The 57,671-nt window shown below is 70.5% G+C and carries 35 protein-coding genes and 1 pseudogene (1 of these 36 running past the window's edge); 27 read left to right on the top strand and 9 right to left on the bottom strand.

The genetic code is table 11. The features are described from left to right. The 3 genes in view from WBA97_RS18010 to WBA97_RS18000 are tightly spaced (at most 37 nt apart) and all read left to right on the top strand, a layout consistent with a single transcriptional unit that may run on beyond the window. A protein-coding gene (locus WBA97_RS18010) for an ARMT1-like domain-containing protein (RefSeq protein WP_424231998.1) crosses the window boundary here: on the top strand, positions 1-913 show its 3' portion. The gene continues 281 nt to the left of window position 1, outside the view; only the last 913 of its 1,194 coding nucleotides appear in the window; its start codon lies beyond the left edge, outside the window; its stop codon occupies positions 911-913. Positions 914-928: 15 nt separating this feature from the next. Further along, complete coding sequence (locus WBA97_RS18005) at positions 929-1,555, top strand: HAD family hydrolase (RefSeq protein WP_424231997.1); 627 nt, start codon at positions 929-931, stop codon at positions 1,553-1,555. Positions 1,556-1,592: 37 nt separating this feature from the next. Continuing rightward, positions 1,593-2,234 (top strand): DJ-1/PfpI family protein, encoded by a 642-nt coding sequence (locus WBA97_RS18000; protein WP_424231996.1) that lies wholly within the window; start codon positions 1,593-1,595, stop codon positions 2,232-2,234. A 4-nt stretch (positions 2,235-2,238) separates the two neighbouring features. Here WBA97_RS18000 and WBA97_RS17995 read toward each other — a convergent pair whose 3' ends face one another. Both WBA97_RS17995 and WBA97_RS17990 read right to left on the bottom strand, forming a co-directional pair. Beyond that, positions 2,239-3,165 (bottom strand): DUF1295 domain-containing protein, encoded by a 927-nt coding sequence (locus tag WBA97_RS17995; protein WP_424231995.1) that lies wholly within the window; start codon positions 3,163-3,165, stop codon positions 2,239-2,241. A 101-nt stretch (positions 3,166-3,266) separates the two neighbouring features. Then, positions 3,267-4,106 (bottom strand): siderophore-interacting protein, encoded by an 840-nt coding sequence (locus WBA97_RS17990; RefSeq protein ID WP_424231994.1) that lies wholly within the window; start codon positions 4,104-4,106, stop codon positions 3,267-3,269. A 181-nt stretch (positions 4,107-4,287) separates the two neighbouring features. Between WBA97_RS17990 and WBA97_RS17985 the strand changes: the two genes are divergently transcribed. From WBA97_RS17985 to WBA97_RS17940, 10 genes are all read left to right on the top strand, one after another. Further along, on the top strand, positions 4,288-5,292 hold the full coding sequence (locus WBA97_RS17985) for a hypothetical protein (RefSeq protein ID WP_424231993.1): 1,005 nt from the start codon (positions 4,288-4,290) through the stop codon (positions 5,290-5,292). After that, a complete protein-coding gene (locus WBA97_RS17980) occupies positions 5,276-7,843 on the top strand; it encodes a heavy metal translocating P-type ATPase (RefSeq protein WP_424231992.1) in 2,568 nt (855 codons plus the stop codon). The genes WBA97_RS17985 and WBA97_RS17980 overlap by 17 nt, the downstream gene beginning before the upstream one ends. Before the next feature lie 93 nt (positions 7,844-7,936). Then, on the top strand, positions 7,937-8,737 hold the full coding sequence (locus WBA97_RS17975; RefSeq protein ID WP_424231991.1) for an alpha/beta fold hydrolase: 801 nt from the start codon (positions 7,937-7,939) through the stop codon (positions 8,735-8,737). A gap of 599 nt (positions 8,738-9,336) precedes the next feature. Continuing rightward, entirely contained in the window at positions 9,337-10,209 is an 873-nt protein-coding gene (gene scoE, locus WBA97_RS17970; RefSeq protein ID WP_424231990.1) for a (3R)-3-[(carboxymethyl)amino]fatty acid oxygenase/decarboxylase, read from the top strand. A gap of 153 nt (positions 10,210-10,362) precedes the next feature. Next, positions 10,363-10,614 carry a phosphopantetheine-binding protein gene (locus WBA97_RS17965; RefSeq protein WP_424231989.1) on the top strand — a complete coding sequence of 84 codons (252 nt, stop codon included), beginning with the start codon at positions 10,363-10,365 and terminating at the stop codon, positions 10,612-10,614. Further along, a complete protein-coding gene (locus tag WBA97_RS17960; RefSeq protein WP_424231988.1) occupies positions 10,607-14,446 on the top strand; it encodes an amino acid adenylation domain-containing protein in 3,840 nt (1,279 codons plus the stop codon). The genes WBA97_RS17965 and WBA97_RS17960 overlap by 8 nt, the downstream gene beginning before the upstream one ends. Continuing rightward, positions 14,443-15,933, top strand: a complete 1,491-nt coding sequence (locus WBA97_RS17955) for an MFS transporter (RefSeq protein ID WP_424231987.1) — start codon at positions 14,443-14,445, stop codon at positions 15,931-15,933. The genes WBA97_RS17960 and WBA97_RS17955 overlap by 4 nt, the downstream gene beginning before the upstream one ends. After that, positions 15,930-16,961, top strand: coding sequence for an ABC transporter substrate-binding protein (locus tag WBA97_RS17950; protein ID WP_424231986.1), 1,032 nt, complete (start codon positions 15,930-15,932; stop codon positions 16,959-16,961). The genes WBA97_RS17955 and WBA97_RS17950 overlap by 4 nt, the downstream gene beginning before the upstream one ends. Next, complete coding sequence (locus WBA97_RS17945) at positions 16,961-18,061, top strand: FecCD family ABC transporter permease (RefSeq protein ID WP_424231985.1); 1,101 nt, start codon at positions 16,961-16,963, stop codon at positions 18,059-18,061. The genes WBA97_RS17950 and WBA97_RS17945 overlap by 1 nt, the downstream gene beginning before the upstream one ends. Then, the gene (locus WBA97_RS17940) at positions 18,058-18,849 is read left to right on the top strand and encodes an ABC transporter ATP-binding protein (RefSeq protein ID WP_424231984.1); all 792 of its coding nucleotides are present in this window, start codon (positions 18,058-18,060) and stop codon (positions 18,847-18,849) included. The genes WBA97_RS17945 and WBA97_RS17940 overlap by 4 nt, the downstream gene beginning before the upstream one ends. 153 nt (positions 18,850-19,002) lie before the next feature. On the opposite strand, the gene WBA97_RS17935 is transcribed toward WBA97_RS17940, so the two are convergent. After that, positions 19,003-19,674: a hypothetical protein gene (locus tag WBA97_RS17935; RefSeq protein ID WP_424231983.1), complete on the bottom strand. Its 672-nt coding sequence runs from the start codon at positions 19,672-19,674 to the stop codon at positions 19,003-19,005. Between the two features lie 123 nt (positions 19,675-19,797). Here WBA97_RS17935 and WBA97_RS17930 point away from each other — a divergent pair, with 123 nt between their 5' ends. Beyond that, the gene (locus WBA97_RS17930; RefSeq protein WP_424231982.1) at positions 19,798-20,373 is read left to right on the top strand and encodes a sigma-70 family RNA polymerase sigma factor; all 576 of its coding nucleotides are present in this window, start codon (positions 19,798-19,800) and stop codon (positions 20,371-20,373) included. Between the two features lie 587 nt (positions 20,374-20,960). Then, positions 20,961-22,121, top strand: coding sequence for a sensor histidine kinase (locus WBA97_RS17925; protein WP_424231981.1), 1,161 nt, complete (start codon positions 20,961-20,963; stop codon positions 22,119-22,121). 83 nt (positions 22,122-22,204) lie between these two features. On the opposite strand, the gene WBA97_RS17920 is transcribed toward WBA97_RS17925, so the two are convergent. The 3 genes from WBA97_RS17920 to WBA97_RS17910 all read right to left on the bottom strand — a co-directional run bounded on the left by WBA97_RS17920 (position 22,205) and on the right by WBA97_RS17910 (position 26,804). Further along, positions 22,205-22,810 (bottom strand): response regulator transcription factor, encoded by a 606-nt coding sequence (locus tag WBA97_RS17920; protein WP_424231980.1) that lies wholly within the window; start codon positions 22,808-22,810, stop codon positions 22,205-22,207. 158 nt (positions 22,811-22,968) lie between these two features. Beyond that, complete coding sequence (locus WBA97_RS17915) at positions 22,969-24,417, bottom strand: SagB/ThcOx family dehydrogenase (RefSeq protein ID WP_424231979.1); 1,449 nt, start codon at positions 24,415-24,417, stop codon at positions 22,969-22,971. A 50-nt stretch (positions 24,418-24,467) separates the two neighbouring features. Continuing rightward, positions 24,468-26,804, bottom strand: coding sequence for a TOMM precursor leader peptide-binding protein (locus WBA97_RS17910; protein WP_424231978.1), 2,337 nt, complete (start codon positions 26,802-26,804; stop codon positions 24,468-24,470). Positions 26,805-27,084: 280 nt separating this feature from the next. Between WBA97_RS17910 and WBA97_RS17905 the strand changes: the two genes are divergently transcribed. The 4 genes from WBA97_RS17905 to WBA97_RS17890 all read left to right on the top strand — a co-directional run bounded on the left by WBA97_RS17905 (position 27,085) and on the right by WBA97_RS17890 (position 31,009). Beyond that, positions 27,085-28,122, top strand: coding sequence for an AfsR/SARP family transcriptional regulator (locus WBA97_RS17905; RefSeq protein ID WP_424231977.1), 1,038 nt, complete (start codon positions 27,085-27,087; stop codon positions 28,120-28,122). A 50-nt stretch (positions 28,123-28,172) separates the two neighbouring features. Continuing rightward, positions 28,173-28,733: an FcoT family thioesterase gene (locus tag WBA97_RS17900; protein ID WP_424231976.1), complete on the top strand. Its 561-nt coding sequence runs from the start codon at positions 28,173-28,175 to the stop codon at positions 28,731-28,733. A gap of 123 nt (positions 28,734-28,856) precedes the next feature. Continuing rightward, positions 28,857-30,425, top strand: coding sequence for a fatty acid--CoA ligase (locus WBA97_RS17895; protein ID WP_424231975.1), 1,569 nt, complete (start codon positions 28,857-28,859; stop codon positions 30,423-30,425). A 68-nt stretch (positions 30,426-30,493) separates the two neighbouring features. After that, positions 30,494-31,009 carry a hypothetical protein gene (locus WBA97_RS17890; protein WP_424231974.1) on the top strand — a complete coding sequence of 172 codons (516 nt, stop codon included), beginning with the start codon at positions 30,494-30,496 and terminating at the stop codon, positions 31,007-31,009. Between the two features lie 228 nt (positions 31,010-31,237). Here the strand turns inward: WBA97_RS17890 and WBA97_RS17885 are convergent, their stop codons facing one another. Together WBA97_RS17885 and WBA97_RS17880 are read right to left on the bottom strand one after the other, a co-directional pair. Next, on the bottom strand, positions 31,238-44,038 hold the full coding sequence (locus WBA97_RS17885) for an SDR family NAD(P)-dependent oxidoreductase (protein WP_424231973.1): 12,801 nt from the start codon (positions 44,036-44,038) through the stop codon (positions 31,238-31,240). Between the two features lie 91 nt (positions 44,039-44,129). Next, on the bottom strand, positions 44,130-44,903 hold the full coding sequence (locus tag WBA97_RS17880) for an AfsR/SARP family transcriptional regulator (RefSeq protein ID WP_424231972.1): 774 nt from the start codon (positions 44,901-44,903) through the stop codon (positions 44,130-44,132). A 338-nt stretch (positions 44,904-45,241) separates the two neighbouring features. On the opposite strand from WBA97_RS17880, the gene WBA97_RS17875 reads away from it, so the two are divergent. Both WBA97_RS17875 and WBA97_RS17870 read left to right on the top strand, forming a co-directional pair. Further along, the gene (locus tag WBA97_RS17875; RefSeq protein ID WP_424231971.1) at positions 45,242-45,427 is read left to right on the top strand and encodes a hypothetical protein; all 186 of its coding nucleotides are present in this window, start codon (positions 45,242-45,244) and stop codon (positions 45,425-45,427) included. Between the two features lie 96 nt (positions 45,428-45,523). Next, the gene (locus WBA97_RS17870; RefSeq protein WP_424231970.1) at positions 45,524-46,282 is read left to right on the top strand and encodes a thioesterase II family protein; all 759 of its coding nucleotides are present in this window, start codon (positions 45,524-45,526) and stop codon (positions 46,280-46,282) included. A gap of 27 nt (positions 46,283-46,309) precedes the next feature. On the opposite strand, the gene WBA97_RS17865 is transcribed toward WBA97_RS17870, so the two are convergent. After that, on the bottom strand, positions 46,310-46,948 hold the full coding sequence (locus WBA97_RS17865) for a MerR family transcriptional regulator (protein WP_424231969.1): 639 nt from the start codon (positions 46,946-46,948) through the stop codon (positions 46,310-46,312). Positions 46,949-47,042: 94 nt separating this feature from the next. Between WBA97_RS17865 and WBA97_RS17860 the strand changes: the two genes are divergently transcribed. The 6 genes and pseudogenes from WBA97_RS17860 to WBA97_RS17835 all read left to right on the top strand — a co-directional run. Continuing rightward, positions 47,043-48,017: a hypothetical protein gene (locus tag WBA97_RS17860; RefSeq protein WP_424231968.1), complete on the top strand. Its 975-nt coding sequence runs from the start codon at positions 47,043-47,045 to the stop codon at positions 48,015-48,017. Then, positions 48,017-48,472, top strand: coding sequence for an ABA4-like family protein (locus WBA97_RS17855; protein ID WP_424231967.1), 456 nt, complete (start codon positions 48,017-48,019; stop codon positions 48,470-48,472). Before WBA97_RS17860 ends, WBA97_RS17855 begins: the two co-directional genes overlap by 1 nt. 251 nt (positions 48,473-48,723) lie before the next feature. Continuing rightward, positions 48,724-50,166 carry an MFS transporter gene (locus WBA97_RS17850; protein WP_424231966.1) on the top strand — a complete coding sequence of 481 codons (1,443 nt, stop codon included), beginning with the start codon at positions 48,724-48,726 and terminating at the stop codon, positions 50,164-50,166. Between the two features lie 20 nt (positions 50,167-50,186). Next, positions 50,187-51,401, top strand: coding sequence for a cytochrome P450 (locus tag WBA97_RS17845; RefSeq protein ID WP_424231965.1), 1,215 nt, complete (start codon positions 50,187-50,189; stop codon positions 51,399-51,401). Between the two features lies 1 nt (position 51,402). Then, the gene (locus WBA97_RS17840; protein ID WP_424231964.1) at positions 51,403-53,022 is read left to right on the top strand and encodes a class I adenylate-forming enzyme family protein; all 1,620 of its coding nucleotides are present in this window, start codon (positions 51,403-51,405) and stop codon (positions 53,020-53,022) included. A 50-nt stretch (positions 53,023-53,072) separates the two neighbouring features. Further along, positions 53,073-57,671, top strand: a pseudogene (locus WBA97_RS17835) (SDR family NAD(P)-dependent oxidoreductase); the annotation flags it as partial.

Below are 57,671 nucleotides of genomic sequence, written 5' to 3'. Positions count from 1 at the left end.
GCTGCCCGGCTGGGAGGAGCACGCGGGCCGCTCCTGGTACGACGTGCCGTTCCTGTGGGCCGAAAGCTGCTTCTACCGCAAGCTCCTCGACGCGGTCGGCTACTTCGCGCCCGGACCGTGGCATGGCGTCGACCCCTTCGAGCCGGTCAAGTCGGCGGAACTGCGCACGCCGGAGTTCGCCGAGGATCTGGCCGCGTTCGCCACGCGGACCGACGACGACGCGCTGCTGACCGCGTCCCTGTGGGGCAACCGCGCCGACCTCGGGTTCCGCCTGTCGGCCGGGCAGGCGGACGGGGCCGGGGCACTGCTGGTGGACCAGAGCCCGCTGCTGTGGTCACTGCTGGCAAACGCGGGCACGGTGTGCGTCGTGGCCGACAACTCGGCCCGCGAGCTGGTGCCGGACCTGCTGCTCATCGACCGCCTCCTCGCCACGGGCCGGGCGGCGCGCGTCGTGCTGCACGTCAAGCCGTACCCGTACTACGTCTCCGACGCGCTGCTCCATGACGTGGTCGCCGCGCTGCGCAAGCTCACCGACGGCCCGGTCGCGGTCGCGGGACACCGCCTCACCCGGGCCATGCGCGACGGGCGCCTCGACGTACGTGCGCACCCGTTCTCGTGCGCGCCGTGGTCCTACCACCACATGCCGGCCGACCTGGCCGAGGACTTCGCTTCGGCGACCGTCACGATCATGAAGGGCGACCTGAACTACCGCCGCCTCGTCGGTGACCGGCAGTGGGCGCCGACGACTCCGTTCGAGGTGACCACGGCGTACTTCCCGGGCCGGGTCGCGGCGCTGCGCACGATGAAGTGCGACGTCGCGGTCGGCCTACCGGCCGACATGGTGATCCGGCTGGACGCGTCCGGTGAGCAGTGGCGGAGCAACGGTGCGCACGCGGTGATCCACGTGCGCTGAGCCTGGGGGGTGCCATTGACGGCCGAGGAACAACTGACCGAATGCGACCACGTGCTACTCGCCTTCGACGGGCCGGTGGCCGAGCTGCCGTCGGTTGCGGTCGCGGACCGGCTCCGCACGCTGCTCGCGGAGGCGGAGCTACCGAGGCGGGTAGCGAGAACCGGTGACCCGTTCGCCGTGATCGCCTACGCCGCGACGGTTGGTCCGGCGACCGAACGCGCGCTGTACGCACACCTGCGCCGCGTGGAGTTCGAGCTGACCGGTGGTGCCCGGGTCGCGGACGGTCTCCACGCCGCGCTGGCAACCTTGGCCGCCGCGGGCGCCAGGTTGACGGTGGTCAGCGGCCTGCACGTGGACGCCGTCCGCTCCTTCCTGGTGATGCACGGGCTGGACCAGCACATCCGCCATCTCGCCGCCCGCACCGGGCCCGGCGCCGAGTTGCCGCCCGCCCCGGACCTCGTGGCGGCGGCCGTCCGGGACGAGGAGTGCGTGTTCGTCGGTAGCACCGGCCCCGACCTCGCCGCCGCGCGTGCCGCCGGAGTCACCGCCCTGCGGTACCGGCGGCTGGTGGCCGAAGAGCTGGACGAGCAGCGGAACCCCTGGTTCGCGGCCTTGTCCTCGCCATCGCGCCGACTAATGTGAAGTGAGGGCGCGTTCCGACGATCAGTGGAGAAACCGCATGCGCATCGCGATCCTGCTCTTCGACCGGATGGCCGCGTTGGACGCCATCGGACCGTACGAGGTCCTGCGGTACTCGGAGAACGCCGAGGTGGTGTTCGTCGGCAAGCGGAAGGGTGAGGTGCGGGCCGGGCAGGGCACCCTCGGGCTGGTCGCCGACGCCGCGCTGGACGACGTGCGGGAGACCGACATCCTGCTCGTCCCCGGCGGGCCGGGGCAGGTCGAGCTGATGACCGACGACGAGGTCCTGTCGTGGCTGCGTGCGGTCGACGAGACCAGCACGTGGACCACGTCGGTGTGCACCGGCTCGCTCGTGCTCGCCGCCGCCGGGTTGCTCAAGGGCCGCAGGGCCACCACGCACTGGCTCGCCCAGGACCAGCTGGCCGCGTTCGGTGTCGATGCGGTCGAGGAGCGGGTGGTGTTCGACGGCAAGTACGTCACCGCCGCCGGGGTCTCCGCCGGTATCGACATGGCGCTCGCGCTGATCGACCGCGTCGCCGGGAACACGGCGGCGCAGGCGATCCAGCTCGGGCTCGAGTACGACCCCCAGCCGCCGCACGACACCGGTTCGCCCGGCAAGGCGCCACAGCCGATGGTCACCTCGATGAGGGAGAACAGCCGGTTCTTCCTCCAGGAGATCTGACCGGTCAGGCGACGGCGGGCTGCTTCTTGCGCGGGCCGGGGAAGAACCGGTTCACCTCGGCCTGGTACTGCCGGTAGCCGGGCCGCTTGAGCACGCTGTAGTGCTCGGCGGGGACGGCGCCGGAGTAGTCCACCATCACCGTGTAGATGGCCTTCACCAGGAACAGCAGCCCGACCGCGATCAGCACCCAGGAGACCACTGGCGACCGGTCCCAGAGGGCGATCACCGACGGCACCGCGAGGAGCACGGCGGCGCACCACTGCACCCACTGGCCGAAGTAGTTGGGGTGCCTGCTGTACCGCCACAGGCCGGTGTCGCACACGTCCTTGCTGTCACTCGCGTAGCCGCCAAGGAACCGGCTCTTCTGCAGGTCCGCGACCGACTCGTAGAGGTAGGCCGCCAGCCACACCGCGATCGCCGCGATCTCCACCGGGTGCAGCCCGCCGCGCGGGTTGGTGGCGATGACGATCGACGGGAGCGCGAAGTAGGACATGTTGGCGGTGGCCTGGACGCTGATTTCGTACTGCAGTGAGAGGCGGTCGCTCTTCAGGCCTGCCTTTTCCCAGACCAGGCGCTGGTACTGGTAGCGGGGGAACTCCTCCTTGAGCCAGCCCGGCTTCATGACCAGGTAGCCCCAGTACATCAGGCGCAGCCCGGCCACCGTGAACATGCTTGCCGCCGCGATCGTCAGCGGGGTCAGCTCCTCGGCGAAGATGAAACCCTGTACGCCCAGCGCCAGTATGCCGGCAGGCCATGCGAAGTCCACATAGGACATCCGGTTCGTCCGCCATGCCGGGATGCACGCCGACGGTACGAAGATCGCCACCTGGACGAGCACGTTCCAGAGGGCGAAGGCACGCGTGGCCGGGTTCGCGACCAGTGCACCGAGGCAGATCAGGACCGACACACACCACACGACACGTTCACGCACCGGAATCCTCCTCGCGCTGGCTCCTTCCGGACGATAGGGGCGCGCCTTCGCGGTCTGGTGGTGTCGCGCATGAGCGCGGCCGTTTGTGGTGTCGCGGGTTCTCAGGGGGTTTGTTCTGCTTCTACCTGGCGGTTCCAGTCCTGCTTGGTTGCCTGCCAGCGGTCCTCGTCGTGGCCGATGCGCCAGTAGCCGGAGATCGACACGCGGTCGCGGGGGATGGCGCGCTCGACCAGGAGGAGCCTGCGCAGCTCCTTGACGAAGGTCGCCTCGCCGTGGACGAAGGCCTGGACCTCGCCGGGTGGGAAGTCCAGGTCGGTGATCGCGCGGACCAGTGCCTCGCCGACGGGGGCGCCGCCGCGGTGCAGCCAGGTGATCGTGGCCTCACCCGACGACGGTGCGAGCTTCTGCTCCTCGTCGGGGGCGCTGACCTCGATGAACGCGTGCGCGCGGGCCTCCGGGGGCAGGTTCTCCAGTGTCGCGGCGATCGCGGGGAGTGCGCTCTCGTCGCCGGCCAGCAGGTGCCAGTCGGCGGCTGCGGACGGTGCGTAGCCGCCGCCCGGGCCGTTGAACCGGATCTCGTCACCCGGCCGGACCCGGGCCGCCCACGGGCCCGCGATGCCCTCGTCGCCATGGTGGACCACGTCGATGGCCAGCTCGCGGGTCTCGGCGTCCCACCGGCGCACGGTGTAGGTGCGCATCCTCGGCCACTGCTCCCTCGGCAGCTCCTCCCGGATCCACCGCATGTCGAACGGCTCGGGGTAGGTGACACCCTCCGGCGGGAACAGTAGCTTGACGTAGTGGTCGGTGAACCCGCCCACGGTGAACTCGGCGAGACCGTCGCCGCCCAGCACCACCCGGGTCATGTGCGGTGTGAGCCGCTCCACACGGGACACCTGTGCGAGCTTCGGTCTGGGGTTCCTGCGTCCGCGAGCCTCTGCCATGAGGCCGATGGTAACCGCACACCCAGTGGATGCGCAGTGTCCGGTAATTCACTGCTGGAGAGCGGTCTTCCTTTTCTCGAATCGGTCTGTAGCGGCCCCGTTCGGCGTGGACCTCGTATACCTCCCCTGCGTACCGTTCTGGTCAATTCCGGTTGCCTGTTGTCCACATAGGACGGTTCTGATGAAAACGCTGACCAAGCTCGGGGCCTTTGTCGTTGCCCTGATACTGGTGTTCACGAGCGCCTACGTGGTCGGTCGCATCGTGGGTCCGCCGCCCACCGAGGCGGCCGCCGCGCCCGTCGCAGCTCCCGCCGCGGAGGAGCATGGCCCTGGTGGCCTCATGGTCTCCGAGGAGAGCCTGACGATTCAGGTGCTCAACGAGAACTGGAAGGCAGGCGAGGAGCAGATCCTCGCCTTCCAGATCCAGGAACGTGAGGGCACGCCGCTGATGCAGTACAAGGCGCAGCACGACAAGCTGCTGCACCTGGTCATCGCGCGGAGCGACCTCTCCGGGTTCCAGCACATCCACCCGAACATGGGCGCGGACGGCACCTGGCGGATCCCGGTGACCTTCCCCGAGGCCGGGACATACCGGATCTTCGCGGACTTCTTCCCCGGCTGGGGTATCCACAACACCACGCTCGGCATGGACATCAACGTGGCGGGCAACTACGCACCCAAGGCGCTGCCCGCGCCGTCGAACACCGCGACGGTCGACGGCTACACGGTGACGCTGAGCGGCAAGCTCAAGCCGGGCGCGGACGCCAAGCTGACGATGCACGTGTCGAAGAACGGCAAGCCCGTCACCGACCTCGAGCCGTACCTGGCCGCGTACGGCCACCTGGTGATGCTGCGTGGTGGCGACATGGCCTACATCCACGTCCACCCGGACGGCTCGCCCGGCGACGGGAAGACGGCACCGGGCCCGACGGTCGACTTCTACGCCACCGCGCCGTCGTACGGCCCCTACCGACTGTTCCTGGACTTCCAGCACCAGGGCAAGGTCCGCACCGCCGAGTTCACGGTCAACGTCGAGGGCCCGAACCCGCCCCCGCACGGCTTGACGCCCGAGGTGTTCGAGCAGGCCAAGGCCATCAACCTGTCGGGTGGCAACAGCGCGGCGCCGGGTGGCCCGAGCAGCGGCGGCGGAAGCACGGGAGGGGCTACTCATGGCCACGGAGGCTGACCAGTTCGAGCTGGTCATCGGCGGGATGACCTGCGCGTCGTGTGCGGCGCGCGTGGAGAACCACCTGAACGAGATCGACGGGGTCGAGGCGACGGTCAACTACGCCACCGAGAAGGCGAAGGTGACGCACTCGCCGTCGGTGCGGGTGGCCGACGTGGTCGCGGCGATCGAGGAGATCGGCTACACCGCGAAGCCCGTCGCCAGGCCCGTACCGAAGGCGGCGCCGAAGCCGGCGCAGGCACCCGTCTCTTCCGGGCAGGTCGAGCTGGTCATCGGCGGGATGACGTGCGCGTCGTGTGCGGCGCGGGTGGAGAACCACCTTAACGAGATCGACGGGGTCGAGGCGACGGTCAACTACGCCACCGAGAAGGCGAAGGTCTCGCACTCGCCGTCGGTGCAGGTGGCCGACATCGTGGCGGCCATCGAGGAGATCGGCTACACGGCGACGCCGCCAGCACGGCCGGCACCGGCCGCGTCCGAGGCGGTGGACCTCACGCCCGAGGTGGACGAGCACGACATCGCGCTGCGGTCAGCACGCAACCGGGTGATCATCGTCGCGATCCTGACCGTGCCGGTCGTCGCGATGTCGATGTTCCCGCTCTTCCAGTTCAACTACTGGCAGTGGGCCTGTCTCGCGCTGACCGGGCCCGTGGTCGTGTGGGGTGCCTTCCCGTTCCACAAGGCCGCGTTCGCCAACCTGCGCCACGGCGCCGCCACGATGGACACGTTGATCTCGGTCGGTACCATCTCCGCGTTCCTGTGGTCGCTGTGGACGTTGTTCCGCGGCGAGGCGGGCATGCCGGGCATGAAGCACCCGTTCCGCATCGCCATCGAGCGAACCGCGGGCGAATCCAACATGTACCTCGAGGTGGCCGCCGGGGTGACGTTGTTCATCCTCTGTGGACGGTACTTCGAGGCACGGGCCAAGCGGCGCTCCGGCGCCGCGCTGCGGGCGCTGCTCTCCCTGGGCGCCAAGGACGTCGCGGTGTTGCGTGACGGTGGCGAGGTGACCATCCCGGTCACCGACCTCACCGTCGGCGACCGGTTCGTGGTGCGGCCCGGTGAGAAGGTCGCGACCGACGGTGTGGTCGAGGAGGGCTCCTCCGCGGTCGACGCGAGCATGCTCACCGGCGAGTCGGTACCCGTCGAGGTGGGTAACGGCGACGAGGTCGTCGGCGCGACGGTCAACGTCGGCGGGCGGCTCGTCGTCCGCGCGACCCGGGTCGGCACGGACACCCAGCTCGCCCAGATGGCGCGGCTGGTCGAGGACGCGCAGAACGGGAAGGCGAAGGTCCAGCGGCTCGCCGACCAGGTGTCCGCGGTGTTCGTGCCCGGCGTCATCGGGCTCGCGCTCGCCACACTCGGCTACTGGTTCGGCGCCGGTGAGACCTCGACGGCGGCGTTCACCGCCGCGGTCGCCGTGCTCATCATCGCGTGTCCGTGCGCACTCGGCCTCGCCACGCCGACGGCTCTGCTCGTCGGCACCGGCCGCGGCGCGCAGCTCGGCATCCTCATCAAGGGGCCGCAGGTGCTGGAGTCCACGCGCAAGGTGGACACCGTGGTGCTGGACAAGACCGGCACCGTCACCACCGGCGAGATGGCCCTCGTGGACGTCGTGCCGGCCGACGGTGTCGACGCCGATGACCTGCTGCGGCTCGCTGGTGGGCTGGAGAACGCTTCCGAGCACCCGATCGCCCGCGCCATCGCGGCCGGTGCCCGCGAGAAGGTCGGTGACCTGCCCGGGGCCGAGGACTTCGGCAACGAGGCCGGGCTCGGCGTGCGGGGCACGGTGGACGGCCACCAGGTGGTCGTCGGCAGGGCCGCGCTCGCCGGTGATCTGCCAGCCGAACTCGTCGCGGCGCGGGACACGGCCGCCGCCGAGGGCCGGACGTCCGTCGTGGTCGGCTGGGACGGCGCGGTGCGCGGACTGCTCGTCGTGTCCGACACCGTCAAGTCGACCAGTGTGGCGGCGATCCGGGAACTGCGTGCGCTCGGGCTCACCCCGGTCCTGCTGACCGGCGACAACGAGGCCGTCGCGAAGACGGTCGCCGCCGAGGTCGGCATCACCGAGGTGATCGCCGAGGTGCTGCCTGCCGGCAAGGTGGACGAGATCAAGCGACTGCAGGCGGAAGGCCGCGTGGTCGCGATGGTCGGCGACGGGGTCAACGACGCCGCCGCGCTCGCGCAGGCCGACCTTGGCATGGCGATGGGCACCGGCACCGACGTCGCCATCGAGGCGGCCGACCTGACGCTGGTGCGCGGTGACCTGCGGGTGGTCGCGGACGCGATCCGCCTGTCCCGCCGCACGCTCGGCACGATCAAGTCCAACCTGTTCTGGGCGTTCGCCTACAACGTCGCGGCGATCCCGCTCGCGGCGGGTGGGCTGCTCAACCCCATGCTGGCCGGTTTGATCATGGCGGGCAGCTCGGTGTTCGTGGTGTCCAACAGCCTGCGCCTTCGCACGTTCACCCCGAAGGCGGGCGGCGCCGTGCCGGAGCAGCCGGCTCGTCCGTCCACTGTGGAGAAGAGGGCCATGGCGACCGCGTCCTGATCGTCCAACCCCGTGGGTGGTGTGACCGCGACGCCGGCCACACCACCCACGCATGTATCCATGTCGATCAGGGGATCACGAGGGGGGACTGCCATGGCCGCGCCTCTGCGGAGCACGGACGGCAACCCGACGTTGTTGCTGTTGCACGGTGCCGGGCTGGACCGGACGAGCTGGGACGAGGTCGCCGCCCGCATCCCGGGGTTCGCGCGCACGGTCTCGATCGAGGTGCCCGGCCCTGGCACCCACGACCGCGACGCGGTGCCCGCGCTGGCGGCACACGTGGCGGCGAGGATCGCCGCGCTCGGCCTGCACCGGCCGCACGTCGTCGGCCACTCGCTCGGCGCCGCCGTCGCGCTCGAGCTGGCGTGCCGGGTGCCGGTGGCGGCCGTGACCGCCTTCTGCGCCATCGGCTTCCACGCGACGACCCGCACCGCCATGTGCCGTGCCAAGGTGGGGGCGCTCATGCGGGTGATGCGCGCGGTCGGCCCGGTCGTGCGCGGGCGGCTGCTCGACAGCCCGGTGTTCCACCGGGTGATCATGTCGGGGCTGTCGGCCCGGCCCGCCGCCATCGAGGCGGACATCGCGGCCGCCGACGTCCACGCGATGGTCGGCAACGACCTCGCCGTGCTCACGGACTTCGCCTGCCACTACGTGTTCGCCGCGCCGGAGCGGCTGGCGGGCACGCCAGTGAACCTGGTGTGGGCCGACCAGGACCGCGTCGTCCCGAGGTGCGACGCCCGGCACGCCGCGCGGCTGGTGCCACACGCCCGCCACACGACCATCCTCGGCAGCGGCCACCTCGTCATGCGGGACGACCCGTACGGCGCGGCCGCCGTCGTCCACGCGTGTCACTCACATCTGATGCGCGAGGCGCAGCGCCGCGCCAGCCGCTGAACCGGCGGACTTTCGGGTCGTTGGCGGCTCTTCGCTGGGTTTGCCTCCGGCGGTTGTTTGCCTCCGGCGGCTCCTCGCCGGAGGGGCAGGTCTCCAGGATGGTCTGGGGTTTCGAGGTTTTCTTGCGTTGGGTTCGGGTCTGCCTGCCATCCCGTCGACCTCACTTCGTGCTATCACACCGTGTCAAGGGGGCGGTTCCAGCGTGTGGCGCGGGTTTGGGTGGTTGGTGCCCCCTTGACACGGTGTGATCGGGCGTTGCCAGGTCGATGGGATGGCGGGGCATGGTTGGTGTTGCGAAAGCCGCTTTTGGGACGTTCAACGTCCTGAAAGGCGCTTTCGGGGCATTGTGCCTGTCCGGCGCCGTGTGAGGCACCTTCGGGGCATTGTGTGGTAATCGGGTGGTAAGTCTCTGGTGGTGGAGCGGTGAATTTTGAATTGGTTCGCCATAATTCGCTGAATCGGGGGAACCACTGGATCTTCCGGTACGACTACTTACACGAGACCGCTATGAAGAAATCATGGACAACGGCGTTCGCTTCTCATGTGGTCCGCGTACTGGACGTCACTGCTCTCCACTGTCATATCCAAGAGGACTACTCATGAAAATTACCCCGCAGGTCGGCAAGAAGTTCGGCGTCGTCGTCGAGGGCTTCAACGCGGCGACGGCCTCGGCCGAGGACATCGCTGAGCTGAAGAAAGCCGTCTACACCAACAAGATCGCCGTGCTGAAGAACCAGGACCTGGACCCGGAGCAGTTCCTGGCGCTGGGCAAGAGCATGGGCGAGGTTGCCGAGTACTACGAGCCGGTCTACCACCACCCGGAGGTCAAGGAGGTCTTCGTCTCCTCCAACGTGAAGGAGGAGGACGGCCGCCAGGTCGGCGTGCCGAAGACCGGCAAGTTCTGGCACTCCGACTACCAGTTCATGCCCCGTCCGTTCGACCTCACGCTGATCTACCCGCAGGTGGTGCCGACGAAGAACCGCGGCACGTACTTCATCAACATGGCAGCGGCCTACGAGCAGCTGTCGGCGGAGCTGAAGGAGATCGTGAAGGACACCACGGCGACGCACAGCGTGCTGCGGTACTTCAAGATCCGCCCGACCGACGTCTACCGGCCGATCTCGGAGATCATCGAGGAGGTCAACGCCAAGACGCCGCCGGTGACGGACGCGACCGCGGTCAAGCACCCGTTCACGGACGAGACCATCCTGTACGTCAGCGAGGGCTTCACCCTCTCCGTCCAGGACGCCAAGGGCAACGACCGTGCGGACCTGCTGAAGGAGCTGCTGGCCTCCTCCGGGCAGCTGGACCGGACCTACGAGCACGAGAACATTCACCTGCAGACCTTCGAGAAGGGCGACATGCTGGTGTGGGACAACCGCACCCTCGTCCACCGTGCTCTGCACACCGCCACGCCGGAGCCCGCTGTTTCCTACCGGGTGACCGTGTACGACAACGACGCGGCCGCCTGACGGCTCAAGCGGGGCACCGACGGAATTCCAGTTCACTGCCGATGGAATTCCAGTCCACTATGGAAACCTCGGGCCAGGGATCGAGTTCGGTGGGCGCGACTTCGGTCGCGCCCGCCGCGCCCGTGAATTCTCCGCACTGAGGGTGAGGCAGGGATGGCAGAGCGGTTGACGCCGGAGGTGATTCGCGCACATGTCGCGGAATTGCTGCACCGGAATCCGGACGAGGCCTTCGAGCAGGACAACCTCTTCGAGTGTGGGATGGACTCGGTCCGCTTGCTGACGCTTCTCGAGCGGTGGCGTGAAGCCGGGGTGTCGGTCAGTTTCGTGGAACTGGCCGAGAAGCCGACGCTGGAGCACTGGTCGACCCTCTTGGCATCGCGGCAGCCGGCGGCCCTGGATGCGTGAGCGCCAGGATGTGCGGCGGCTCGCGCTGACCACCGCACAGGAGGGCATCTGGACCGGCCAGGAGTTCGATCCGGACAGTCCCGCCTTCAACACCGCCGAGTACGTGGAGATCCGCGGCCCGGTGGACGTTCCGCTGTTCGAACGGGCCGTGCGCACGGCCGTCGGCGAGACCGACGCGCTGTCGCTGTGTTTCGGCACCGACGCCGACGGTAAGGCATGGCAGGAGACCGGCCGCTGTCCGGAATGGACGATGGCGGTGGTCGACGTGGCCGGGGAGACCGATCCCGTCGCCGCGGCGCTGGCGTGGATGCGTGCGGACCTCGCGGTGCCGGTGGACCTGCGCCGTGGCCCGGTGTTCGCGCAGACCCTGTTCCGGGCGGGACCGGAACTTTTCCTGTGGTACCAGCGAGTCCACCACATCGCACTCGACGGCTACGGCCTTGCGCTCGTCGCACGGCGGGTCGCGGAGGTCTACACCGCGCTCGCGGCGGGCACCGAGCCGGGACCGAGCGGCTTCGGCGAGCTGGCCGACGTGGTGGCCGAGGACCTGGCGTACCTGGACTCGCCGCGCTTCGCCGAGGACCGTGACTTCTGGGTGGGCAAGGCGGAGGGCAAACCCGTGCCGGTGGTGCTCGCGCCCCGGTCCGGCAAGCTGGCACACACCGTCGTGCGGGAGAGCGCCGATCTCGACGACGCGGACCTCGCGGCGCTGAAGCACACCGCGTCCGGCGCGGACGCCACGTGGAGCGAGGTGCTCACCGCCACGTTCGCCGCCTACCTGCACCGGATGACCGGCGCGACCGACCTGGTGTTCGCGGTGCCGGTGATGGCCCGCATCGGGTCGGTGTCGCTGCGGGTGCCGTGCATGGTGACCAACGTGGTCCCCCTGTGGCTGCGGGTGGCTCCCGGCGCGAGCCTCGTCGACCTCACGAGGCAGGTCACCGGGGAGCTGCGAGCCGGGCGGCCGCACCTGCGCTACCGGTACGAGCAGTTACGCCGAGACCTCAAACTCGTTGCCAGCGAACGGAAACTGTTCGGCCCGTCGGTCAACATCATGCCGTTCGACTACGACCTGCGTTTCTCCGGGCACCGCGGTGTGGTGCACAACGTCAGCGCGGGCCTGGTGGAGGACCTGGTGCTGCACGTGTACGACCGCGCGGACGGCAGCGGGCTGCGGATCGTCGTGGACGCCAACCCGAACTGCTACACCGCCGACGAGGTCGCCACCCACCTGCGCCGGTTCCTGACCTTCCTTCGTCGCGTCACCGCCGCGTCATCGGGCCCGGTCATCGACGTCGACCTGCTGCTGGACGGCGAGCTGCGCACCCTGCTGACCGAGTGGAACGACACCACGCGCTACGTGCCGCCGGTGACGGTGCCCGACCTGCTCGAGGAGCGGGCCGCGGCGACGCCGGACCGGACCGCGCTGGTCGCCGACGACGACACGTTCACCTTCGACGAGCTGAACCGGCGGGCGAACCGGCTTGCCAGGCTGCTCGTCGAGGAGGGCGCCGCGCCGGAGTGCTACGCGGGACTTCTGCTGCCCCGCACGGCGGACGCGATCGTCGCGTTGTTCGCGGTGCTCAAGGCGGGTGCGGGATACGTGCCGATCGACCCCGACCACCCGGCGCGGCGCATCGCGCTCACCGTCGCCGACAGCGCGCCAGAGGTACTGCTCACCACCGAAGCGCTCCGGGAGGCCGCCGAGGCCGCCGCCGATGGCGTGGTGCGCGTGGTCGTGCTCGACGATCCGGCCACCGCCACCCGGCTCGACGGGCTGTCGGACCGGAACGTCACCGACGGCGAACGGCACGCACCGCTCATTCCCGGCAACCCGGCCTGCCTGATCCACACGTCCGGCTCTACCGGGGTCCCCAAGGGTGTCGTGATCGAGCACAGTGGGCTCGTCAACCTGTTCCACCATCACCGCGACACGCTGATCCGGCCGAACAGCGAGGGCAGGACCATCCGGGCCGCGCTGTCCGCTTCGCTGTCGTTCGACACGTCGTGGGAAGGCCTGCTGTGGCTCCTCGACGGCCACGAGCTGCACTTCGTCGGCGAGGACGTGCGCCGCGAACCCGCCGCGATGCTCGACTACATCGACGAGTGGCGTATCGACTTCCTCGACATCACCCCGACCTACGCCGAGGAACTCGTCACGGCCGGGCTGCTGGCGGAGGGCAGGCACCGCCCCTCGGTGGTCGCGCTCGGCGGCGAGGCGGCGGGCCCTGCGCTGTGGACGGCACTGCGCGCGGTGCCCGACATCGCCACCTACAACCTGTACGGCCCAACCGAGTGCACGGTGGACACGCTGCACTGCCGGGTCGCCGACAGCCCCGATCCGGTCGTGGGCCGCCCGATCGCCAACACCAGGGCCTACGTGCTGGACGAGGCGCAGCACCTGGTGCCACCCGGCGTGGTCGGCGAGCTGTACTTCGCCGGCGCGCCGGTCGCCCGCGGCTACCACGAGCGGCCCGGCATCACGGCGGAACGGTTCGTCGAGGACCCCTTCGGCCTGCCGGGGGAGCGGATGTACCGCACCGGCGACCTCGCGCGGTGGCGGCCGGACGGCACGCTGGAGTTCCTCGGCCGGGCCGACGACCAGGTCAAGGTACGTGGTTTCCGCATCGAACCCGGCGAGGTCGAGCAAGTGCTGTCCGGCCACGATTCGGTCGCGCAGTGCGCGGTCGTCGTCCGCGACGGCAGGCTCGTCGCCTACGTCGTGCCCGGTGAGAGCGCGCCGGAACCGGCCACCCTGCGGCAGTACGCCGCGCAGCGGATGCCGGACTACCTGGTGCCGCCCGCGTACGTCGTGGTGGACCGGTTGCCGCGCAACACCAACGGCAAGCTCGACCGCGCCGCGCTGCCCGCGCCCGACCCGGCCGCGCTGACCACCGGGCGGCCACCCCGTGACCGGCGCGAGGCCGTGCTGTGCGGGATGTTCGCCGAGCTGCTCGGCATCGAGACGATCGGGATCGACGACGACTTCTTCTCCCTCGGCGGGCACTCGCTGCTGGTCGGCAGGCTCATCGGGCGGATCCGTGCCGAGTTCGGCGTGCGCCTCGGCATCCGCGCGGTGTTCGAGGCGCCCACGGTCGCCACGCTCGCCCCCCGGCTGACCGCGCACGTCGACGAAGGCGCGTTCGACACGTTGCTTCCTCTGCGCACCAACGGGAGCAGGCCGCCGCTGTTCTGCGTCAGCCCGGCCACCGGGCTCGCGTGGTCCTACGCCGGGCTGCTCGCCCGCCTGCCGGACCGGCCGCTGTACGGGTTGCAGCTCGTCGGTGCCGACCGGCACGCCGGTGTCGCGGAGGTGGCCGAGGAACTCGTGCGCCACATCAGGACCGTGCGGCCCAGCGGTCCGTACCACCTGCTCGGCGCGTCGTTCGGCGGGCTCGTCGCACACGAGGTCGCGGCACAGCTTGAGGAACAGGGCCACGAGGTCGCGCTGCTCGCGTTGCTCGACTCGTTCCCGTTCCCGGCCGCGATGCGGGACCGGCCGCCGCCGACCGAGGACGAGTTCGCCGCCATGGTGCCCGACGCCGACGGGATCGGCGCCTTCGACCGGCTGTACCGCGCATACACGCACAGCGCCCGGATCGGTGCCTCGTGGACGCCCCGCCGCGTCGCCTGCGACGTGCACCTGTTCGCGGCGACGCGGGACAAACCCCCGGAGTGGCCGGGCCCCGAGACCTGGGAGTCGCATGTGGACGGACGAATGGACGTGTACCACGTCGCCGCGACGCACCACGGGATGACCGAGGCGGACGCGCTCGAGGTGGTCGGCGCGGTGCTGGCCGGTGCGCACGGTGTGGAAAGGAAGGCGTCATGATCGGCCGCCGCGAATGGCTCGGCCTCGGTACCGTCCTGGCCGCCACCTTCATGACCCAGGTCGACGGGTTCATCGTGAACGTGGCGAGCCCGTCGATCCAGCTCGACCTCGACGCCGGGTTCGACCAGATCCAGTTCGTCGGCGCCGCCTACGTGGTCGCGTTCGGCGCGCTGCTGATCACCGGCGCGCGGCTCGGCGACCGCGCCGGGCACCGGACCGTGTTCCTGTTGGGCGTCGCCGGGTTCACGCTGACCTCGCTGCTGTGCGGGCTCGCGCCGAACGCGGAGCTGCTCATCGCGGCCAGGTTCGCCCAGGGCGCCGCGGCCGCGTTCATGGCGCCGCAGGTCCTGTCGATCATCCGGGCGACCGTGACCGACACCGAGCAGCGCGCGAAGGCCGTCAGCGTGTACGGCGTCGTGATCGGGCTCGGCGTGATCAGTGGCATCGCGGGCGGCGGCATCCTCGTCGACCTGGACATCGCCGGGCTCGGCTGGCGGCCGGTGCTGCTCGTGAACGTGCCGATCGGGCTCGCGATCCTCGCGCTGGGCAGGCTGCTGCCGTCCGGCGTCGCGAACCGGGAGAGCCGCCTCGACCTCGCGGGTGCCGCGCTGACCACGGTCGCGCTGCCCGCGCTGCTGGTGCCGCTGATCTTCGGGCCTGGCGGCCCGTCGTGGCTGTGGCTCGGGCTGCCGCTCGCGGTCGCGGTGTTCGCGGTGCTCGCGATCCAGCAGCGCGGACTGCTCGCCAGGGGCGGCGCCCCGCTGTTCCCGCCGAGGGTGTTCCGCGCACGGGGCATGCGGCTGAGCCTGCTGACCGTCGCCGCGTTGTTCGCCACGAACTCCGGGCTGTTCCTGGTGTTCACCTACTACCTGCAGACCGGGCTCGGGCTGGAACCGTTCGTCGCCGGGCTGATGTTCGTGCCGCTCGGTGTCGGGTTCTCGCTCGCGTCGGCGGCCAACCGGTGGTTGACCAGCCGGGTGCGCGCACCCATCCCGATCCTCGGCTGCGCCACCGTCGCCGCCGTGCTGCTCGCGGGCGCGGCGATCACGCAGGCGCCCCAGTCCGCGCAGCCCGCGCTGCTCGCGGTGATGATCGGACTCGCGGGCCTAGGACAGGGCATGGTCGTCACCCCGCTCGTCGCCGGGATCCTCAGCCGGGTCGAGCCCGCTGACGCTGGCGCCGCGTCCGGCATGGCAACGACCGTCACCCAGCTCGGCCTCGCGCTCGGCGTGGCCGTGGCGGGGGCCTGGTACCGGACCGTGCTCGGCGCCACCCCGGGCGACCCCGGCGTGCCGTTCGACGACAGCGCGGCGGCGTTCGCGGCCGCCGCGGTGCTGCTCGCGGTGCTCGCCACCGTAACCAGCCTCCTGAACGCGCGGCTGCACCGGCTGCCCGCGACCCCGGCAGAGACACCTCCAACGGAAGACCCATCCACGGCGGCGCCGGCACCGGTTGCCGCCCCGACCACCCAGAGGAGCTCACGATGAGCATCAAGCGGACTGTCCTGGTGGCAGTCGGCGCACTGTGTCTCGCCACGACGGCGGCGTGCGCCACGACCACCACCGCCGAGGAGTCCGGGGACCAGGCCACGGACAGCGCGTACCCGGTGACGATCACCAACTGCGGCAAGGAGTACACCTACGACAAGGCGCCGAGCCGGGTCGTGGTCATGAACGGCGGTTCGGTCGCCGAGGTGTCCGCGCTGCTGGAGCTGGGGCTCGGTGACAAGATCGTCGCCAACGCGCAGTCCTATGGCGACTCGGAGGTGCCCGGCCGCGTCGACGAGATCAAGAAGCTGCCGACCGGTGACATCGAGCTGAACGAGATGATGGACATCCCGCGTGAGGCGATGATCGGCCTCACGCCGGACTTCGTGATCTCCACCTACGACGGCGGGTTCCGCGCCGAGGCCGGGTTCGCCACCCGCGACGACCTCGCGAAGATCAACGCGAACACCTACGCGCCGGAGAGCGCGTGTGGTGACGTCGGCACCGTCAGCCACAAGCCGACCATCGAGGACAGCTACAACATGCTGCGCGACCTCGGCAAGATCTTCGGCGTCTCGGAGAAGGCGGAGGAGATCGTCGCCGACTCGAAGGACCGGATCGCGGCCGTGGAGAAGAAGGTCGAGGGCCAGCCCGAGCTGAAGGCGATGATGATCATCCCTGGCATGGCGATGGGTGACCCGTTCAGCTCCGTCGGCGACAACGGCATCTGGAACGACATCATGGCGAAGGCGGGCGTCACCAACGCGTTCGCGGGCGCGTCGGAGAACATGTTCGCCAACCCCAGCAAGGAGCAGGTCGCGAAGGCCGACATCGACGCGCTGATCGTGGTGAACTTCCAGTCGCCCGACTCCGACGCCGACGCCAAGGCGCTGTTCGGCCAGTTCCCGCAGTGGGACGCCGCGAAGAACAAGCGCTACGTCGTCCTGTCCGACTCGATCTACCTCGGTCCCAGCAACGCCATTGCCGTCGAGGAGATCGCGAAGGCGTTCCACCCGGAAGCGTTCTGATGACCGCCACCCCGATCACCAGGCGCACCGCCTCCCGATCGCTCGCCAAGGCGAGCCGGTCGGGGGCGCGGCCCGCGCCACTGCACGCGGTGCCGCTGCCGGTGTCGCTTGTCGTCCTCGGCGCGCTCCTGGTCGTCGTGATCCTGGCGGCCGCCGCGATCGGCTCGGTCACGTTCTCGCTCGGCGACAGCTGGCGGATCGTGAGCGCGCACATCTTCGGCGGTGAGGTCAACCCGGCCCACGACCAGATCATCTGGGAGTTCAGGATCCCGAGGGTGCTGCTCGCCGCCCTCGCGGGCGCGGGGCTCGCGGTGACCGGGGTGGTGCTGCAGGCGCTCGTGAACAACCCGCTCGCCGACCCCTTCATCCTCGGGGTGTCGGCGGGCGGGTCGGTCGGCGCCGTGACGGTCATGTCGCTCGGCGCTGGTGCGCTCGGCGGTCTCGGTGTGTCCGGGGCCGCGTTCCTCGGCGCCATGCTCGCCGTCGGCCTGGTGTTCATGCTCGGCCAGCAGGGCGGCAAGCTCAACCCGGTGCGGCTGGTGCTCGCCGGGGTCGTGGTGAGCTACGTGTTCACCTCGGCCACGAACTTCCTGCAGTTGCAGACCGAGCCGAACAACATGCGCCAGATCATGTTCTGGCTGCTGGGCAGCGTCTCCGGTGCGCACTGGGAGCATCTGCACGTGGCGGGGGTCGTGGTCATCGCATCGACGCTGCTGCTCACGCTGTACGGCCGCCAGCTCAACGCGCTGGTCACCGGCGACGAGTCGGCGACCGCGCTGGGCATCGACGTCAAACGGCTGCGGCTGCTCCTGATCCTGCTCAGCTCACTGATCGCGGGCGTGCTGATCGCCGTCGCGGGCGGCATCGGCTTCGTCGGCCTGATGGTGCCCCACCTGGTCCGGCTCACCTTCGGCGTCGACCACCGCAGGCTGCTGCCATTGGCCGCTCTGGTCGGGGCGATCTACCTGGTGGTCGTCGACCTGCTGTCGCGGACCGTCGACCCGCCGAACGAACTACCGCTGAACATCCTGACCGCACTCTTCGGCGCGCCGTTCTTCATCTGGCTCATGCGCCGGGATCGGAGCCTCGCACACACATGAAACTCCAGGTGCAGCAGGTGAGCGTGCACATCGGCGGCACGCCGATCCTGCACGACGTCGACCTCGAGGTGCTCCCAGGGGAGTTCGTCGGGCTGATCGGGCCGAACGGCAGCGGCAAGTCGACGCTGCTGCGGACGATCTACCGCTCGATGCGGCCGGCCACCGGGTCGGTCATGCTCGGCGACGGCGACACGATGACGGATGTGTGGAACATGTCGGCGCGGACGGCCGCCCGGTACACCGCGGCGGTGCTGCAGAACAGCCCGACCCCGCCAGGACTGACCGTGCGGGAGGTGGCCGAGCTGGGCCGCACCCCGCACCACGGCATGTTCGGCCGGACGGGTGGTGCCGACCGGGGGATCGTGGACTCCGCGCTCGCGCGGACCGGGATGACCGACCACGCGGAACGGATCTACGGGTCGCTGTCCGGTGGCGAACGCCAACGGGTGCTGCTCGCCCGCGCGCTCGCGCAGGAGCCGAAGCTGCTCGTGCTCGACGAGCCGACCAACCACCTGGACATCCGGGCCCGGTTCGAGCTGCTGGAGCTGGTGCACTCGGTCGGGGTCACCACGCTGGCCGTGCTGCACGATCTCGACCTCGCCGTCCGCAGCTGTGACCGGCTCGTCGTGCTGGATCACGGCCGGGTCGTGGCGTGCGGCCCGGTGCTCGACGCCTTGTCACCGTCGGTGCTGTCGGAGGTGTTCGGGGTGACCGCGGCGACGGAGCGTCACGATGACGGGGTCGTCCGGGTCACCTATGGCGCGCGGCCGCTCGCCAAGGCAAGTTAGAGGGCGCGCGAACAGGGCATGGCGGCGCCCGCCGCATCACGACGGGCATCCACCGACCCTATTCGCGCGCCCTCCTAGGGGTAATCGCGGGGGAATTCTGATCATCATCCGGACGAATGCGGGCCGGGTGACCTCCCGGCCCAATTCGCCGGATCATGCCGCCTTTGTGGGCGTGATCCGGCGAATTGCCGTGTGGGTACGGTTTTCCGGACCGTCCTCGTCGTCTGTGCCGCTCGCCCGGCGAACTCGCGCCGTCCCGCCCGCGGGCGGGACCGGGCCGCGTCGTGACGGCGGTATGCGGCCGAGCAGCACCACGAGCACGAGGCCCGCGGCGGACAGCAGGAACGACAGCATCCCCGTCGCGCCGGTCGCGAGGCCGGTCACGTACCCCCACGACAGCACGCCGACGAACGTGCCGAGCAGCGGTACCAGCCCGGCGGGCTGCGTGCGGCGGGCGGCGACCGCGCAGAACGCGACCGCCAGCGCGAAATGCCACGCCGCCGTCGGGTAGTCGCCGCCGCCGGTGAGGGAGACCAGGGCTGTCGTACCCTGTGCGGTGCCGACGACACCCAGTGCCACCCGCAGCCGGGTGGCCGTCACGGAGGCTCCGGTGGGCACCTGCGCCAGCACGGCGTCGGACACGTCCGGCCATGAGACCGCGGCCGAGGTCCTGGTGCGCCGGGTGATCAGCGCCGCGTTGTCATACCAGCGGGCGCAGTCGGTGCAGTGCTCGAGGTGGCGGTCGGTCGGCTGTCGCGTGTCGCCGGGCCCCTCCTCGTCGTCGAGGCGGGCCGACAGGGCTTCTCGGTATTCTTCGCAGTCCACGTACTAGTAGTCGGGCACATCCGGTGCCCGGTTCCAGCAGGTCTTCAATTATCGGCACGAGGTTCGCTGGAATCGCGCTCTCACCAGTTCTGCCACGGCATTTCGGTGCGTACCGTCCTATTCATGGCGGACTTAGCTGCGGACGAGACGATCACCGAATTGGCACTTGCCGCCGGGCGCGGTGACCGCGACGCGGCGAACGCTTTTATCCGGAGCACGCAGCGTGACGTCTGGCGGTTTCTCGTCTATCTGGCGGGCGCGTCGGAGGCCGAGGACCTCACGCAGGAGACGTTCGTGCGGGCGCTGGGGAGCGCACACCGGTTCACCGCACGCAGCCACGCGCGCACCTGGCTGCTCTCCATCGCGCGCCGGGTGGCCGCCGACCACTTCCGCGCCGCCGCGACCCGGCCGAAGATCGCCGCCGACGCGGACTGGCAGGCGGCCGCCGACGAGCGCGTCATGTCCGGCCTGCCGGGGATCGACGACACGGTATCGATCAACCTCGCGGTCAGGACGCTGGCGGGAGACCGGCGCGACGCCTTCGTGCTGACGCAGGTGCTCGGGATGGGGTACGCGGAGGCGGCCCAGGTCTGCGGGTGTCCGGTCGGGACCATCAGGTCCCGCGTCGCGCGGGCCCGCCGGGAGCTGGTCGAGGCGCTCGGACTCGGCCTGCGGAGCACCCCCGCGGCGAGGCGATAGGGCGTCCGGCGTAGTCCTTTGCATCTGTCAACGCGCCCGGCGACAGCAACCCGGAGGAACTGTCTCCGAACTCCTTGACAAGTGTCAAAACCCTGTGGGAACGTACGGCGCGCGTCTTCGGGCTTTATTTGAGCTGGTCAAATGTGGTAGCGATTCCAGGTTGACGCCGCAATCAATTTACCCAACGGTCGCCTATATCGTCTATTCTCTCCAGTGGCATGTCATTTCTACGCGTTTCTGTGGCAGAACGGTGAGGATCGGGTGTGGGCGGCATGACGATCGGTACCGGTGCCGGGACGGTGGGCGGTGGGCCGGATGACGGTTCGACGCACCGCACGCGACCCGGCATGCGCTGCTGTCGTCGATCTGCCGGTCGTATCCTTGGGGAACCTCGCCCGTCGTGTCGCAACGGCATGGCGAACAGGTCGCATGGCACAAGTGCGACGGGGATTCCTTCGGGTGCAAGGAGTTAGGCTCGTGTACGTTTCGCGTTCACCGCAGTATCACCCCATCGCGGACGAGGGCATACAAGCTGTTGTCCGCCCCTCGGACGCGCCCCGATTACGGTAGCGGGACAGGGGCCCACCATGGACTCCTCCACCACACCAGGACACCTGACGTCCGAAGGAGACAGAACCGTCTCGTTCCCCGCCCCGCGTCTCGCGGTCGGCGTGGTCACCGCGGTTTTCGTCAGCATCAGCCTGATCGGGTTCCTGCACGTGCTGTTCCTGCCCATCGGTGTGGGCGAGATCGTGCTGTCGTTCGGCTGTATCGTCGCGCTACTGGTGATGCAACTGTTGTGGTATGGCCGGTCGAACGCGCCGCTGCGGTCGCGGCTCGGCTACGGGATCCTCGCGGCACAGGCATGTCTGGTCTACCTCCCCATTCTGGTCTTCGGTCAGGCGTGGGTGGGTATGCCGGGGTTCCTGGCCGGGAGCGTGCTGTTGGTGCTGCGGCCGGTCGCGGCGTGGGCGGCGTTTTCGCTGATCGTCGCAAGTATGGGGTTTGCGCAGTTGATGTTCACTGGTACGCCGGTGGACATCTTGTACACGTCGATCTCGACGGTGACCACGGGGTTGGTGGTCTACGGGTTGTCGAGGTTGACGGCGTTGGTTGTCGAGGTGCAGTCGACGCGTGCGGAGATCGCGAGGATGGCGGTGTTGCGTGAGCGGCTGCGGTTCGCGCGTGACCTGCATGATCTGCTTGGTTACAGCCTTTCGGCGATAACCCTGAAGATCGAGTTGACGCATCGGTTGCTGGAGAAGTCGCCGCAGGAGGCGAGTGACCAGTTACTGGAGATCCTGGATATCTCCCGGCTGGCGTTGTCCGACGCGCGGACGGTGGCGACCGGCTACCGGGAGTTGTCGCTGGAGGACGAGTGCCGGTCGGCGGTGTCGGTGCTGGAGGCGGCTGACATCAGTGTGAAGCTGGACAGTGACCACACTGATCTGCCGGTTCGGGTGAGCACGGTGCTCGCGACGGTGTTGCGGGAAGGCGTGACGAACCTGTTACGGCACAGCAAGGCGAAGCACTGTGAGATAACGATTCTTCAGTCTCACGATCGGGCGATGTTGGAGATCGTCAACGACGATGTGCAGCCGAATCCGAAGGTGCCTGAGGATCGTGGTCGTAGCGGGCTTCACAACCTGTCGGTGCGGGCAGGGGAGATCGGCGGTTCGGTGACGGTGGAACACGAGCCGAACATGTTCCGGCTCAAGGTGGATGTCCCGCTGCGCATGGACCGCTGACGCGGGCCGGTTGTCTCGAAGGCGCTTTCAGGACACGGACTGTGTCCCGGAAGCGCCTTCTTGGCTTGCCACCCGGGGAACGCTCAGAGCCAGCCCGCTTCGCGGGCGATGCGGATCGCGTCGACGCGGTTGCGGGCGGCGAGCTTGCCGATGACCGTCGTCAGGTAGTTGCGGACGGTGCCGACCGACAGGAACAGGCGTGACGCGATGTCGACTGCCTGCAACCCTTCCGCGGTGAGGCGGAGCACCTCGGTCTCCCGTGCGGTCAGCGGGCATTCCGCGCTGTCCCACGCCGCCATCGCGAGCTGGCTGTCGACGACCCGTTGTCCCGCCGCCACACTGCGGATGGCGTCGGCCAGCTGGGCCGGTGGCGCGTCCTTGAGCAGGAAGCCCGCCACTTTCGCCGACAACGCGCGGCGCAGGTTCCCCGGCCTGCCGAGCCCGGTGAGGATCAGTGTCCGGATCTCCGGCAGGTGCTCGTGGACCTCGCCGACCGCGGTCAGTCCGTCCTTGCCGGGCAGGTCGATGTCGACCACGGCGACGTCCGGTCTGAACTTCTGTGCGGTGGCCAGGATGTCGGTGCCGTTGGAGACCTCGGCCACCACCTCGATGTCGGGCTCGAGGTTGAGCAGCGCGACGAGGGCTCCGCGGACCATGTGCATGTCCTCGGCCAGCATGACCTTGATCATTCGCGGATGTACCTCCGAGCTGCCCGATTCGCCATGTGTTCTACCACGCGGGCGGGTGGCTACGCAGTAATCATTATCCGCTTCCCAGCGGTCGGTCGGGGCCGTTCGGCGCAACCCGGAATGCACACCACGGACCGCATCTGACCAGGCGCGTTCCGTCATGACGGAACCTGGGTAAGCGGCAGCCCCACGACGAATTCGCCGACGCTGACCTCGGCGGGCCAGTCGAGCCCGAACGCGGCCGTCGCCATCTCGCTGTCGCCGGTCGCGACCGCACACGGTGCGAGCCCCAGCATCGTCGCGACCAGGTACATCGTCTGCTGCAGTACGCCGACGTGCTTGAGCGTCGTCGCGTAGGCGATGCCGTCGTACACCCACGACAGCCTGCCCATCCTGGCGGTCATCGTGATGAGCGTCGGCGGTCGCCCGCTCGTCCCCAGCTGCACCATCGCGCTGTCGAGCAACTCGTCCGCGTGCGCGGCGTTCTCGTTGACGAGCGTGAGCGCGTGGCCTTCCGGGTCGTAGTGGTAGATCCCGCGCGGCAGGCCGTCGCAGCGGTCCACGGTGAGGTACAGGTCCAGCTCGTACAGCGACCCGGCACTCGGGTACGGGCGCTCCGAGACGCGGTAGCGCACCCCGCCCGCGCCGACCGCCTCGGTCTGCGAGCGGACCCGCGCGGTCCGGAACAGCAATTCGCCGAGCTGATGCACGGAGGGGCCGTCGTCGGCGAACTCGCGCACCGAGTGCCGCTGTTCGACGGCCTCGGTCAGCGACAGCTCGCCCGGCGCGGGCACGGACAGATCCGGTTGGTGCAGCGGGAACCGGGTGCCTGCGGGCACCGGCCGCACGACGGGCAGTGGCGGCAGGTCGGACACGTTGCGAAACGCCGCCCCCGCGGCGTCGTCGTGCCTGCCGAGCCTGCTGCGGGAGTGGAACAGGAGATCGTGCGGGGACCAGGTGCGCAGATCGGGGTCGGTGTCCTCGGCGAAGACGGGTCTAGCGCGGCCGGTCTCGCCGGTCACGACCATCCCGGTGGCCACGAGGTAGGCGAGCATCTCGGTCATCAGGCCCCTGGTCACGTTGATGCCCTGCGCGATGGCACTCGCGGTGGTCGGCCGTCCGAGCGCGCCGACCACCCACGTGGTCAGCGGCCGGTGCAGGACGACCCGGTGGTGCGACAGCGGCGACTCGACCACCAGCTCCCCGCCGGTCTCCCGGACGATCGCGAACCGGGACAGCCGGACCGGCTGTTTGTCGTCGATGCCGGGCAGTTCGAGGACATCGCCTGGCGAGAGGGGCACCGCCGACAGCAGCGGTGTCGCCGTCTCCTTCAGGCCGAGCGACCGCACGACGCAGCCCGGCAACCGTGCGAGCACGGTGAGCAGGTCGTCGCGGTCAAGGCCGTCGACGTTCGTGAGCTCGACCGGTCCCAGCGTCATCCGGTACAGGCTGTCCACGATCGCCGGCGCGGGCGAGTCCACCAGGACATCTCCCCATCGGGTCAGCACGATCAGGCTGCCGCCCGCAGCAGGCTCGATGACCACGTCGTCCCTGAAGGACCACAGGGGAAGGCTCACGTCGGGTGGAGTGCCGGTTTCGGATGGCACTTGTCGCTCCTCGGTGTGCATGCACACGCCGCCCGCGTAATACATCACGTTCACACGAATAGTGGGATCGGATTCAACTGCTCGTACGGCGTCGGCGCGTCGAGACGGCCGAGCCGGACGGGCACGTCGAACATCCTGCCGGGCGCGAAGCGCGCCCAGAAGCCCCGCATACCCGGCACTATCGCCTTCACCACGGGGAGCCCGACGTCGGGGCGGGTCTGGTCGAGGACCATGACGTCGAGACCCAGTCGTTCCAGCCGCCGCTGGACATCGGTGATGTCCTGGTGGAGGTCCGTGGTGGGGACGTGCGCGTAGTCGGCGGGTGTGCGTGGCCGCACCGCGGGATCTGGCCGCAGGTACGGCATGCCGTCCCAGGTGGCGGTGCGCCACCAGTGCACGGCGTCGGGGTCGGACCAGTCGTAGTCTTCACCGTCGCGAGCTGACACGACCGCCGGCATCAACTGGTTCATCTCGGTGAGCGCGCGGATCAGCGCCACCTGCGGATCGAGGTGTGCCCCGAATCCGAACATGACGTCCTCTGGCGACCCGTCGGTGCGACGAGACAGCGCGGCCATGGTTGGAATCCCAACGTCCGAGGACACGTCCAGCACCCAGACGTCGCGATGGAGAGCCGCGTACACCGCACGCAACTCATCGATCCAGCGCACCCCGAAACTGTCGAGGTCGACCCCAGGCGCTCTGGTCTGGTTGTACCACCACAGCGCGACCGCGTCGCGCTCGACCACCTCGAAAAGGCCCTGGAGCAACGCGTCCTCCAGGCTGCTGCCCGCCGCGTTGCCGTTCGAGTCGGCAGAAAGCGAGCCGCCGCCGCCGTGCTCGGCGGGGACGTCGAAGTACAGCATCCCGGTCGGCAGGAGGCGATGCCGCTGTTGCGTGAGCGACCACACCGGCGTCCAGCTGGTCACCGCGTGCTCGTCGAACGGCTCGCACACGTACTGGAACGAAGAGTGCGTCGAGTTCCACTCCGCGCGGCCTGCGTACTGGCGCTCGTCGAACAGCAGGCATTCGCGCGGGTGCACGGCGTCGTCGCCGAGCTGCGCATAGCTCGCGACGACACGTTCCTCGTCGCCGTGGAAGTAGCCGCTGTGCCGCTCGATCGCCTCGCACAGCGCGCTCACCTTGCCGTGCAGCGGGGTGATGCCCTTGCCGCCGTTCTCCGCGCGGGCCGAGCGCAGGTGGTCGAAGTGCCTGCGCGCGTTCAGCGCGAGGTTGGGCCCTGCGCGGAAGGAGTTGAAGAACGACGGGCCGCGCGAGTCCTTCGTGATCTCCTTGAGGATGCCGGTGACCGGGCTGATCAGGTGCTCGTGGGCGGCGAGCACGTCCTCCGGCGGGCTCGACCGGTGCCCGCCGCCGGAGCGGCTGGTCTTGTTCCGGTGCTCGATGGTGACCGGGCGGCGCGCCTGCTCGCTCATGAGGCCGGAATCCCCGCACGACGGGCACTGGGGGCGCGCCGGCAGCTCGTGGCGGCGACCGCTCAGGTCGAGGCTGTCGAGCGTCCACACCGCGCGCTGGCTCTCGGTGCGCATGCCGGCGACCCACTTGACCGCCTCCAGCGCGACGAGGTGCATCGCGGCCGCGCCGAGCGGCGGCAGCGACACCGAGGGCGGGATGAGCGGGACCTGGTGGTCGAGCCTGGTCCGCAGGTGCGTCTCGGCCTGGCGGTGGCCGCGCAGCCGGTGCGCGAGACAGTGCCAGCAGGCGGCGGGCTCGTGTTCCTGGTCGTCTTCCCGCCGTCCGAAGAACGGCCCGATCCACACCTGTGTGCCACCCGGCTTCGCGAGCAGCCACGGGCGGCCCGCCGCGCGGTGCAGTGCGTCGATGCGGGGCAGCGCCGGGTCGAGGTAGTCCTCGCACAGCACGACCGACAGGGCGGTGTCGTCGGTGAGCCGGTCGGCACTGCCGGGGACGGTGGTCAGCCCGGCGGCGCGCAGGGCGGCGGTCGCGGTGACGGCGTCGATGCCGTCGTCGGCGCCGTCGTCGGCGCCGAGGAAGATCGTCGAGACCGACGTGTTCCGCACCGTGCGCACGACCCCCGCTGGCTCAAGGCCAGCGGCCTCCCAGTAGGCGAGGCTCGGCGGGTCGGCGTCCTCGGTGGGCTCACGCAGCGCCACCAGCCCGGCGTCGACGAGGCTCGTCACGACCGAGCCCGCCTCCGCCAGTGTCAGCCCATCGGGGATGTCCCGGCACAGTTCCGCCAGGTCACGGCTGCCGTCGAGGAGTGGAGCGAGCGCCTCGACGTGCGCACCCGCCACGGAGGTCGCGTCACGCTCGGAGAGCAGGTACACCGCCTCCCCGCGGACGACGTGTGCCCGCAGGTGCCGCTTGAACCCGATGCGTAGCCCGCTCTCCTTGCTTGAGGTGGTCATGACTTCTCCTCGCACTTGACCGCCGCTTGAGCCTCGCTTGAGCCCAAGCGTGCGTCGCGCACGTACTACTGGACAAGTGCACCACTCATGTGCTGCATCTCGGTTACTCACTGCCCATTTATGACGGCGTCACTATCGGCACGGCGCCGCCTCGGAATACCGTGATGATGTCCTGATATCCATGTTCACCGATCGTCGCATCCTGCCGGGACTATCCCGCCGGTACACCCCGTCGGCGGCGGAAAGTGCGGTGGATCTGGCTGATAGCGAGGTCCCGAAAATGGTTACCAAATTAGATGAGCTGGGAATGATGACGCACGAGGAGAAGCTCGCCCTCCTCGCGACTCTCCTGGAGACGACATCACCCCCCGGACCCGACGAGGACACGGCCGCCGAGGCCAACACGCTGGTGCGACCCCGCACCCCCGAGCAGAACCCGCTCGCCGACCTGCGCTTCGAACTGCTCGGACCGCTGGTCATCCGGCACGGGGAACTGGACGTGGCGCCGAGCGCGCCGAAGCTGCGGCTGATCCTGTCCACGTTGCTGTTCAACGCCAACAAGCCGGTCGGCGCGTCCGTGCTGGCGCGGGAGCTGTGGAGTGACGGCGCCCCACGCACCGCGCACTCGACGCTGCAGACCTACATGTTCAAGCTGCGCAGGCTATTCCGTTCCGTGCTCGGCCTGTCCGTCGAGTACATCACCAGCGACGTGCTGCAGACCTGCTCCGGTGGTTACGTGCTGCGGGTCGACCCGCAGCAGCTCGACATCACCGAGTTCGATCAGCTGGTCACGGCGGGCTCGGCCGCGATGCACGCAGGCGACTACGACAAGGCCGCCACCGACCTGCGGCGCTCGCTGGCCCTGTGGCGCGGCAACGTGGTCCATCATGGACAGTGGGGAACCCTTCTGCGGGCCCAGGTCGCACGACTGGAGGAGCGCCGGTTCTACGCGCACACCACCAGGATCGACGCGGACCTGTGCATCGGCAGGCACCGTGAGATGATCAGCGAGCTGGCCTCGCTCGTCGTCGAGCACCCGCTGCACGAGTCGGCCCACACGATGCTGATGATCGCGCTGTACCGGGCGGGCCGGGCGTCCGCCGCGCTGGAGGTCTTCATGCGCTTCCGGCAGCGGATGCTGCACGAGCTGGGCATCGAGCCATCCGACCGGATCCGGGCGCTGCACATGGCCCTGCTGTCGACCGACCCGGTGCTGGCCGACCGGTCGCTCACCTCCGACATGCTGCTCGACCGGCTCGTGCGGTCCGGTCAGCAGCCGCGGCGGCGCGACAATTCGTCCGCTGTTACCGGGGGATGACCAGCACCGATTACGGTCGATTCGAATCGCGTGGGCGCGCCGAGGAGGAAATGATGACAGTATTGCCGAACAACAATTCCGGCGAAACGAACTTCGCCAACGACCCGGCACTGCTCTCGGACGTACTGCGCCCTTATGCGCGCCCGAAGACCGAGTACCTGAAGTCGGCGACGGTGGCGGTGTCGGACGGGCTGGCGAGCGCGGAGGGCCGGTTCGCCATCCCGTTCCCCTGCTACATCGACGACACGGGCCACCTCAACTCGGTCGAGGTGAACATCTGCTTCAACCAGCTGATGTACTACCTGATCGCCAAGTGCGTGCAGGAGCGCGCGCTCAGCGCGTTCGACGCGTGGTCGATGGAGGACTACTGGGCCAAGCAGCTGCCGGACATCCTCATCGCGAGGTTCTCCAGCAACTTCAAGCGCCCGATCGACTCGGCGGACTTCAGTGGTGAGGTGTCCTTCGCCGAGTTCGCCGAGACCAACCGCAGCCGTCCGGTCCTGAAGGTCGACATGCCGTGGCGCTTCTGGGACGAGAACGGCGGCTACGCCGAGGGTGAGGTCCGGATGGCACTGGTCGACCCGCCTGGCATGAAGCTGCGCGCGGCCTGACCAGCACCTTTCGGAGTACGGAAGTCCCTGCGCGAGGTACGAGCCCAGGGGCTTCCGCGCGCAGGAGGGAAGACGGTGGCTTAGCGGAGGAGCGAAGCGACCAAATTGACACAGGAGGACATCGTGGCACCCCAGTTGCGGACGCTCGTCGACGTGGTGCGAGCCCATGCCGCGAAGCAGCCGGACGCGGTCGCGATGATCTGCGAGGGTCGCCGGACCGACTACGCCGGGCTGCACCGGGTGAGCAACCAGGTCGCGCACGGCCTCCAGGCCGGCGGTGTCCGCGCGGGTGACCGCGTCGCCTACCTGGGCAAGGAGTCCGAGCACTACTACGAGCTGCTGTTCGGCGCCGCGAAGTGCGGTGCCGTGCTGGTGCCGATCAACTGGCGACTCGCCGCCGACGAGGTCGAGCACATCCTGCGCGACTCGGGCACCACGGTGCTGTTCGCCGACACCGCGGCGGAGGCCACTGCGGACCGGCTCGCGCCTGAGCTGCCGCAGCTGACCACCGTGGTACGGCTGGACACGCCGGACGCGCCGGGCGCCGGGTTCACGTCGTGGCTGGCGGCGCAGCCGGACACGAACGTGCTCGGCCGGGTCACGCCGGACACGCCGCTCGTGCAGATGTACACGAGCGGCACCACCGGACTGCCGAAGGGTGTCGTGCTCGGGCACCGCAGCTTCTTCGCGGTACGCAACGCACTCGCCGAGGCCGGGGAGAAGTGGATCGACTTCTACCCCGAGGATGTCAGCCTCATCGGCATGGCGGGCTTCCACATCGGCGGCATCTGGTGGGCGACGCAGGGTTTCACGGCGGGTGCCACCAACGTCGTGATGCGGGAGTTCACCACGGCGGGCGCGGTGGAGCTGATCAGGACACTCGGCGTCACGACGGCATGTCTGGTGCCCGCGATGATGCGGCTCCTGCTCGCCGAGCCCGGCGTGACGAAGGACGACTTCACCACGCTGCGCAAGGTCATCTACGGCGGCGCCCCGATCTCCGCTGCGCTGCTCGCCAGGTGCGTCGAGGGGTTCGGTTGCGAGTTCGCCCAGATCTACGGGCTGACGGAGACCGGCAACACCGCGATGTGCCTGCCGCCTGCCGACCACACGCCGGACAGCGGGCGGATGCAGGCCGCGGGCCGCGCCTACCCGAGCTTCGACGTGAAGGTCGCGGACGCCGATGGCAACCCGCTGCCCGCCGGTGAGGTGGGCGAGGTGTGGCTGCGTACCCCCGCGGCGATGCTGGAGTACTGGAACCTGCCGGAGGCCACCGCGAAGACGCTGGTCGACGGCTGGGTCGTGACGGGTGACGCTGGCGTCCTCGACGAGGACGGCTACCTGTTCATCCGCGACCGCATCAAGGACATGATCATCGTCGCGGGCGAGAACGTGTACCCCGCCGAGATCGAGAACGTCATCGGCAAGCACGAGAAGGTCGCGGAGTCCGCGGTCGTCGGCGTCCCGGACGAGCGCTGGGGCGAGATCGTGCACGCCTTCGTCGTCCCGGTCGAGGGCGAGACGTTGACGGAGCGCGAGCTGGCCCTGTTCCTCACGGGCAAGCTGGCGACGTTCAAGCAGCCGCTGCGGTACGAGTTCATCGAGAAGGTGCCACGCAACCCGAGCGGCAAGATCCTGCGCCGCGAGCTGCGCGAGCGCTTCTGGCAAGGCGAAGAGCGCCGAGTGAGTTGAGACCTGCCGCGGGAGGCGCGTCCTGGAGTTGTCCGGGCGCGCCTCCCGCGCTGTTCAGGGAGGTCGCCGTGGGGCGCTTCTGGTCTGTGTGGCTGACCGGCTTCTTCGCGGGCCCGTCCACCGCCGCGCCGGTCGGGCTTGCGTTGCGGCTGCCTGCCTGGGCGACGGTGCTCGCGGTGTCGGCGAGCGCGGCGGCGAGCTTCGTGATCGCGTTGTTCGCGATGGAGTGGCTGCGTGCGCGCCGACGTCCTCGGCTGCGTGTCTTCCGTCATCTCCTGCTGGTTCGTCTCATCCGCCGTCTGCGGCGCCGTCGTCAGGGGGATCCGGAAGAACGCGCGGAGCGCGCCGCGGTGCGGCGGGCGGCCAGGATGGAGAAGGCGCGCCGGGTGCTGACCCGGTTCGGGCCTGCCGGTTTCGGGCTGGTCGGGCCCGCGTTGTTCGGGACGTGGGTGTCCGCGGTGCTGGGGTCCGCGCTCGGCTTGGCGCGTCAGCGGTTGCTGGTGTGGCTGGTGGTCGGCGCGACCACGTGGAGCGCACTGCTGGTACTCGCGACCCACACCGCGTTCGGCTGGCTGTTCACCTGACCGAGCCTGCTTGCGTTTTGCCTCACCGGTTTGCCTCCGGGGGCTTCTCACTGGGTTTGCCTCCGGCGGCTCTTCGCCGGAGGGGCAGGTCTCCGGGATGGAAGGGAGCCCCTTGGTGGCGGGCTTGCGCCCTTCTCGGGATGCGATGCGGATGTCCCTGATTAGGCGCTTTGAGGCGTTCGACGTCCTGAAAGCGCCTGATCAGCATCGCGCCCTGCGGGGCGGGGGTTAGGCCACGTCGCCCAGTTCGTCGTCCAGTAGGTCGAAGAGGTCGTCGGCCGTGATTTCGTCCAGGTCGTCCTTCTCCTGGGATGGGGCGGCTTGCGACTTGTCTCGCCACTTGGTGAGCAGGCGCTGGAGGGACGCGGCGATGTCGGTGTCCTCCGTGTCCTTGGACTCGATGCCCTCCAGTGCGGTCTCCAGTTTGGCGATCGTGTCGACCAGGGTGCGGAGGCGCAGTTTCGTCTGGCTGCCGCCCACCTCGGACAACAGGTGCGCCACCAGCGCCTGTGGGGTCGGGTAGTCGAACGTGAGCGTGGCGGGCAGGCGCATGCCGGTCGCCGTGTTCAGGCGGTTCCTCAGCTCCACCGCGGTCAGCGAGTCGAAGCCCAGCTGCTTGAACTGCTGGTCCGCCGAGATCGTGTCCGGGGTGCCGTGTGCCAGGACCGTCGCCACGTTCGTGCGCACCAGGTCCAGCAGCAGTGTGCGCTGCTCTTCCTCTGTGCGGCCCGCCAGTTGCTGTGCCAGCGGGACCACCGCTGCCTTGGTCTGGCGGCGGGCCTTCACGAACGACCGCAGCGGGGGTGCCACGTTCGTCGCCGTGCGCAGGGTTCGCTGGTCCAGCTTCACCGGCACCAGGTGTGGCTCACCGGACCGGCACGCCGCGTCGAACAGCGCGAGGCCCTCCTCGACGGTGTGCGCGTGCACGCCGCCTCGGTTGATGCGGGCCAGGTCCGCCTCGGTGAGGTTTGCCGTCATCGCGCTGTCCTGCGCCCACAGGCCCCACGACAGCGACACCGCTGGCAGGCCCGCCGCGTGCCGTCGCATGGCGAGCCCGTCCAGGAACGCGTTCGCCGCCGCGTAGTTCGCCTGTCCCGCCGTACCGAGGATGCCCGTCGCCGACGAGAACAGTACGAACAGTTCGACGTCACCGGCCAGCTCGTGCAGGTTCATCGCCGCGTCGACCTTCGGGCGCAGCACCGCGTCCACCTGGTCGGGGGTCAGCGACTCGATCGTGCCGTCGTCGACGACGCCCGCCGCGTGGATCACGCCCGCGAGGTTCGGGATGCCGTCCAGCAACGTCTTGAGCGCGTCCCGGTCGGCGGCGTCGCAGGCGACGATCTCGACGCCGAGCTCCGCGATCAGCTCCGCCGCTCCCGGTGCCGCCGGGCCGCGGCGGGAGGTCAGCACCAGGTGCCGCGCGCCGTGCTCGGTGATCAGGTGGCGGGCCAGTGCCGCGCTCAGGGCGCCGGTGCCGCCGGTGATCAGGATCGTGCCGTCCGGGTCGAACAGTCGTCCGTCCGAAGTGGACGTCGCCTTGGCCAGGCGGGGCACCAGCAGTTTGCCGTCGCGGACCGCGACCTGCGGCTCACCGGACGCGAGTGCCGCGTCGAGGTCACCGTCGGTGTCGACGAGGACGAACCGGTCCGGCTGCTCGGTCTGCGCGGAGCGGACCAGGCCCCACACCGCGGCACCGGCCAGGTTCTCGCCGGTCGTCGCGCCATGGGTGACCACGGCCAGCCGGTCGGGTGCGTTCCGCAGCGCCGCCAGCGTCTCGTGCACGGCCTGGCCGACATCGTCGGTCTCGACGCGCAGGATTTCCGCGGTGACGGGGTCGGACGCGGGGCCAGCGGGCACCCAGTCCAGCCGGTACAGCGAGTCCGGGCCGGAGTTCAGCGCGTCCGCGCTGACCGGCCGCGCGACGAGGGTCTCCACGCTCGCCACCGGCGCGCCGGTGCGGTCGGTGAGCGTCAGCGCGTACGCGTCCTGGCCCGTCTTCGTGATCCGCACACGCAACGCCGTCGGGCTCGTGCCAGCGATCCGCACGCCGCTCCAGCTGAACGGGAGCACCACCTGCCGGTCCTCGCGTTCCGGCACGAACATCGCGTGCAGTGCGGAGTCCAGCAGCGCGGGGTGGATGCCGTACTTGTCCGGGCTGAGCCCGTCGGGCAGCGACACCTCGGCGAACAGGTCGTCCCCGCGCTGCCACACCGCGGTGAGGCCCTGGAACGTCGGCCCGTAGTCGACGCCGAGGTCCGCGATCCGGTCGTACACGTCGTCCACCGGCACCGGGTCGGCACCCGGCGGCGGCCATTCGCCGACGTGGTCGGGAGTGTGGTCGCCGGTGGCGAGCAGGCCGCTCGCGTGCTGGGTCCACTGGTCGTCGGCGCCCTCGCGGCGCGAGTGGATCCGCACGGGCCGCTGTCCGGCCTCGTCCGGCTCGCCGACCTCGACCTGGACGTGCATCGCGTCGGTCTCGCTCAGCACGAGCGGTGCGTGCAGCGTCAGCTCGTCGATGACGTCGAGGCCGGTGTGTTCCGCCGCGCGGCGGGCCAGTTCGACCAGCGCGGCACCCGGTGCCAGCGTCGTGCCCAGCACGACGTGGTCGGCGAGCCACGGGTGGTCGCGCAGCGACAGCCTGCCGGTGAGCACGACCCGCTCCGAGTCGGCGAGACCGAGCGCGGCACCGAGCAGCGGGTGGCCGGTCGCGCCGAGCCCGAGCCCGGTCGCGCTGCCCGCCGACTCCTGCGTGATCAGCCAGTACCGCTGGTGCTGGAACGCGTACGTCGGCAGGTCCACCCGGCCCGCGCCAGCGAACAGCGCGGGCAGGTCGACCCGGACGCCACGCTGGTGCAGCCCGCCGAGCGCCTCGACCACCGTGCGGACCTCGTCGCGGTCCCGCCGCGCGGTGGGCACGAAGTCGTCGCCGCCCAGCGCGGTCAGCACCGCGTCCGGACCGGCCTCGACGAACGTGCGGACCCCGGCCGACTCGAGTGCGGCGATGTTGTCGGCGAACCGGACGGTGCCGCGGACGTGCCGCACCCAGTACTCGGGGTCGGTGGGCTCTGCGCCGATGATCGGGATGGTCGGCTCGTGGTAGGTCACGCCTTGGGCGACGGCCCGGAACTCGTCGAGCATCGGGTCCATCAACGGCGAGTGGAACGCATGCGAGACCGTGAGCCGTTTGGCCTTACGGTCCGCGAACCGCGCCGCAACAGCCTCGGCGGCGGTTTCCTCACCGGAGATCACGATCGACCGCGGCCCGTTGATCGCCGCGATCCCGACCGTGTCGGTCAGGTGCGGCGCGATCTCGTCCTCGGTCGCCTGGATCGCGATCATCGCGCCACCACGCGGCAGCGCCTGCATCAACCGGCCACGAGCGGCGACGACCGTGCACGCGTCCTCGATCGACCACACCCCGGCCACATGCGCGGCGGCCAGCTCACCGATCGAATGCCCGGCCAGGTAGTCGGGTTTGACACCCCACGACGCCAGCAACCGGAACAACGCCACCTCGAACGCGAACAACGCGGGCTGGGTGTTGCCGGTGTCGTCGAGTCCTTCCCCGGACCGGATCACCTCGCGGACGTCGGTCTCGAAGTACGCACACACGTTGTCGAACGCGTCCGCGAACACCGGGAACGTCTCGTACAGCCGCTGTCCCATCCCGGCCCGCTGCGCGCCCTGGCCGGTGAACAACACCGCCAGCTTGCCGCCCCGCACCACGCCGGTCGTCAGCTCTTCCAGCCCACGCAGCAACTCGTCCCGGTCCGCGCCGTACACGACCGCGCGGTGGTCGAACCCGACCCTGGACTCCACGAGCGACCGGCCGATGTCGGCCGGCGCCAGCTCCGGCTTCGACTCCGCAAAGGACCTCAGTCGTGCCGCCTGGTCCAGCAGGGCCTGCTCGGTCCGCGCCGAGAGCACCCACGGCACCCACGGCACGACGGGTGGCCCGTCTTCCGGCTCGCTCACCGGCGCCGTCGGCGCCTCTTCGATGATCACGTGCGCGTTCGTGCCGCTGACACCGAACGACGAGACGCCCGCCCGGCGGGGGTGGCCGTTGCGCACCCACGGCACCGGCTCGGTCAGCAGCTCCACCGCGCCGGCGGACCAGTCGATCTTGTCGCTGGGCTCTTCGACGTGCAGCGTCCTCGGCAGCAGGTTGTTGCGCATGGCGAGGACCATCTTGATGATGCCGCCGACACCGGCCGCGGCCTGCGTGTGCCCGATGTTGGACTTCAGCGAACCCAGCCACAGCGGCCGGTCGCGGTCCTGGCCGTAGGTCGCGATCAGCGCCTGCGCCTCGATCGGGTCACCGAGCGACGTGCCGGTCCCGTGTGCCTCCACCGCGTCCACATCGGACGGCGTGAGGCCGGAGCCCGCCAGCGCGGAGCGGATGACCCGCTGCTGTGACGGCCCGTTCGGCGCGGTCAGCCCGTTCGACGCGCCGTCCTGGTTCACCGCGGAGCCACGCAGCAGCGCCAGCACCGGGTGCCCGTTGCGGCGTGCGTCCGACAGCCGTTCCACGACCAGCACACCGACACCCTCCGCCCACGCGGTGCCGTCCGCGGCCGACGAGAACGCCTTGCAGCGGCCGTCTTTCGCGAGACCGCGCTGGCGGGAGAACTCCACGTACAGCCCGGGGGTCGCCATCACGGTCACGCCGCCGGCGAGCGCGAGCGAGCACTCGCCGGAGCGCAGCGCCTGCGCGGCAAGGTGCAGTGACACGAGCGAGGAGGAGCACGCGGTGTCGATCGTGACCGCCGGGCCCTCGAACCCGAGCGTGTAGGCGACCCGGCCGGAGGCGACACTGCCCGCGGTTCCGGTGCCCCAGAACCCTTCGACGCCGTCGGGCACCGCGCTGGAGCGGGCCGCGTAGTCGTGCGTCATGAGGCCGGTGAACACGCCGGTGGCCGTGCCACGCAGCGTGGCGGGGTCGAGGCCACCGCGTTCCAGTGCCTCCCAGCAGGTTTCCAGGAACACGCGCTGCTGCGGGTCCATGGCGAGGGCCTCGCGCGGGCTGATCCCGAAGAACTCCGCGTCGAACTCGGCCGCGTCGAGCAGGAACCCGCCCTGGTCGACGTAGCTGGTGCCGGGGGTGTCGGGGTCCGGGTCGAACAGGTTCGCGAGGTCCCAGCCGCGGTCGGCGGGGAACGGGGTAACGCCGTCCGCGCCCGCGGTCAGCATCTCCCACAACTCGTCCGGAGTGGACACACCACCCGGGTAGCGGCAGGCCATGCCGACGATCGCGAGCGGCTCGTCGGTCGCCACCACCCGCGCGGCGACCGCCTGCTGTTCCTGTCCCTCACCCAGCTCGGCGAGCAGGAACTCGACGAGTGACTCCGGCGTGGGGTAGTCGAACGTGAGCGTGGCGGGCAGCCGCAGGCCGGTCGCCGTGTTGAGCCGGTTGCGCAGCTCGACCGCGGTCAGCGAGTCGAAACCCAGCTGCTTGAACGCGTGCGTCGCGGTGAGTGCGTCCGGGTCCGGCATCGCCAGCACCGACGCCACCTGCGTGCGCACGACCTCCAGCAGGAACGTGCGCCGCTCGTCTTCCGTCCGCCCGGCGAGCCGCTCGGTGAGCGCGGCCGCGGTCGGCTTGCCGGTGGTCCGCTTGCGCGGGGTCTTCACCATCCCCTGCAGCGGCGGGGGAGCGGTGGTCGCGGTGCGCAGCGCCGCGAGGTCCAGCGTCACGGGGACGAGGTGCGGGAGGCCGGTGCGGCACGCCGCGTCGAACATGGCGAGCCCGTCCGCGACGGAGTGGGGGAGGACACCGCCCCGGTTGAGCCGTGCGCGGTCGGCCTCGGTGAGGTTCGCCGTCATCGCGCTGTCCTGCTCCCACAGGCCCCACGACAGCGCGGTCGCGGCCTTGCCCTGTGCGTGCCGGTGCACGGCGAGCCCGTCGAGGAACGCGTTCGCGGCGGCGTAGTTCGCCTGCCCTGCGGTGCCGAGGATGCTCGCGACCGACGAGAACAACACGAAGAGTTCGACGGTGTCCCGGTCACCGGTCAGCTCGTGCAGGTTGAGCGCGGCGTCGACCTTCGGCGCCAGTACCGCGTCGACCCGCTCCTCGGTGAGCGACTCGAGGATGCCGTCGTCGAGCACACCGGCCGCGTGGACCACACCCGCCAGGTGCGGGATGGTCGCCAGCAGCGCGGCGAGCGCGTCGCGGTCGGCGGCGTCGCAGGCGGCGATCTCGACGCGGGCGCCGAGCTCGGTCAGCTCGTCGCGGAGCCCGGTCGCGCCGGGAGCGTCCAGGCCGCGGCGCGATGTCAGCACGAGGTGCCGCGCGCCGTGTTCGGTGATCAGGTGCCGGGCCAGCGCGCCACCGAGCGCGCCGGTGCCGCCCGTGAGCAGGACGGTGCCTGCCGGGTCGAACAGCCGGTCGTCCGACGTGGCGGTCTCGGCGCGGGTGAGCCGGGGGACGGTCAGCGCGCCGTCGCGGACCGCGACCTGCGGCTCGCCCGACGCGATCGCCGCGTCGACCAGGTCGCCAGCGGTCTCGATGAGCACGAACCTGTCCGGGTGCTCGGTCTGGGCCGACCGGACCAGTCCGGCCACCGCCGAGCCCGCGAGGTCGTCCGGCCGCGTGACCACGGCGAGGCGGTCGTCGCCGGTGAGCGAATCACGCAGGGCGGCGAGGGTGCCGAAGACGGCCTCCCGCACCGCGGTGCCCGCCTCGATCGGGTGGATCCCGGTGCCCGCCGTGTCGCGGCCCGAGGGGGTTGGCACGGTGACCCACTCGTTGGTGTAGAGCGCGGCCTCCGGGGTCGTGGCGCCGCCGAGCTGGTCGGTCGACACCGGCCGCAGCGCGACCGACTCCATGTCGAGCACCGGGTTGCCGTCGTCGTCGGTCGCACTCACGCGCACCGAGCTGGCGCCGTCCGGCACCAGCCGCACGCGCAGGGCCGTCGCGCCGGAGCGGTGCAGCCGCACCCCGCGCCACGAGAACGGCAGCCATGCTTGCGCCTTCTGCGTGCTCTTGTCCAGGTGCAGCACCATCGGATGCATGGCCGCGTCGAGCAGTGCCGGATGCACGCCGAACCGGGCGGCGCCGGACTGCTCGTCCTCGCGCAGCGTCACCTGCGCGTACAGTTCCTCACCGCGCTGCCACACGTCCTGCACGCCCTGGAACGCCGGGCCGTAGGTGAAGCCGCGGGACAGCAACCAGTCGTAGAAGTCGCCTGTCGTGGCGGGTTCCGCACCCGATGGCGGCCACTCGGTGTCCACAGTGGCCGGTGCGGCGACCTCGTCGTCGGTGAGGACACCCGCCGCGTGACAGGTCCACTCTCCGTCAGTGCCACCGCCGCTGTCCGCCGGGCGCGAGTACACCTCGACCGTGCGGCGGCCGTGCTCGTCGGGCCGACCGGTCCACACCTGCAGGTCCATCGGCGTCTCGTGGGTGAGCCGCAGCGGTGCCCGCAGCGTCAGCTCCTCGATGGCGGCGTGCCCGTTGTACTCGGCGGCGCGGCCAGCCAGCTCCACGAACGCGGTGCCAGGCAACAGGATCGAGTCGAGCACGGCGTGGTCGGCGAGCCACGGCTGCGCCTGTAGCGAGAGCCGCCAGGTCAGCACGAGCCGGTCGGAGTCGGCGACCCCGAGCATCGCGCCGAGCAGCGGGTGGCCGGTCGCGGTGAGCCCGGCCGCGCCGAGGTCACCGAGGTTGGCGGGCCGCAGCCAGTACGAGCGGCGCTGGAACGCGTAGGTGGGCAGCTCGACCACGCCCGCGCCGGGGAAGAACGCCGCACTGTCCACTGTGGTCACCGCGGCGAGGCGGCCGAACGCGTCGGCGACGGTCCGCAGCTCGTCCCGGTTCGCCCGCAGCAGCGGGATCGCCTGGGGGCTGCCGGTCAGCGCGGTCAGCACCGCGTCGGGCCCGGCCTCGACGAACGTGCGGACCCCGGCGGCCTCCAGCGCGGCGACGGCGTCGGCGAACCGGACCGTGCCGCGGACGTGCCGCACCCAGTACTCCGGGTCGGTCGGCTCCGCGCCGACGATCGGGATCGCGGGCTCGTGGTAGGTCACGCTTTCCGCGACGGCCCGGAACTCGCCGAGCATCGGGTCCATCAGCGGCGAGTGGAACGCGTGGGAGACGGTGAGCTGCTTGGTCTTGCGGCCCTGCGTGGTGAACACGGCGGCAATGGCCTGCGCGGCGCCCTCGTCGCCGGAGATCACGAGCGAGTCCGGCCCGTTGATCGCGGCGATGTCGACCGTGTCGGTGAGGTGCGGGATGATCTCCGCTTCTGTGGCCTGGATGGCGATCATGGCGCCACCACGGGGAAGTTCCCGCATCAGCCGCCCGCGTGCGGCGACGACCGTGCAGGCGTCCTCGAGGGACCACACGCCCGCGACGTGCGCGGCGGCCAGCTCACCGATGGAGTGCCCGGCCAGGTAGTCGGGCCGCACCCCCCACGACTCCAGCAGCCGGTAGAGCGCGACCTCGATCGCGAACAGTGCCGGCTGGGTGTTGCCGGTGTCGTCGAGCCCTTCTCCTGACTCGATCACGTCGCGGAGACCCGGGTCGAAGTGTGCGCACACCTCGTCGAACGCGGCCGCGAACACCGGGAACGCCCCGTACAGCCGCTGTCCCATCGCGGCGCGCTGTGCGCCCTGGCCGGTGAACAGCACCGCCAGCTTGCCGGACGCACCGGTGAACGGCGTCCCGGACACGAGCCCCACCAGCAGGTCGTCCCGGTCCGCGCCGGTCACCACCATCCGGTGGTCGAACCGCGCGCGGGTGTCCAGCAGCGACCGCCCGACCTGCGCGGGCAGAAGCGCGGGCCGCGACTCCACAAAGGACTTGAGGCGCAGTGCCTGTGCCCGCAGTGCCTGCTCGGACCGTGCCGTCAGCACCCACGGCACCACCGGCGGTGTCGTGGCGGGCTCGGTCACCTCGGCCGGCGGCGCCTCCTCGATGATGACGTGCGCGTTGGTGCCGCTCATCCCGAACGACGACACCCCCGCCCGGCGCACCAGCGCACCGGCAGGCCACTCGGCGGGCTCGGTCAGCAGGCTCATCGCACCAGCCGACCAGTTCACCTTCTTCGTCGGTTCCCCGACGTGCAGCGTCCTGGGCAGCACTTCGTTGCGCAGCGCCATCACCATCTTGATGACACCGCCGACCCCGGCCGCGGCCTGAGCGTGGCCGATGTTGGACTTCAGCGACCCAAGCCACAGCGGCCGGTCTCGGTCCTGCCCGTAGGTCGCCAGCAGGGCCTGCGCCTCGATCGGGTCACCGAGCATCGTGCCGGTGCCGTGCGCCTCCACCGCGTCCACATCGGACGCGGCGAGCCCGGCGTTGGCGAGTGCCTGCCGGATGACCCGCTGCTGCGACGGCCCGTTCGGCGCGGTCAGCCCGTTCGACGCGCCGTCCTGGTTGATCGCGGTGCCGCGCAGCACGGCCAGCACCTGGTGCCCGTTGCGCTGCGCGTCGGACAGCCGTTCCACGACCAGCATGCCCGCGCCCTCGGACCAGCCGGTGCCGTCGGCATCCTCGGAGAACGCCTTGCACCGGCCGTCCGGCGACAGGCCGCCCTGGCGGGAGAACTCGGTGAACGTCTCGGGCCCGGACATCACGGTCACGCCACCCGCGATCGCGAGGGAGCACTCACCGGAGCGCAGCGCCTGCACCGCGAGGTGCAGTGCCACGAGCGACGACGAGCACGCCGTGTCGACGGTCATCGCCGGGCCCTCGAGGCCCATCACGTAGGCGATGCGGCCGGACGCGACGCTGCTCGCGATGCCGGTGATGAGGAACCCCTCGACACCGTCCTCCTCAGCGTGCCCGCCCCGGCCGTAGTGCTGCACCGGAACGCCTGCGAACACGCCGGTGTCGGTGCCGCGCAAGCCGGTCGGGTCGATACCCGCGCGCTCCAGGGCCTCCCACGAGGTCTCCAGGAGCAGCCGCTGCTGCGGGTCCATGGCGAGCGCCTCGCGGGGGCTGATGCCGAAGAACTCCGCGTCGAAGTCGGCGGCGTCGTGCAGGAAACCACCCGCCTGCGCGCTGATCGTGCCCGGCCCGTCGCCTGCGAACAGCGCGGCCAGGTCCCAGCCTCGGTCGGTCGGGAACGCGGACACCGCGTCGACGCCGTCGACCACCAGCTGCCACAGCTCGTCCGGGGTACGCACGCCACCCGGGAAGCGGCAGCCCATGCCGACGATCGCGATCGGGTCGTCGTACCGCGCGGTGACGGTGGTGGTGGCCTGCTCGGTCACGTCGCCGACGCCCAGTTCGGCCAGCAGGTGCTCGACCAGCGTGTCCGGGGTCGGGTAGTCGAAGATCAGGGTGGCGGGCAGGTCGAGACCGGTGGCGGCGCACAGTCTGCCACGCAGCTGCACGGCGGCCAGCGAGTCGAAACCCAGCTGCCGGAACGGGGTCTCGGCGTCCAGCGTGGCCGGTGCCTGGCTGTCGAGGACCGCGATCGTCTCGGTGTGCACGAGGTCCAGCACGGTCCGCGTCCGGTCGGCCGCCGTCTGCGTGAGCAGCCGGTCCCGCAACGCGGCGAGCGTCGCCTCGGCGCCGGGTGCGTTCAGCATCGCGGTCGACCCGGTGGCCAGCTCGTTCCTGCGTGCCGCGACCACGCTCGGCGCGCCGGCGGCCAGCGCCAGGTCGAACATGGCCGTGCGGCGGTCTTCCGGCAGTGTCAGGAAACCCGTCGGGGACCACGTGATCGCGACCGATGGCAGGCCCAGCACCGCGCGGTGGCGGGCCAGCGCGTCGGCGAACGCGGTCGCGGGGGTGTCGTAACCGGTGGTCAGCAGCACGAACGCGGACAGGTCGAGCGCGAGGGTCTGCTCGTGCGCGAACTGCGCGGTGCCCGGCTCGGGGTCGGTGCACACCACGGCCGTGACCGCGGCGCCCCCGGTGCGGTCGGCGAGGATCGCGGCCAGCGCGGCGGCGTCCTCCGCCGTGACGACGGTCGTGCCGTGTGCCTCGGTCAGGTGCCGGGCCAGTACCTCGTCCGCCTTGCCGACCAGCACGGCGGTGCCGCCGAGCGCTTGACCGCCCGTGGTGGCGGGGACGGGGGTGAAACGGGGTCGCAGCAGGTCTTCCACCCGAATCGCGACCTCGTCGTGCCCGGACCCCACGGCGCCACGCAGCGCGTGCGGGGAAACGGCGTCGGCGTCGACGAGCGCGATGCGGCACGGGTAGCGCTTCTGGATCTCCCGCGCGTGCGCCCACGCGGCGGCCAGCCCCGGCTCGGGGGAGTAACCACCGGCGTGCACGGCACCCCGGGTCAGCAACACGAGCCGGGTCACCGCGACCTGCTCGTCGGCGAGGAACGCACGCGGTTCACCGGGTGGCATGCCGTCGGCGTCCAGTTCGACGCACGCGACGTCAGGGGCGGCCCGCCCGGCGGCGACGGCCTCGGCCAGCGCGGGCAGGTCCGGATAGGTGTCGGCGAACACCTCGGTGTCGGTCGCGAGGGCGCCGGGGCCGACCAGGACCCAGTCGCCGGGTTCGCTGTCGACCGCGTTCGCGACCGGTTCCCAGTCCAGCGTGAACAGCTCGCCGGTGGCGGTGGTCGCGAGCAGGCGGGCGGGGAGGTCGAGCAGGCGGTGCCTGCTGATCTCACCGGCCGCCGTGCGCGGGATCGCGGGCACGGCGAACACCTCGACCGGCGCCGCGGCGGGCGGCAACTGGTCGCGGCACGCGGTGAGCAGGGCAGCCGGGTCGGGTTCGCCGACGACGAACGCGACCGCGGTGGCACCAAGCTCGTCATCGGGCCGTCCCGCCACCGCGGCGTCGGTCACACCGGCCACGGCACGCAGCACGGCCTCGGCCCGCTCCGGGCGCACCCGCTCGTCGCCGACCACGATGACGTCGGAGAGCCTGCCGGTGACCGTCAGGTAGCCGGACTCGTCGCGGCGGGCCAGGTCACCGGTGCGGTACCAGCCGGTGCGCAGCACGGACGCCGTCGCGTCGGGGAGGTTGTGGTAGCCGCCGGCCATCACGTTCGGGCCGCTGACCCACAGCTCACCCTCCTGGCCGGTACCCATGTCGGTGCCGGTCAGCGGGTCGACGATGCGCACGCTCAGGCCCGGCACGGGCAGGCAGCGCGAAGCCTGGGTGTCCTCGCCGCGCGGCCAGGTCAGCGCGACCGGGCCGCAGGTCTCGGTGGTGGTGTAGACGTCCAGCAGCGGCGCGGAGAACGCCGATGCGAAGTTCGTGCGCAGGTCCGCGTCGCTCGCCGCGCCGACCGCGAGCCCGGCGCGCAGGTTGGGCGCGGGGGAGTCCAGGAGCGTGGCGAGGATTCGTGGGGTGCCCGCGACGATGGTGCTGTCGGCCAGTGCTGCCAGCAGGTCCACCGGGTCCGCGAACCGCACCGAGGCGCCGACCACGATCGGGGCCAGTACGGCCAGGTGGTGCGCGAGCCCGCCGTGCACCGGCAGCGGCCACAGCAGACTGTCCTCTTCGGACAGTCCGACGACCGGCGCGTACGCGGCGGCCATCGACCAGAGCGCGTTGCGTTGCGTGGACAGCACGCCCTTGCGCGGGCCGGTCGTGCCCGCCGTGTAGACCAGGAAGGCCAGGTCGTCCAGCGCGAGGTCGTCGTTCGGAGCCGAATCGGGTTCGGTGGTCGCCAGCTCCTCGAACGACGCGGTGGTCCCGTCGGCCGGGCCGCCCACGACGATCACGTTCTGCGGCGCGGGTGCCAGCGCGGTGACCCGGTGCGCGAGCGCCGCGCCGGTGATGACCGTGTCGGCGCCGCTGTCCGCGACGAGCCGGGCCAGCTCGGTGTCGTCGAGTGCCGGGTCGAGCGGCACGGCGATGGCGCTCGACCTGCCGATCGCCACGATGCTCTCCACCGCGGCGACGCCGTCCGCGCCGTCGAGGAGGACGGCGACGCGGTCCGACGGCCACACCCCGAGATCGGTGAGGTGGCCTGCCAACCGCGCCGTGCGCGTCGCCAGGTCGGCGTGCGTCACGGTGCGCCGGGAGTCGGCGAACGCGACCCGTTCGCCATACCGGCTCGCGTTCTCGCTGAGCAACTCGGGTAGCGGTCGGAGCAGTTCGGTACGCGGCATGTCGTAGGCCTCGCTAGAAGTCGTTGGTACCAGGGCCCATGCTGACCCTCACCACTCATTGACCGGTAACCGGCGAGGAGCCCGGCACTCGTCAACTACTGGTGACGGCCTGGATCGCGGCGTCGTGGTCGAGAATCCGCTGCTGGAGCTCCTGGAGGTCGCGTCCCGGTTCGAGGCCGAGGCTGTCGACCAGCGCCTCCCTGGTGCGCCGGTAGACCCGCAGCGCGTCCGCCTGCCTGCCGGACCGGTAGAGCGCCAGCATGAACTGATGGCACAGCCGTTCCCGCAGCGGTTCGGTCGCGGTCAGCACCTCCAGCTCCGGGGTGATCTCCCGGTGCCTGCCGCACACCAGCTCCGCGTCCAGCCGATCCTCCAAAGTGGACAGACGCTCGTCCTCGACGGCGGTCAGCTCCGACCACCGGTAGCCGGCCTCGACCAGGTCGGCGAGCGCACGCCCGCGCCACAGCGACAGCGCGGAGCGCAGCAGTTCACCGCCCCGCTCCGGTTCGCCGCCTGCGATGGCCGCCCTGCCGTCCCGTGCGAGCGCGCGGAACCGGTGCAGGTCGACGGAGTCGGTGTCCACGTGCAGCTGGTAGCCGGGCGGGTGGGTGCGCAGCGACGAAGGGCCCTCGGCGTGCGGTCCATTGAGGACACGACGGATCCCCGACACCGCGTTCTGGATCATCTTGCGTGCGGTCGGCGGCGGGACACCGTCCCACATGGCCTGTAGCAGACGGCTGGTCGGCACCACCTTGTTCGCGTGGAGCACGAGGTAGCCGAGGATCGCACGCTGTTTGACCCCGCCCAGTTCGAGTGGGGCGGTGTCGGTCGTGACCTCGATACTCCCGAGAACAGAAAACCTCATGGGCTTTACTCCGAGTCTGGAAATGCCCCCAGCCGGCAATGTCGGCACGGCAATGGTTCCATCCCGGGACGCCCTCGAGGAACGGTCCCACCTCACGCATTCCGGTGTGAACAACGGAAACGGTGGCGGTGAGCGATTCACGGTCGGGGACGCCACAGCGGACACCCACGGTAGCAAGGCGGTTGCTCAGTGTCGATATGAGCGATTCACGGGTTGTCCGGGTGAGAAACCCAGGCGAACGATGAGCACGGAACTTGTCCCGGACCACCCTGATGGCGCAGATTTGAGACCAGCGGTTGCTCCCCGCTCTCGCAAAACGAACCCCGAGGAGACTCCCCATGTCCACCGCCACGAGCGAGATTCTCCGTTCCTTCTTCTTCAGCGGCGCCGAGGCGCCTGCCGCCGGTAGCATCAGCATCGATGTGCTGGACAGCTGGACCAACTCCGGTCTGACCGCGGTAGCCCCGACCACGATCAGCTGGTCGGACGGCCACTCCGCGGGCAACGGCACCGTCGTTTCCTGAGGCGACAGGTGCGGGCTCAACACCGGGTCGGGGGCCGGTGTTGAGCCCGTTTGCTCTGTTGACACCTTTTCCTGTGAAAATCCCGAGGTGAGCGAGATGACCGACACCGACCTGTGGGTGCGGCGGTTCCATCCGGCGGATGACGCCGAGACCCAGTTGCTGTGCCTGTCGCACGCTGGCGGCTCGGCCAGTTACTTCTTCGGTGTCTCCAGGGCACTCGCGCCCGAGGTCGACGTGCTGGCCGTGCAGTACCCCGGCCGCCAGGACCGGCGCCGTGAGCCGGTCCTGCGCTCGATCGACGACCTCGCCGACGGTCTGGCGGCGGCCATCGCGCCGCTGACCGACCGCCCGCTCACGATCTTCGGCCACAGCCTCGGCGCGACACTCGGTTACGAGGTTGCCCGCCGTCTGGAGCAGTCCGGTATCATACCGACCGCCCTGTTTGCATCCGGCCGGCCCGCGCCACACCGCTCCCGTGTCGAGCGCATCCACCTGCGTGACGACGCCGGTCTGCTCGCCGCCATGAAGCAGCTGGGCGGCACCGAGGCCGAGCTGCTCGACGACGAAGACGTCCTGGCCATGGTCATGCCGGCGATCCGAGGCGACTACACGGCCGCGGAGACCTACACCCACCGCCCCGGCCCGAAGCTCCGCTGCCCCATCTACGCGCTCACCGGCGACAACGATCCCAAGGTGACGGTCGCCGAGGCCGATGCGTGGCGCGAGCACACCGAGAGTGATTTCGAGCTGTCCGTGTTCCCCGGCGGGCACTTCTACCTCAACGACATCGTGCCGGAGATCCTCACCAGGCTCCGCGCGCACGCCCAGTCGGTTGCCGCGGGTTCGCCGAGATAGGCGGCGCCGCGGCACACCTCAGCGGGATCATTCGTGTTTGTCGTCGCCGAGCCGCCGGACCGACTCGCTCTGGTGGGCGAGCCTGCGCAACGCCGTGACCAGCGTGTCACCGAGCACCGTGCCCACCACCACGCCCTCCAGCATCGCGTCCACCTCCTCGATGCCCGCCACGTAGTCCAGGTCCGCGGCGGCGATCCGCTCGCACGCCTCCGCGTAGATGTCCAGCTTGTGCGTCCACACGCCGTGTTCGAGCTCGCGTGCGCTGACGAGCACCGCGACCACGGTCTGCCAGGCGCGGCTGTCGTGGTTGACCTGCCAGCCGCGTCGCTCGACCAGGTCGGCCACGTTGCGCTCCGCTTCCGCCCACACCTCGTCGCGCGGCAGGTCCGGCCGGACGCTGATGTTCTCCTGTGCGGTGTAGAGGATCTTGCGTACCGTCTCCTCCGGCGTGTCGGCGGCGGCCAGCACGTCACGGATCGCGGCGATCGTCAGGCCGCCGATGTCGACGAGCGCGCGGATGAGCCGAAGTCTCCGCAGGTGGGCGTCGTCGTAGTTGGCCTGGTTCTTGCTGACCAGTTCACCGGCAGGCAACAGGCCCTCACGCAGGTAGTACTTGATCGTGGGCACGGACACGCCACTGCGGCTGCTCAGCTCCTTGATACGCATGGCGCTCCCGTCGAGGCTCCCTTGACCAGCCGGGCAGAGCCTATCAGTATGGATAGTAGATAGTATCGCTATCTGGCGTGGCTGGAGGATCCTCATGCGTACCGTTCCCGGGCTGGTCCGCGGTGCGTTCCATTGGCACAGACCGCTCATGTGGTTCGCCGCGTTCGCCGCGGCGGTCACGGTGGTCGCCGCGGTCGGCCTGATGGTCGACGACCGGACGCTGGTCGGCGCGCCGATCTGGGCCAAGCCGTGCAAGTTCGCGTTCTCGTTCGGGCTGTACGCCGTGACGTGGGCGTGGATGCACTCGCTGCAACAGCGGCGGGTGCGGCTCGGCTGGTACCTCGGCACCTTCGCCGCGGTCGCCTGCACGCTCGAGGTGGCGGTCGTCTTCCTCCAGACCGTCCGCGGTCACCGCAGCCACTTCAACGTCTCCACGCCGTTCGACACCGCCATGTGGTCGATCATGGGCAGCAGCATCATGGTGCTGTGGGTGGCGAACCTGCTCGGCACGGCCCTGCTGATGCGGGAGAAACACGCAGGCCGCACCACGATGCTCGCGCTGCGGCTCGGCGCGCTCATCACGATCGTCGGCATGACGATCGCGTTCCTCATGACGTGGGGCACCGAGCAACAGCGTGCCAACCGGCCGATGGCGATCATCGGCTCGCACAGCGTCGGAGTGCCCGACGGCGGGCCGGGCATGGCCGTGACCGGGTGGAGCACGACCGGCGGTGACCTGCGGGTGCCGCACTTCATCGGCATCCACGGCCTCCAGCTGGTGCCGCTGTTCGCCGTGGCGCTCGGCCTGCTGGTGACCGGCATGCCCCGGCTGCGCGACGAGCTTGTCCGCATCCGTCTCGTGTGGACGTTCTCGGGTTTCTACACCGGCATGCTCCTGCTCACCGCGTGGCAGGCGCTGCGGAGACAGCCGTTCACCAGCCCGGACTTACCGACCATTGGTGCGTTCGGTGTGCTGGTGGCGGGGACCATGGTCGCAGCGGCGTGGGCGCTGCGCGCACACAGGAAGTTGCCCGCGCAAGCGTCCGTCCCCGAGGAGGCACTGGTCTGATGTCCACCGCGTTCACTCTCGTGTTTGTCGCCGCAGCGCCGTTCTGGGCGTTGATGATCTTCGCGCCCGCGTGGGGGTGGACCAGGCGGATCATCTCGTCGCCGTGGTCCGCCACGCCGCCGCTGGTGTTCTGGTTCATCTTCGCGCTGCCCAACCTTGGCGATCTCCTGCCCGCCGTTCTCAAGCCCACGCTCGCGGGCTGGCAGGACCTGGTCGCCGAGCCTGCCGCGTTGACCGCCGTGTGGGCTCAGGTCATCGCCTGGGACCTGTTCGTCGGGCGGTGGATGTACCTGGACAGCCGGGAGCGGGGCATCCATCCGCTGGTGATGGGGCCGTTGCTGGTGCTGGCCATCCTGTTCTCGCCTGTCGCCGTGCCGATCTACCTGGTGCTGCGCGGCGTGCTCGGGAAGAACGCGGCTGCTCCGCAGGAGGATCGCGCCGCGGTCTCCGTCTGACGTCTCGCGCCTTGTGTGCGGGGCGGCTCCCCAAATGCCATGAAGGACGCTCTCGGGACGCTCAATGACCTGAAAGCGCCCTTCTGGGCAACCGATCCTGCGCAAGGGCCGGGCGCTGTGCGCCCGGCCCTTCTGGGGGTCCAGTGAGTAGTTACCGGGTGGTGGTTCCGGCGTTGCTGTCGGACGACTCGGCGCATACCTCCTCTCGGCATACTGGCCCCATCGCGACCTAGCCAGACGGGTGGAGAACCATGTCCGCAGAACGTGTCCTGCCCTCCTACTGGGCGGTGGTGCTGACCGCGTCCGGCGTGAACTTCCTTGCCATGCTGGACTCCACGGTCACCATGCTCGCCATGCCCGCGTTGGCGCGGGAGTTTCCGACGGCGTCCTTGCCTGATCTGTCGTGGGTGATGAGTGGGTACGCGGTGATGTTCGCCGCGCTGCTCGCGCCCTGTGGACGGATCGCGGACACGTTGGGGCGTAAGAGAGTCTTCCTCGGCGGGATCGTGTTGTTCACGCTTGCCTCGCTGTTGTGCGCGCTGTCGCCCACGCTGCCCATGCTGGTCGCGGCCAGAGCCTTGCAGGGAGCAGGCGCCGCGGTGATGGTGCCCGCGTCGCTTGCCGTGCTGCTGATGGACACCACCGCCAAGCGCCGGGTCATGTCGATCTCGTTGCTCAGTGCGGCGGGCGGGGTCGCCGCCGCGGTCGGGCCGGGGCTGGGTGGGCTGCTTGTCGAGGCGTTCAGCTGGCATGCCGTGTTCCTGATCAACATCCCGGTCGGCATCGTGGCGATCGTTGCCGGGATTCGGGTGTTGCGGCCGGCGTCCGCCACCGGCGGGCTGCCCGACGTGCTGGGCACGATCCTGCTCGCGCTCGGGGTCGGCGGGCTCACCCTCGGCGTCACCAACGGCACCACGTGGGAGTGGACCTCGGTGCGGACGCTCGCCTGCCTTGCCGGCGGTGTGGTGTGTCTCGTGCTCGCCGTGTGGCGGTCGGTCCGGCACTCCTCGCCGGCCTTCGAGTTCTCGCTGTTCCGCGGCAACCGGATGTTCACCGCCGCGAACGTGGTGGCCCTGCTGTACGGCACGGTGATGTACGCGTGGCTGCTCGGCGCGGTCCTGTTCCTGACCGACATCTGGCGCTACACGGAGCTGGAGGCGGGGCTCGCGCAGACCGTCGGTGCGGTGGTCGCCGCCGGTGGCGCCGTCGGCATGGGCAAGATCATGGGGCGGTTCGGCGGGCCGAGGTTCGCCTCGGTGGTCGGGATGGCCGCGCACGCCGCGGTGCCCGCGCTTCTGCTGGTCTTCCTGACCGACGAGAGTGCCTTCCTCACGATCTGGCTGCCCGCGAGCGTGTTCGTCGGGTTCGGCATCGGCGCCACGATGATGGCCACGATGTCCGCGGCGGCCGAGTCCGCGCCCGCCACGAAGTTCGCCAGCGTCAGTGCCCTGAACAACACCGCCCGCCAGATCGGCGGCGCGCTCGGTGCGGCCGCCGTCGCCACCATCCTGCAGGCAGGCACGGACGCTCAGGGGGCCAGGACCGTGTCGTCCTACCAGAGCGTGTTCCTGTGCTGCCTGATCCTGACATTGATCGCCATCGTCGTCGCCGCCATCGGGATGACGACATCCGCCGCGCAGCGGGCGGCAGCCTCGTCCGCGGCACAGCGCGAGTCCGCACCAGTGGCGGACTGAACCAACCCGGAGGAAGAACAATGGCGGACAAGTGCCCCATGCATGGCCATGACATGCCGTTCGACGAGGAGTACTGGCACGCACCGTTCGACAGGTACGCGCAGTTCCACGAGCAGGGCCCGGTGCACCGGGTGTGCCTGCCCGACGGCATCCCCGTGTGGCTGGTGACCGGCTACACCGAGGTCTACGACGCGTTGCGCGACCAACGCCTTGCCAGGCACCGCAAGTACGCGAACGACGACTACACCAACAACCTCCCGCCTGAGGGGTTGCCGCAGTCGCGCCTGGTCATGGAGGACCCGCCGGACCACACCAAGTCCCGGCGCCTGGTCAACTTCGGCTTCGTGCCGAGGCGGATGCGGCTGCTGAAGCCGAAGATCCACGAGCTGGTGGCCGGCCTCCTCGACGACATCGAGGCCAAGGGGGCCGGTGGCGGTGTCGTCGACCTGATGGACACGTTCTGCGCGCCGCTGCCGATCACCGTGATCTGCGACCTCGTCGGCATGCCGGAGGAGGAGCGGGTACACGTCCGTGAGTGGGGCGAGCTGGTCTTCTCCGGCCAGCTGGTGAACCCGCAGGGCATCGGCGCCGCGATGGCAAGGGCACTGGTCGAGCGGCGGACCAACCCGCAGGACGACCTGCTCACCACGTGGGCCGAGGTGACCGACGACGACGGGAACCTGCTGCCGCCGGAGGACCTGTCGCACATGGCGCTGATCATGTTCGCCGCGGGTTACGACAGCACGATGGGCATGCTGTCGTGCAGCGCGCTCGCGTTGATGGAGCGGCCAGACTACGCCGCGCGCCTCGCGAACGCGGACGAGGACGAGCTGCACAAGCTGATGGAAGAGATGTTCCGCATGTACAGCCCGACGCAGCGCGGGTTCCGCCGCTTCGCGCGCGAGGACCTGGAGCTGGGTGGGCAGAAGATCTCGGCAGGCGACACCGTGTTCCTGTCCATCGGCGCCGCTGACCGCGACCCGGCCAAGTTCCCCAACGCCAACGACCTTGACTTCGAGCGGACCGAGAACAAGCACCTGGTGTTCGGCCGGGGTCCGCACGCCTGCCCCGGCGCCGAGCTGGCCCGCATCGAGAACGGCATCGCGCTGCAGGAGCTGTTCAGGCGGTTCCCGAACATGAAGCTCGCCGCGCCCTCGGACGACCTGAAGTGGCGTGAGTCCACGCTTATCCGGCTGCCCACGTCGCTGCCGGTCACCATTTCCCAAGGGGAGTGACATGTTGAGGACCGACCTGATCCGGCCGCTCTCCGAGCTGCTGGCAGAGCACGCCGTCCGCTCCGGGGAGAAGACGGCGTTCGCCGACCCGGGTCGGAGTGTCACCTGGGCGGAGCTGGACCGGCGGACGGCGCGGGTGGCAGGGCACCTGGCCGACATGGGTGTCCGGCAGGCCGACCGGGTGCTGTTGTTGCTGGACAACAGCGTCGAGGCCGTGGAGAGCCACCTCGCCGTGCTGCGCGCCGGCGCGATCAGCGCACCGGTCCACATCGGACTCGAGGACGGCGAGCTGGCCGCGTTGCTGGCCGACAGCCGGGCGACGACGGTGTTCACCGACACGGCGCACGCGTTCCAGGTGCACCGGATGCGGCACGACTTCCCGAACCTGACGGTCGTGCTCGTCGACCGCGAGGGCGAGGAGCTCGACGACGAGCTGCCGCTGTACCCGCAGTTCTCCGAGCTGGCCGAGATCGAGCCGGAGTCCGCCGCCGAGGGCGACCTCGACCTGGACGACCTGTCGTTCCTGACCTACACCGCGGGGGTCACCGGCGCCCCGCGTGCCGTGCTGTTCAGCCAGCGCAACGTGATGTGGGCGATCGCCGCCTGCTACGGGCCGGTACTCGGCCTCGGCCAGGACGACCGGGTGAGCTGTCCGCTCCCGTTCGCGCACGGCATCACCCAGCAGGTCGCCGTGATCGGCGTGATCGCGACCGGTGCCACCGGGTGGCTCGCGCCGACGGCGGCCGAGGACCTGTCCGACCTGATGGCGAACAGGACCGGTTTCCTTGCCGACCTGGCCACGCGGAAGATCACGTTCGTCGCCGGGATGCCAAGCACCTACCAGGACCTGCTGTGGGCCGCGGGGGACGCCGACGTCGAACTGCCGGACCTGCGTGTCGCGCTCGTCGCCGGGGCGTCCTCGGTGACCGCGCTGCGGACGCGGTTCGAGGAGCGGTTCGGCACCCGGCTGCTCGACAGCTACATGACCACCGAGACCACGGGCCCGGTCGCGATGACCTGGCCGACCGGGGAGCGGGTCGACGACGCGTGCGGACTGCCGATCCCGGGCGTCAGCGTGCGGATCATCGACCCGAGGACCGGCAAGGACACGGGCATCGGGCAGGAGGGCGAGCTGTGGGTCAGCGGCCCGAACGTGGCCGCGGGCGGCTACCCCGGCAACCGGGAGGCGGCGGTCATCGACGGCTGGTTCCACACCGGTGACCTGGTCACCCGCGACGAACACGGCTACCTGACGATCACCGGCCGGATGGCCGAGCTGATCACGCGGGGCGCCGTGACGGTCAACCCGCGCGAGATCGAGCACGTGCTGCTCGGTGTCGACGGGGTGGCCGCTGCGGTGGTCGTCGGCGAGCTGGACGAGGCGCTCGGTGAGGTTCCGGTGGCCTACGTGCAGACCGGGCCGGACGAGGTCGACGTGGCGGCGGTGTTCGCGGCGTGCCATGCGCTGTCGCCCGCGAAGGTGCCGGTCAAGGTGTACCGGGTGGCCGCGCTGCCCCGCGTGCGGATGGGCAAGCCCGCGCGCCTCGCGTTGCGTGACATCGAGGCCGAGCTGCTCGTGGTGACGCCCGTCGAGAGCGGCACGAGCACCGACCCCCGCTGAACTCTGGCTGATCTCCGGCCACACGAAGCACCCCGATCGAGGAGACCGCAGTGGCGGACGAAGAGAAGTACCTGGCCTACCTCAAAAGGGCGACGGCCGAGCTACGTGAGGCCCGCCGCCGCCTGTCCGAGGTCGAGGACAAGGCCCGCGAGCCGATCGCGATCGTCGGCATGGGCTGCCGGTTCCCCGGCGGTGTGTCCACTCCGGACGAACTGTGGGAGCTCGTGTCGGCGGGCCGGTCGGGGATCACGGAGTTCCCGGCCGACCGCGGCTGGGACACCGACGGCCTGTACGACCCGGACCCGGAGGCGGCAGGCAAGACCTACACCCGCCACGGCGGTTTCCTCCACGACGCCGGCGAGTTCGACGCGGAGTTCTTCGGGATCAGCCCACGCGAGGCGCTGACCATGGACCCCCAGCAGCGGCTGTTGCTGGAGACGTCCTGGGAGGCCCTTGAGCGCGGTGGCGTCGATCCTGTCGCGCTGAGGGGCAGCCGGACCGGGGTCTTCGTCGGCGTGATGTGCCACGACTACATCCCCTCGCTCGCCGAGTTGCCCGAGGGCACGGAAGGCTTCTGGGGCACGGGCACCGCGGCGAGTGTCGCGTCGGGTCGGATCGCCTACCTGCTCGGTCTCGAAGGCCCCGCGGTCACGCTGGACACGGCGTGCTCGTCGTCGCTCGTGGCACTGCACCTCGCGGTGCAGGCGCTGCGTGCCGGTGAGTGCGACATGGCGCTGGCCGGTGGCGCGACGGTGATGGCCAAGCCGGACACGTTCGTCGAGTTCTCCCGCCAGGGCGGGCTGTCCTCGGACGGGACGTGCAAGTCGTTCGCCGAGGCCGCGGACGGCACCGGCTGGGGCGAGGGCGCCGCGGTGCTCGCCGTGGAACGGCTGTCGGACGCGGTTCGCCTCGGCCACCCCGTCCTGGCGGTGGTGCGTGGCTCCTCGGTCAACCAGGACGGCGCGTCGAACGGCCTGACCGCGCCGAACGGGCCGTCGCAGCGCCGGGTCATCACCCAGGCGCTGGCCTCGGCCGGGCTCGGCGCGTCCGAAGTGGACGTCGTGGAGGCGCACGGCACCGGCACCCGGCTTGGCGACCCGATCGAGGCGCAGGCACTGCTCGCCACCTACGGGCAGGGCAGGCCAGCCGACCGTCCGCTGTGGCTGGGTTCGGTCAAGTCGAACCTCGGGCACACGCAGGCCGCGGCCGGCGCGGCCGGCGTGATGAAGCTCGTGCTCGCCATGCGCAACGGCGAGCTGCCGCCGACGTTGAACGTCGACGCACCCAGCTCGCGGGTCGACTGGGACTCCGGTGCGGTCCGGCTGCTGACCGAGTCGCGGCCGTGGCCATCGGGTGACGCGCCGCGCCGGGCCGGGGTGTCGTCGTTCGGGATCAGCGGCACCAACGCACACGTGGTCATCGAGGAGGCACCCGCCACCGAGCCCGCCGAGGCGCGGGCGGCGGCCGCCACGTCGCCGGTGGTGCCGTGGGTGCTGTCGGCGAAGACCGAGGACGCGCTGCGGAACCAGGTGGCCCGGCTGTCCGAGGTGGCCGGTTCTCCGGTGGACGTCGGCTTCTCGCTGGCGACGACGCGGGCCCGGTTCGACCACCGGGCGGTGGTGATCGATGGTGAGGAGGTCGCCACCGGCTCGGTCGGCGGCCGGCTGGCGTTCGTGTTCACCGGTCAGGGTGCGCAGCGGGCCGGGATGGGAAAGCGGCTGTACGAGGCGTTTCCCGTGTTCGCGGCGGCGTTCGACGAGGTGTGCGAACACCTGGACCCCGCCCTCCGCGAGGTCATCGCCACCGGTGATGGTCTCGACGACACCGGGAACACCCAGCCCGCGTTGTTCGCGTTCGAGGTGGCGTTGTTCCGGTTGCTGGTGTCGTGGGGTGTCAGGCCCGACTTCCTGGCTGGGCATTCGATCGGTGAGCTGGCCGCCGCGCATGTGGCCGGGGTGTGGTCGATCGAGGACGCGTGCACGGTCGTCGCCGCTCGTGGCCGGTTGATGCAGGCGCTTCCGCGTGGTGGCGCGATGATCGCGATCCAGGCGACCGAAGACGAGATCGCTCCGCACCTGACCGACACGGTCGGGATCGCCGCCATCAACGGACCGCGGTCGATCGTCATCTCCGGGGAAGAGGGCGCCGCCGAAGCGGTCGCCGCGCGGTTCGCGGACCGCAAGACCAAACGACTCACCGTCTCCCACGCGTTCCACTCGCCGCTGATGGACCCGATGCTCGACGAGTTCCGGGCCGTCGCCGAAAGCGTGACCTACCACGAGCCGACCATCCCCATCATCGGCGCAGAGCCCACCGACCCCGAATACTGGGTACGGCACGTCCGCGGCACCGTCCGGTTCGCCGACAACGTGACCACGCTGGCCGAGCGGGGCGTGACCACCTTCGTCGAGATCGGGCCCGACGCGGTGCTCAGCGCCATGGGGCTCGACGGCACGTTCATCCCTTCGTTGCGCAAGGACCGCGACGAGGCACAGGCTGTCGTCGCCGCGGCGGGTGCCGCGTGGACGCGCGGTGCCGACGTCGACTGGACCGTGCTGCTCGACGGTGGCAGGCAGGTCGAGCTGCCCACCTATGCCTTCCAGCACAAGAACTACTGGCTCGTCCCGGCCACTGCGAGTGATGTCGGCTCCGCCGGGCTGAACCCCGCCCGCCACCCACTGCTCGGTGCCGTGCTCACGCTCGCCAACGGCGACGGCACCGCCCTGACCGGCCGCCTGTCGCGGCACTCGCACGCGTGGCTCGCCGACCACGCCGTCCGCGGCACCGTGCTCGTGCCCGGGACCGCGTTCGTCGAGCTGGCGCTGCGCGCAGGGTTCGAGGCGGGGTGTGAGCACCTCGACGACCTGACCATGGAGAGCCCGCTCCTCCTGCCGGAGCAGGGCGCCGTGCGGCTGCACGTGATCGTGTCACCCGCCGACGACACCGGCAGGCGCACGGTCACGATCCACTCTCAGCCCGACGGCGACGACGGCGAGGACGGCGAGTGGACCCGGCACGCCACCGGCACCCTGTCCTCGACCCCGGTCGCGGTCGCGCAGCAGGACACCGCGTGGCCGCCATCTGGCGCGGAACCCGTTGACCTGTCGGCGTTCTACGAGACGATGGCCGGGTCCGGCTACGACTACGGCCCGGTGTTCCAGGGCCTGCGGGCCGCGTGGCGATCCGGCGACCAGGTGTTCGCCGAGGTCGAGCTGCCCGAGCAGGCCCGCGCCGACGCCGACCGGTTCGGCGTGCACCCCGCGCTGCTCGACTCGGCACTGCACGCCATCGCGCTCGGCGAGTACGTCGACGGCGAGGGCGCGCTGCCGTTCAGCTGGTCCGACGTGTCGCTGACGGCGACCGGCGCGACCACCGCGCGTGTCCACATCGGACCCGCCGGGCAGGACACCGTCACGCTCACCGTGTTCGACGGCACCGGCGCGCCGCTCGCGGCCATCGGGTCGCTGCTGCTGCGCCCGGTGTCGGCGGAACAGCTCGCGGGCGCCCGTAACCCCCTGTACGGGCTGGACTGGGTCCGGGTCGCTGGCGTGCGGGCCGCAGAGGACGTGCCCGAGGTCGCCGTCGCACCGGCCGGGGCCACCGCGCAGGAGGCCGCGACCTGGGCGCTCACCACGATCCAGGAGTCGAACGATCGTCTGGTGCTCGTCACCCGCGGTGCGGTCGACCCGGATGGCGCCGTCACGGATCTCGGCGCCGCCGCGGTGTGGGGCCTCGTGCGTGCCGCGCAGCTGGAGTACCCGGACCGGTTCGTGCTCGCCGACCTCGAGGACACCGGCGACGAGTCCGAGGTCGCGCTGGCCGTCGGTGCTGGTGAGCCACAGGTTGTCGTCCGAGGTGGCGAGGTCTTCGTGCCTCGGCTCGCCAAGGTCGCGAGCGCACCCGGCACGGTCGACCCGTCCGGCACCGTCCTGATCACCGGTGGCACCGGTGGCCTCGGCGGGCTGCTGGCGCGTCACCTCGTGGTGGCACACGGTGTCCGCCGCCTCGTGCTGGCCAGCCGCCGCGGCACCGCGCCCGAGCTGGCCGGGGAACTCACCGAGCTTGGCGCGACCGTCACGGTCGCCGCCTGTGACATCGCCGACCGGGACGCGCTGACCGCGCTGCTGTCGGAGATCCCGGACCTGACGGGTGTCGTGCACGCGGCAGGGGTGCTCGACGACGGCGTGCTCGACACGCTGACCCCCGAACGCATCGCGAACGTCATGCGTGCCAAGGTCGACGCGGCCGTCAACCTGCACGAGCTGACCTCCGGCCTTTCGCTGTTCGCGTTGTTCTCCTCGGCCGCCGGGGTGTTCGGCAGCGCTGGGCAGGCGAACTACGCCGCCGCGAACGCCGTGCTCGACGCGCTGGCACAGCAGCGCAGCGCCGCCGGGCTGCCCGCCGTGTCCATGGCCTGGGGCATGTGGGACAGCGGGATGCGGGACCAGCTCGACGCCACCGACCTGGCCAGGCTGTCCCGCGCAGGCTTCGGTGCACTGTCCACAGAGGACGGACTGGCGCTGTTCGACGCCGCCATCGCGGCGGACCGCGCGCTCACGGTGCCCGTCAGGCTGGACCTGGCCGGGCTGCGCAAGTCCGGTGCCGACGTGCCGCCACTGCTGCGCGGACTGGTGCGGGCACCGGCACGC

The sequence above is a fragment of the Actinophytocola sp. genome, from assembly GCF_049647105.1.
GTDB lineage: Bacteria > Actinomycetota > Actinomycetes > Mycobacteriales > Pseudonocardiaceae > Actinophytocola.
The sequence above is the reverse complement of the archived record's forward strand: the minus strand, read 5'-3'. Positions and strand labels throughout refer to the sequence as shown.

What these genes read in the sequence shown, in the direction of transcription:
- WBA97_RS18000 (WP_424231996.1), top strand. Translation starts at nt 1,593, where the DNA reads ATGCGCATCGCGATCCTGCTCTTCGACCGGATGGCCGCGTTGGACGCC.
- WBA97_RS17990 (WP_424231994.1), bottom strand. Translation starts at nt 4,106, where the DNA reads ATGGCAGAGGCTCGCGGACGCAGGAACCCCAGACCGAAGCTCGCACAG.
- WBA97_RS17985 (WP_424231993.1), top strand. Translation starts at nt 4,288, where the DNA reads ATGAAAACGCTGACCAAGCTCGGGGCCTTTGTCGTTGCCCTGATACTG.
- WBA97_RS17980 (WP_424231992.1), top strand. Translation starts at nt 5,276, where the DNA reads ATGGCCACGGAGGCTGACCAGTTCGAGCTGGTCATCGGCGGGATGACC.
- WBA97_RS17975 (WP_424231991.1), top strand. Translation starts at nt 7,937, where the DNA reads ATGGCCGCGCCTCTGCGGAGCACGGACGGCAACCCGACGTTGTTGCTG.
- scoE (WP_424231990.1), top strand. Translation starts at nt 9,337, where the DNA reads ATGAAAATTACCCCGCAGGTCGGCAAGAAGTTCGGCGTCGTCGTCGAG.
- WBA97_RS17965 (WP_424231989.1), top strand. Translation starts at nt 10,363, where the DNA reads ATGGCAGAGCGGTTGACGCCGGAGGTGATTCGCGCACATGTCGCGGAA.
- WBA97_RS17960 (WP_424231988.1), top strand. Translation starts at nt 10,607, where the DNA reads ATGCGTGAGCGCCAGGATGTGCGGCGGCTCGCGCTGACCACCGCACAG.
- WBA97_RS17955 (WP_424231987.1), top strand. Translation starts at nt 14,443, where the DNA reads ATGATCGGCCGCCGCGAATGGCTCGGCCTCGGTACCGTCCTGGCCGCC.
- WBA97_RS17950 (WP_424231986.1), top strand. Translation starts at nt 15,930, where the DNA reads ATGAGCATCAAGCGGACTGTCCTGGTGGCAGTCGGCGCACTGTGTCTC.
- WBA97_RS17945 (WP_424231985.1), top strand. Translation starts at nt 16,961, where the DNA reads ATGACCGCCACCCCGATCACCAGGCGCACCGCCTCCCGATCGCTCGCC.
- WBA97_RS17940 (WP_424231984.1), top strand. Translation starts at nt 18,058, where the DNA reads ATGAAACTCCAGGTGCAGCAGGTGAGCGTGCACATCGGCGGCACGCCG.
- WBA97_RS17930 (WP_424231982.1), top strand. Translation starts at nt 19,798, where the DNA reads ATGGCGGACTTAGCTGCGGACGAGACGATCACCGAATTGGCACTTGCC.
- WBA97_RS17925 (WP_424231981.1), top strand. Translation starts at nt 20,961, where the DNA reads ATGGACTCCTCCACCACACCAGGACACCTGACGTCCGAAGGAGACAGA.
- WBA97_RS17920 (WP_424231980.1), bottom strand. Translation starts at nt 22,810, where the DNA reads ATGATCAAGGTCATGCTGGCCGAGGACATGCACATGGTCCGCGGAGCC.
- WBA97_RS17910 (WP_424231978.1), bottom strand. Translation starts at nt 26,804, where the DNA reads ATGACCACCTCAAGCAAGGAGAGCGGGCTACGCATCGGGTTCAAGCGG.
- WBA97_RS17905 (WP_424231977.1), top strand. Translation starts at nt 27,085, where the DNA reads ATGGTTACCAAATTAGATGAGCTGGGAATGATGACGCACGAGGAGAAG.
- WBA97_RS17900 (WP_424231976.1), top strand. Translation starts at nt 28,173, where the DNA reads ATGATGACAGTATTGCCGAACAACAATTCCGGCGAAACGAACTTCGCC.
- WBA97_RS17885 (WP_424231973.1), bottom strand. Translation starts at nt 44,038, where the DNA reads ATGCCGCGTACCGAACTGCTCCGACCGCTACCCGAGTTGCTCAGCGAG.
- WBA97_RS17880 (WP_424231972.1), bottom strand. Translation starts at nt 44,903, where the DNA reads ATGAGGTTTTCTGTTCTCGGGAGTATCGAGGTCACGACCGACACCGCC.
- WBA97_RS17875 (WP_424231971.1), top strand. Translation starts at nt 45,242, where the DNA reads ATGTCCACCGCCACGAGCGAGATTCTCCGTTCCTTCTTCTTCAGCGGC.
- WBA97_RS17870 (WP_424231970.1), top strand. Translation starts at nt 45,524, where the DNA reads ATGACCGACACCGACCTGTGGGTGCGGCGGTTCCATCCGGCGGATGAC.
- WBA97_RS17865 (WP_424231969.1), bottom strand. Translation starts at nt 46,948, where the DNA reads ATGCGTATCAAGGAGCTGAGCAGCCGCAGTGGCGTGTCCGTGCCCACG.
- WBA97_RS17860 (WP_424231968.1), top strand. Translation starts at nt 47,043, where the DNA reads ATGCGTACCGTTCCCGGGCTGGTCCGCGGTGCGTTCCATTGGCACAGA.
- WBA97_RS17855 (WP_424231967.1), top strand. Translation starts at nt 48,017, where the DNA reads ATGTCCACCGCGTTCACTCTCGTGTTTGTCGCCGCAGCGCCGTTCTGG.
- WBA97_RS17850 (WP_424231966.1), top strand. Translation starts at nt 48,724, where the DNA reads ATGTCCGCAGAACGTGTCCTGCCCTCCTACTGGGCGGTGGTGCTGACC.
- WBA97_RS17845 (WP_424231965.1), top strand. Translation starts at nt 50,187, where the DNA reads ATGGCGGACAAGTGCCCCATGCATGGCCATGACATGCCGTTCGACGAG.
- WBA97_RS17840 (WP_424231964.1), top strand. Translation starts at nt 51,403, where the DNA reads ATGTTGAGGACCGACCTGATCCGGCCGCTCTCCGAGCTGCTGGCAGAG.